Source organism: Macrococcoides goetzii, assembly GCF_002742385.2.
Classification (GTDB): Bacteria; Bacillota; Bacilli; order Staphylococcales; family Staphylococcaceae; genus Macrococcoides; species Macrococcoides goetzii.
Window position 1 is genome coordinate 1 of sequence record NZ_MJBI02000010.1, and the last position, 55,078, is coordinate 55,078.

Annotated in this window: 55 protein-coding genes and 1 riboswitch; of the genes, 20 read left to right on the forward strand and 35 right to left on the reverse strand. The window is 35.9% G+C overall.

What is annotated here, in order from left to right:
- Both BFS35_RS12360 and BFS35_RS12365 read right to left on the reverse strand, forming a co-directional pair.
- Positions 1-4,587 (reverse strand): Ig-like domain-containing protein (locus BFS35_RS12360; RefSeq protein ID WP_117946050.1); only part of this gene is annotated, 4,587 nt, incomplete at its 3' end.
- A 467-nt stretch (positions 4,588-5,054) separates the two neighbouring features.
- Positions 5,055-6,602: an EVE domain-containing protein gene (locus BFS35_RS12365; protein ID WP_099577153.1), complete on the reverse strand. Its 1,548-nt coding sequence runs from the start codon at positions 6,600-6,602 to the stop codon at positions 5,055-5,057.
- Between the two features lie 183 nt (positions 6,603-6,785).
- Between BFS35_RS12365 and BFS35_RS12370 the strand changes: the two genes are divergently transcribed.
- A complete protein-coding gene (locus BFS35_RS12370) occupies positions 6,786-8,309 on the forward strand; it encodes a glycosyl hydrolase family 28-related protein (RefSeq protein ID WP_099577151.1) in 1,524 nt (507 codons plus the stop codon).
- Positions 8,310-8,639: 330 nt separating this feature from the next.
- On the opposite strand, the gene BFS35_RS12375 is transcribed toward BFS35_RS12370, so the two are convergent.
- The 3 genes from BFS35_RS12375 to BFS35_RS12385 form a co-directional block, all read right to left on the reverse strand.
- Entirely contained in the window at positions 8,640-9,602 is a 963-nt protein-coding gene (locus BFS35_RS12375; protein ID WP_158554324.1) for a nuclease-related domain-containing protein, read from the reverse strand.
- A gap of 187 nt (positions 9,603-9,789) precedes the next feature.
- Complete coding sequence (locus BFS35_RS12380; RefSeq protein WP_099577147.1) at positions 9,790-10,761, reverse strand: YeiH family protein; 972 nt, start codon at positions 10,759-10,761, stop codon at positions 9,790-9,792.
- A complete protein-coding gene (locus tag BFS35_RS12385; protein ID WP_099577145.1) occupies positions 10,758-11,321 on the reverse strand; it encodes a helix-turn-helix domain-containing protein in 564 nt (187 codons plus the stop codon). The genes BFS35_RS12380 and BFS35_RS12385 overlap by 4 nt, the downstream gene beginning before the upstream one ends.
- A gap of 131 nt (positions 11,322-11,452) precedes the next feature.
- Here BFS35_RS12385 and BFS35_RS12390 point away from each other — a divergent pair, with 131 nt between their 5' ends.
- Entirely contained in the window at positions 11,453-12,067 is a 615-nt protein-coding gene (locus tag BFS35_RS12390) for a thermonuclease family protein (protein ID WP_099577143.1), read from the forward strand.
- Positions 12,068-12,103: 36 nt separating this feature from the next.
- Here BFS35_RS12390 and BFS35_RS12395 read toward each other — a convergent pair whose 3' ends face one another.
- Complete coding sequence (locus BFS35_RS12395; RefSeq protein WP_099577141.1) at positions 12,104-13,138, reverse strand: LysM peptidoglycan-binding domain-containing protein; 1,035 nt, start codon at positions 13,136-13,138, stop codon at positions 12,104-12,106.
- Positions 13,139-13,645: 507 nt separating this feature from the next.
- Here BFS35_RS12395 and trhA point away from each other — a divergent pair.
- Positions 13,646-14,314: a PAQR family membrane homeostasis protein TrhA gene (gene trhA, locus BFS35_RS12400; RefSeq protein WP_099577139.1), complete on the forward strand. Its 669-nt coding sequence runs from the start codon at positions 13,646-13,648 to the stop codon at positions 14,312-14,314.
- A gap of 63 nt (positions 14,315-14,377) precedes the next feature.
- Here the strand turns inward: trhA and BFS35_RS12405 are convergent, their stop codons facing one another.
- From BFS35_RS12405 to BFS35_RS12415, 3 genes are all read right to left on the reverse strand, one after another.
- Positions 14,378-15,517 (reverse strand): TcaA NTF2-like domain-containing protein, encoded by a 1,140-nt coding sequence (locus tag BFS35_RS12405; RefSeq protein WP_099577137.1) that lies wholly within the window; start codon positions 15,515-15,517, stop codon positions 14,378-14,380.
- 134 nt (positions 15,518-15,651) lie between these two features.
- Complete coding sequence (locus BFS35_RS12410; RefSeq protein WP_099577135.1) at positions 15,652-16,617, reverse strand: TcaA NTF2-like domain-containing protein; 966 nt, start codon at positions 16,615-16,617, stop codon at positions 15,652-15,654.
- Positions 16,618-16,756: 139 nt separating this feature from the next.
- Positions 16,757-17,440, reverse strand: coding sequence for a CBS domain-containing protein (locus BFS35_RS12415; RefSeq protein ID WP_099577133.1), 684 nt, complete (start codon positions 17,438-17,440; stop codon positions 16,757-16,759).
- 135 nt (positions 17,441-17,575) lie between these two features.
- Between BFS35_RS12415 and BFS35_RS12420 the strand changes: the two genes are divergently transcribed.
- Positions 17,576-17,854 (forward strand): hypothetical protein, encoded by a 279-nt coding sequence (locus BFS35_RS12420; RefSeq protein WP_099577131.1) that lies wholly within the window; start codon positions 17,576-17,578, stop codon positions 17,852-17,854.
- A 42-nt stretch (positions 17,855-17,896) separates the two neighbouring features.
- On the opposite strand, the gene BFS35_RS12425 is transcribed toward BFS35_RS12420, so the two are convergent.
- The 6 genes from BFS35_RS12425 to BFS35_RS12450 all read right to left on the reverse strand — a co-directional run bounded on the left by BFS35_RS12425 (position 17,897) and on the right by BFS35_RS12450 (position 23,010).
- The gene (locus tag BFS35_RS12425; protein WP_099577129.1) at positions 17,897-18,853 is read right to left on the reverse strand and encodes a cation diffusion facilitator family transporter; all 957 of its coding nucleotides are present in this window, start codon (positions 18,851-18,853) and stop codon (positions 17,897-17,899) included.
- A 12-nt stretch (positions 18,854-18,865) separates the two neighbouring features.
- Positions 18,866-19,366 (reverse strand): DinB family protein, encoded by a 501-nt coding sequence (locus tag BFS35_RS12430; RefSeq protein ID WP_099577127.1) that lies wholly within the window; start codon positions 19,364-19,366, stop codon positions 18,866-18,868.
- 391 nt (positions 19,367-19,757) lie between these two features.
- Positions 19,758-20,702, reverse strand: coding sequence for a nucleoside hydrolase (locus BFS35_RS12435; RefSeq protein WP_099577125.1), 945 nt, complete (start codon positions 20,700-20,702; stop codon positions 19,758-19,760).
- A 96-nt stretch (positions 20,703-20,798) separates the two neighbouring features.
- Positions 20,799-21,050 carry a hypothetical protein gene (locus BFS35_RS12440; RefSeq protein WP_099577123.1) on the reverse strand — a complete coding sequence of 84 codons (252 nt, stop codon included), beginning with the start codon at positions 21,048-21,050 and terminating at the stop codon, positions 20,799-20,801.
- A gap of 69 nt (positions 21,051-21,119) precedes the next feature.
- A complete protein-coding gene (locus BFS35_RS12445) occupies positions 21,120-21,830 on the reverse strand; it encodes an excalibur calcium-binding domain-containing protein (protein ID WP_205757167.1) in 711 nt (236 codons plus the stop codon).
- 19 nt (positions 21,831-21,849) lie between these two features.
- On the reverse strand, positions 21,850-23,010 hold the full coding sequence (locus BFS35_RS12450; protein WP_099577122.1) for a Rho termination factor N-terminal domain-containing protein: 1,161 nt from the start codon (positions 23,008-23,010) through the stop codon (positions 21,850-21,852).
- Positions 23,011-23,275: 265 nt separating this feature from the next.
- Here BFS35_RS12450 and BFS35_RS12455 point away from each other — a divergent pair, with 265 nt between their 5' ends.
- The 5 genes from BFS35_RS12455 to BFS35_RS12475 all read left to right on the forward strand — a co-directional run bounded on the left by BFS35_RS12455 (position 23,276) and on the right by BFS35_RS12475 (position 28,218).
- A complete protein-coding gene (locus BFS35_RS12455; protein WP_099577120.1) occupies positions 23,276-24,157 on the forward strand; it encodes a 3-hydroxyacyl-CoA dehydrogenase in 882 nt (293 codons plus the stop codon).
- Between the two features lie 182 nt (positions 24,158-24,339).
- Positions 24,340-26,199, forward strand: coding sequence for an anaerobic ribonucleoside-triphosphate reductase (nrdD, locus tag BFS35_RS12460; protein WP_099577118.1), 1,860 nt, complete (start codon positions 24,340-24,342; stop codon positions 26,197-26,199).
- Positions 26,196-26,699, forward strand: coding sequence for an anaerobic ribonucleoside-triphosphate reductase activating protein (gene nrdG / locus BFS35_RS12465; protein WP_099577116.1), 504 nt, complete (start codon positions 26,196-26,198; stop codon positions 26,697-26,699). The genes nrdD and nrdG overlap by 4 nt, the downstream gene beginning before the upstream one ends.
- A 63-nt stretch (positions 26,700-26,762) precedes the next feature.
- Positions 26,763-27,848, forward strand: coding sequence for a CapA family protein (locus BFS35_RS12470; RefSeq protein ID WP_099577114.1), 1,086 nt, complete (start codon positions 26,763-26,765; stop codon positions 27,846-27,848).
- Between the two features lie 70 nt (positions 27,849-27,918).
- Positions 27,919-28,218, forward strand: a complete 300-nt coding sequence (locus BFS35_RS12475) for a DUF2316 family protein (RefSeq protein ID WP_099577113.1) — start codon at positions 27,919-27,921, stop codon at positions 28,216-28,218.
- A 52-nt stretch (positions 28,219-28,270) separates the two neighbouring features.
- Here BFS35_RS12475 and BFS35_RS12480 read toward each other — a convergent pair whose 3' ends face one another.
- The 5 genes from BFS35_RS12480 to BFS35_RS12500 all read right to left on the reverse strand — a co-directional run bounded on the left by BFS35_RS12480 (position 28,271) and on the right by BFS35_RS12500 (position 32,169).
- A complete protein-coding gene (locus tag BFS35_RS12480) occupies positions 28,271-29,005 on the reverse strand; it encodes a class I SAM-dependent methyltransferase (protein WP_099577111.1) in 735 nt (244 codons plus the stop codon).
- Positions 29,006-29,152: 147 nt separating this feature from the next.
- A complete protein-coding gene (locus tag BFS35_RS12485; RefSeq protein ID WP_099577109.1) occupies positions 29,153-29,926 on the reverse strand; it encodes a hypothetical protein in 774 nt (257 codons plus the stop codon).
- 69 nt (positions 29,927-29,995) lie between these two features.
- On the reverse strand, positions 29,996-30,772 hold the full coding sequence (locus BFS35_RS12490; protein WP_099577107.1) for an alpha/beta fold hydrolase: 777 nt from the start codon (positions 30,770-30,772) through the stop codon (positions 29,996-29,998).
- 11 nt (positions 30,773-30,783) lie between these two features.
- Positions 30,784-31,494 carry a hypothetical protein gene (locus tag BFS35_RS12495; protein ID WP_099577105.1) on the reverse strand — a complete coding sequence of 237 codons (711 nt, stop codon included), beginning with the start codon at positions 31,492-31,494 and terminating at the stop codon, positions 30,784-30,786.
- Positions 31,495-32,169 carry an HAD family hydrolase gene (locus BFS35_RS12500; RefSeq protein WP_099577103.1) on the reverse strand — a complete coding sequence of 225 codons (675 nt, stop codon included), beginning with the start codon at positions 32,167-32,169 and terminating at the stop codon, positions 31,495-31,497.
- 72 nt (positions 32,170-32,241) lie between these two features.
- On the opposite strand from BFS35_RS12500, the gene BFS35_RS12505 reads away from it, so the two are divergent.
- On the forward strand, positions 32,242-32,757 hold the full coding sequence (locus BFS35_RS12505; RefSeq protein ID WP_099577102.1) for an NUDIX hydrolase: 516 nt from the start codon (positions 32,242-32,244) through the stop codon (positions 32,755-32,757).
- On the opposite strand, the gene BFS35_RS12510 is transcribed toward BFS35_RS12505, so the two are convergent.
- The 6 genes from BFS35_RS12510 to BFS35_RS12535 form a co-directional block, all read right to left on the reverse strand.
- The gene (locus tag BFS35_RS12510) at positions 32,747-33,697 is read right to left on the reverse strand and encodes a FecCD family ABC transporter permease (protein WP_158554325.1); all 951 of its coding nucleotides are present in this window, start codon (positions 33,695-33,697) and stop codon (positions 32,747-32,749) included. The genes BFS35_RS12505 and BFS35_RS12510 overlap by 11 nt on opposite strands.
- Positions 33,687-34,550 carry a heme/hemin ABC transporter substrate-binding protein gene (locus BFS35_RS12515; protein ID WP_099577098.1) on the reverse strand — a complete coding sequence of 288 codons (864 nt, stop codon included), beginning with the start codon at positions 34,548-34,550 and terminating at the stop codon, positions 33,687-33,689. Before BFS35_RS12515 ends, BFS35_RS12510 begins: the two co-directional genes overlap by 11 nt.
- A 156-nt stretch (positions 34,551-34,706) precedes the next feature.
- On the reverse strand, positions 34,707-36,365 hold the full coding sequence (gene argS, locus BFS35_RS12520; protein WP_099577096.1) for an arginine--tRNA ligase: 1,659 nt from the start codon (positions 36,363-36,365) through the stop codon (positions 34,707-34,709).
- Positions 36,365-36,781 carry a YwiB family protein gene (locus tag BFS35_RS12525; protein WP_099577094.1) on the reverse strand — a complete coding sequence of 139 codons (417 nt, stop codon included), beginning with the start codon at positions 36,779-36,781 and terminating at the stop codon, positions 36,365-36,367. The genes argS and BFS35_RS12525 overlap by 1 nt, the downstream gene beginning before the upstream one ends.
- A 243-nt stretch (positions 36,782-37,024) precedes the next feature.
- Entirely contained in the window at positions 37,025-37,522 is a 498-nt protein-coding gene (locus BFS35_RS12530; protein WP_099577093.1) for a YwhD family protein, read from the reverse strand.
- Positions 37,523-37,531: 9 nt separating this feature from the next.
- Positions 37,532-38,827, reverse strand: a complete 1,296-nt coding sequence (locus BFS35_RS12535) for an HD domain-containing protein (protein ID WP_099577091.1) — start codon at positions 38,825-38,827, stop codon at positions 37,532-37,534.
- A 164-nt stretch (positions 38,828-38,991) separates the two neighbouring features.
- Positions 38,992-39,096, forward strand: a riboswitch (SAM riboswitch).
- Between the two features lie 82 nt (positions 39,097-39,178).
- On the opposite strand from BFS35_RS12535, the gene mtnK reads away from it, so the two are divergent.
- Genes mtnK through BFS35_RS12580 form a run of 9 tightly spaced genes read left to right on the forward strand, consistent with a single transcriptional unit; the run spans position 39,179 to position 47,688 of the window.
- Positions 39,179-40,381, forward strand: coding sequence for an S-methyl-5-thioribose kinase (gene mtnK, locus BFS35_RS12540; RefSeq protein ID WP_099577089.1), 1,203 nt, complete (start codon positions 39,179-39,181; stop codon positions 40,379-40,381).
- On the forward strand, positions 40,378-41,400 hold the full coding sequence (gene mtnA, locus BFS35_RS12545) for an S-methyl-5-thioribose-1-phosphate isomerase (protein WP_099577087.1): 1,023 nt from the start codon (positions 40,378-40,380) through the stop codon (positions 41,398-41,400). The genes mtnK and mtnA overlap by 4 nt, the downstream gene beginning before the upstream one ends.
- Complete coding sequence (locus tag BFS35_RS12550) at positions 41,397-42,419, forward strand: sugar ABC transporter substrate-binding protein (protein WP_099577085.1); 1,023 nt, start codon at positions 41,397-41,399, stop codon at positions 42,417-42,419. Before mtnA ends, BFS35_RS12550 begins: the two co-directional genes overlap by 4 nt.
- A gap of 17 nt (positions 42,420-42,436) precedes the next feature.
- On the forward strand, positions 42,437-43,816 hold the full coding sequence (locus BFS35_RS12555; protein ID WP_099577083.1) for an ATP-binding cassette domain-containing protein: 1,380 nt from the start codon (positions 42,437-42,439) through the stop codon (positions 43,814-43,816).
- Complete coding sequence (locus BFS35_RS12560) at positions 43,806-44,798, forward strand: ABC transporter permease (protein ID WP_099577081.1); 993 nt, start codon at positions 43,806-43,808, stop codon at positions 44,796-44,798. The genes BFS35_RS12555 and BFS35_RS12560 overlap by 11 nt, the downstream gene beginning before the upstream one ends.
- Positions 44,761-45,930 (forward strand): 2,3-diketo-5-methylthiopentyl-1-phosphate enolase, encoded by a 1,170-nt coding sequence (locus BFS35_RS12565; protein ID WP_099577079.1) that lies wholly within the window; start codon positions 44,761-44,763, stop codon positions 45,928-45,930. Before BFS35_RS12560 ends, BFS35_RS12565 begins: the two co-directional genes overlap by 38 nt.
- A complete protein-coding gene (locus tag BFS35_RS12570; protein ID WP_099577077.1) occupies positions 45,915-46,556 on the forward strand; it encodes an MtnX-like HAD-IB family phosphatase in 642 nt (213 codons plus the stop codon). The genes BFS35_RS12565 and BFS35_RS12570 overlap by 16 nt, the downstream gene beginning before the upstream one ends.
- Positions 46,553-47,155: a methylthioribulose 1-phosphate dehydratase gene (gene mtnB, locus BFS35_RS12575; RefSeq protein ID WP_099577075.1), complete on the forward strand. Its 603-nt coding sequence runs from the start codon at positions 46,553-46,555 to the stop codon at positions 47,153-47,155. The genes BFS35_RS12570 and mtnB overlap by 4 nt, the downstream gene beginning before the upstream one ends.
- 14 nt (positions 47,156-47,169) lie before the next feature.
- Positions 47,170-47,688, forward strand: a complete 519-nt coding sequence (locus BFS35_RS12580; protein WP_099577073.1) for a cupin domain-containing protein — start codon at positions 47,170-47,172, stop codon at positions 47,686-47,688.
- A 53-nt stretch (positions 47,689-47,741) separates the two neighbouring features.
- Here BFS35_RS12580 and BFS35_RS12585 read toward each other — a convergent pair whose 3' ends face one another.
- The 9 genes from BFS35_RS12585 to pta form a co-directional block, all read right to left on the reverse strand.
- On the reverse strand, positions 47,742-48,137 hold the full coding sequence (locus tag BFS35_RS12585; RefSeq protein ID WP_158554327.1) for a type II toxin-antitoxin system HicB family antitoxin: 396 nt from the start codon (positions 48,135-48,137) through the stop codon (positions 47,742-47,744).
- Between the two features lie 18 nt (positions 48,138-48,155).
- The gene (locus tag BFS35_RS12590; protein WP_099577069.1) at positions 48,156-48,362 is read right to left on the reverse strand and encodes a type II toxin-antitoxin system HicA family toxin; all 207 of its coding nucleotides are present in this window, start codon (positions 48,360-48,362) and stop codon (positions 48,156-48,158) included.
- A gap of 108 nt (positions 48,363-48,470) precedes the next feature.
- A complete protein-coding gene (locus BFS35_RS12595) occupies positions 48,471-48,944 on the reverse strand; it encodes a GNAT family N-acetyltransferase (RefSeq protein ID WP_099577067.1) in 474 nt (157 codons plus the stop codon).
- Between the two features lie 11 nt (positions 48,945-48,955).
- The gene (locus BFS35_RS12600; RefSeq protein WP_096077909.1) at positions 48,956-49,447 is read right to left on the reverse strand and encodes a GNAT family N-acetyltransferase; all 492 of its coding nucleotides are present in this window, start codon (positions 49,445-49,447) and stop codon (positions 48,956-48,958) included.
- A gap of 78 nt (positions 49,448-49,525) precedes the next feature.
- Positions 49,526-50,641 (reverse strand): peptidogalycan biosysnthesis protein, encoded by a 1,116-nt coding sequence (locus BFS35_RS12605; protein WP_099577065.1) that lies wholly within the window; start codon positions 50,639-50,641, stop codon positions 49,526-49,528.
- 17 nt (positions 50,642-50,658) lie between these two features.
- Positions 50,659-51,771: an ATP-grasp domain-containing protein gene (locus tag BFS35_RS12610; RefSeq protein ID WP_099577064.1), complete on the reverse strand. Its 1,113-nt coding sequence runs from the start codon at positions 51,769-51,771 to the stop codon at positions 50,659-50,661.
- Positions 51,772-51,934: 163 nt separating this feature from the next.
- A complete protein-coding gene (locus tag BFS35_RS12615; protein ID WP_099577062.1) occupies positions 51,935-52,261 on the reverse strand; it encodes a YuzB family protein in 327 nt (108 codons plus the stop codon).
- Positions 52,254-53,093: a lipoate--protein ligase family protein gene (locus tag BFS35_RS12620; RefSeq protein WP_099577060.1), complete on the reverse strand. Its 840-nt coding sequence runs from the start codon at positions 53,091-53,093 to the stop codon at positions 52,254-52,256. The genes BFS35_RS12615 and BFS35_RS12620 overlap by 8 nt, the downstream gene beginning before the upstream one ends.
- 3 nt (positions 53,094-53,096) lie before the next feature.
- Positions 53,097-54,086, reverse strand: a complete 990-nt coding sequence (pta, locus tag BFS35_RS12625) for a phosphate acetyltransferase (protein WP_099577058.1) — start codon at positions 54,084-54,086, stop codon at positions 53,097-53,099.
- A gap of 152 nt (positions 54,087-54,238) precedes the next feature.
- Here pta and hemQ point away from each other — a divergent pair, with 152 nt between their 5' ends.
- Positions 54,239-55,003 (forward strand): hydrogen peroxide-dependent heme synthase, encoded by a 765-nt coding sequence (gene hemQ / locus BFS35_RS12630; protein ID WP_099577056.1) that lies wholly within the window; start codon positions 54,239-54,241, stop codon positions 55,001-55,003.
- Positions 55,004-55,078: the final 75 nt, after the last annotated feature.

A 55,078-nucleotide genomic window follows, 5' to 3' on the forward strand; every position in this document is an offset into this window, starting at 1 on the left:
AGCGTCATCGTTCCAGTCTGTGATGATATCCGGTGTACCGATGATCTGGTTGTTCGCATCATCGTATGTTAAACCTGATGGTAGGCCTGTTACTTCTTCCGTCGTGTCGTTATCATCTGTGATCGTTACTGGGATTGGCGTGATCGCCTGTCCTTCTGTAACTGTCGCATCTGATGCATCCACCGTCGGTGCTGTTGTATCTGCTACCTTCGGATTGTTATCCTCTGTATCAGGGATTCCGTCGTTGTCATCATCTGTATCTGTTACATCAGGGTTTCCGTCACCATCCGTATCACGCTGTACTGTGATTGTGATTGTTTCCTCTGTTACGTTACCTGCTTCATCCGTCACTTCGATCGTCACTGGGAAGTCACGTGTCTCTTCGTACGTGCCTGTCGCAGCGTCATCGTTCCAGTCTGTGATGATATCTGGTGTTCCGATGATCTGATTGTTCGCGTCATCATACGTTAAGCCTGATGGTAGGCCTGTCACCACTTCTGTCGTGTTACTTTCATCTGTGATCGTTACTTCGATCGGCGTAATCGCCTGTCCTTCTGTAACCGTCGCATTTGATGCATCTACATTCGGATCAGCTCCAGAAACAATTTGTGAAACTAAATTATTTGGATCTAGAGTTAACGTTCCATCAGCTGTATTGTAACTGCCATTCGCAATATTTTCCGAATTATCTACAAAAACTGCAAATACTTCAGTACCTTCAGTTAGTGGTGTATTCAACGGTACAGTATAATTTCCATTTGCATCTACTACTGCAGTATATAAAATATTGGCATCCTTATCAGTAATAATAACCAATGTATCTGGTTCAGCGCTTGATCCCGTAAGTTCAGTATCTGTAGGTGAAATAGGATTTAAAGTTCCAATTTGAGGTGGAATTGTGTCATGGACATTAAATATATGCTTAGTTTCATTGCCATCTTCATCTACTGAAATAACGTAATTTAAGCCTCCAGTGATTTTATATTTATCTCTTACTTCAAAAGGTACTGATATAGAAAAGTTACCATTCTCATCCGCAATACCTGTGAAAGTTTCGCCATCATAAAATTGAATAGTTATAGTCGAACCTGGTTCAGCAGCACCTACAATGTTAGGATCAATCGTTGAATAAATATCTGGACCAAACTGTTCAGAAATAACATGAGGAGTTTGCAATACATCTATCACTACATCTATTATCTCCGTAGAATTATCAGGATATGTTACCAACACTTGAACAGTTACTGGACCCGGTGATACTGTCGAATCCGGACTAACACTAATAGTTCCATCGGCATTAACTGTTACCCATGAAGGTAAAGTGCCACTTGGTGAATATTGTGTACCTATAGGTGGTGTAGTATCATCTACATTTAATGGTGCTGGTATTGTCACACTTTGTCCCCACTCAACTACAGCATCTTTGTAATTTGGTTGATTAGTATCGGCATCTAAAACTACTGCTTCGACTAGAATGTCAAACTGTTCTTGAGTTGTAGTTCCATTTTCATCAGTTCCAATTACAGTAACTGTATAAGTCCCAGGAGTTGAAGGAGTACCTGTAATTTGGCCATTAGAATAAGTTAATCCTGATGGTAAACCATTTACAGTAATTGTTGTGTCATTAGGTGTTCCGACATCATTATTCGAAATAACGATAGGCTCTATTGCTGTTCCAACTGTTGCAGGTGGAGCAGTAATTGCCGCTATAACATCTACAACTGTAACTGTATTAGAAACTGGAGAAGTTCCATTAGAATTTGTTGCAGTTGAAGTTAATGTCGTTCCTTCTGTTAATGGTGTAGCTAATGTAATTACGCCAGGTGTTCCATCTGTTGGAATAACTACTGTTCCAACAATATTATTGTTGTTATCTGTAACAGTAACAGTAGATCCAGGTGTTCCTGTCACGTTTAACGTTGTGTCATTATTATCTACAGGAGAAATGACTGGTGCATCTGGTGCTTTAGCCACATCTGCCACAAATGAATCTGCTGCAAGTGCAGTAGTTAAATTTCCAGTTGACTCACCTTTCCAGAATACTGCTGATGTGAACGTCGTTGGCCCTGTGATATCAGACGGTACAGTAATTGGTTGGGATCCAACAGTTCCATCAGCTCCTGATGTAACTGTTACAGGACCTCCAAATGGTTTACCATCTTTAAACCATTGTACTTGATACTCCGTATTTGGAAGTAAACCATCAGTTCTTGTGTTCACTGTATCACCGATTGCTGCTGTATCGACTAATACATCATGCATAGGTGTATTTGCTAAAAGTGCAATTTGATTATTTACACTGCTATTAAATCCAGTGTTTGCATCACTATCACCTATTGGTTCGAACATGTTGTTTTGAAAACTGTTTGACCAAACATTATAATTCTCCACTAAAGTAGTTAAATATATATAATCTGTATTAATATGACGGTCTTTTAAAAATGGATTGACAGTAAAATCCCATAATCGAGGATCAGTATTATTTAAGTCAGCATCCGCAACTACTTTTCCGTATTCTTCAGCTGTAACTGTATTTGCACCTTTCGTATATGCATTGTAACCATACAATCCTTTAAATGGAATTAAGAAATTACCATTTTGGTCGACTGTTGCAACAACTGATTCAGCAATATGAGATCCTGCACCGTTTAACGCTTCATAATCTGCTATAATTTGTTTTTGAGCTGCTTTAAATTGATCTAGTGTATATCCTGGGTTTGCAGTTTTCCAAGCATCAAATTGTCGAGTTACTTCATCATTCACATAAGAAGCTGCTACTTGTGTACCTGTAGCAGGTAAGTCTCTGCCAGTATTATAATAAACATGGTTTGGTGAGCCAGCAATATCTCCACCATCGTACCAGACAGTTCCACTCACAATACCATAAGAACCTGTAGTAGTATATGCAGGTGTAGGTGTTTCTAATAAATTTGGATCACTATTCGGTATTTCTTGAAGGATTACTTCAGATGTTTCAATTACATTCACACCTGCTGTAAAGTTCCATGATTCGTTCGTTCTATTCGTTCTAGTATGGAAGCCTGTTACTTTATCCCCTTCCTTAATAACGTTATAAACCGATGGATCCGGATTTTCCACCCATGTCTTTACAGCGAATCCACCATCACCAGCGATTTGCCATTTAGTAATAACGTTACCATCTACATCTTTTACTTGATAACCTTTATTTGCTAAATCATCTCCTGCTTTCCAGTCAGGGTTTAAGAAGTCAAATGAATATGATCCGTCTGCATTAGTCGTTGTATAGAAAACCGGAGAAACTGTACCTTGTCCGTCAACCCATTGTAGATATACTTTCATTGTTGGTGCTGGGTTTGATTGATCACCCATATTGCCATCTTTATAGATCCACGCATGCCCTCTATAAGAATACAACTGATCCATTGTTCCTTTAGTATAGATAGCACCAGCATTTAATTCTGATTCAATTGGAGAAGTTGCTGCCAATGCATTGATAGTACTTACATCACCTAATGCTAAAGTTGATAACGTCATTGGTGATGTACCAGTTGTTTCAACTGCATTAGCTGATAAAGCTAAACTTTCAGCATTTGTTAACGAAGAATCTGTAGTCGGGGCTAATACTGGTAATTCATTAGCTGCTTGACTATTAGCAATCGCTTGTAATAATAACGCTGTTAATTCTTCATTTGTTAAATTAGCATAATCTAAGTTTAAGTTAGCAACATACGCGCTAGCTTCTTCTTGAGTAATACCAGTATTTGATACTACTGTATCTGCTAATACTTGTTGTTTCTCAGCATCAGTTGTAGCTGTAGTTAATGCAGCTGTAGTATCTGCTACTGAAGTTGTTGCTTCTGTAGTTTCAGGCGCAGTTGCAACGTCAGGTGTTACTACTGGCGCTGCTTCTGTTGTTGGCGCTTCTGTTGTTGCAGTTTCTGTTGTTGCAGTTTCTGTTGTCACTGCTTCTGTTGTTGCAGTTTCTGTTGTTGCAGTTTCTGTTGTCGCTGCTTCTGTTGTCGGCGCTTCTGTTGTCGCAGTTTCAGTTGTTGGCGCTTCTGTTGTTGCTTCTACAATTTTGTTTGCAGTTACTTTAACAGCTTCACTCTTAACGTCGCCGTCAACTGTGATTACTGATACAACTTCTTCACTTGCTACAGTTAAACTACGGAATGTAAAAGTACCGTCAGTGTCTACAACTGTTTTTTCAATTGTTCCATCAGCTAAGTGTAATTCAACCACTTGTCCAGATGTAGCAATACCAGTTAATTCAGTATTATCTGCATTAAACTCTAAGTTTTGTGCTTGTACTGGAGTATTTACTGCTTCAGTTGTCGGAGCTTCTGTTGTAGGCGCTTCTGTAGTTGCTGCTTCTGTAGTCGCAGCTTCTGTAGTTGGGGCTTCGGTCGTAGGGCTATCAGTTGATGGTGTTGCCGTCGTATCCGTTGTTGTCGTAGTCGTTTCAGCTGCATCAGCCGAATTGCCTAAGAACATTAACGAACCGATCAGGATTGACGTCGTACCTACTGTAAATTTACGAATAGAGTACTTGTTCAATTTGTTCGGCAAGAAATCCATTCTTTTGTTGTTGGGCTTTTTCTTCATTAATTATTTTCCTCCAATGATTTTTATATTGATTAAGATATAAAAATATTTTGATACAGTTGTATTATGTAACAATTTAAACTAAAAGTAAAATGATTAAATGCCAGTTATTTTTAAATTTTAATTATATAGATATTTAATTTTATATTGTGTAGTATTCAAATTATTCTTTCTCTCAGTTTTTCCCTATATTAACAGTCTTTCAATTCATTGATTAAAATTAACTTTTATGTTTAATTTGAAATTATTATTTTTATTTCAAATGTGTCTATTTTGTGACAAACAAGAAATTATTTTAATTTGTATTCAAAAAAAAAATACTTCGCTTATTTTTTATAAGCAAAGCATTTAAAAAACGTTATTAAATGGCGTCTAATTAGGAATTCATCCGATTTAATATATTTATTGATGAATTAATGGAAATAGTTATTTATTCCCTCATTTGTTTGTTACTTACTTGAACAGCTTTATTTATATGCATAAAATTTCATAAATTGATGCATATATACTGGATATTGTGCTTTAAACTCATCAACTGTTTGAGTCGTTAAGGCGATTATCTTAAATTCCTGATCTAACTGATACGTCGCATCCTCATTTAATCCAATTGTTGCTCGCGTGAGTTCTTTCATGACTGGTAACGATACTTGTTCACCTTGAGCTGCATGGATAATTGGTTTCAGTTGCGTAGCATTTAAATGATGAAAATCTTCTATTAATATGTCATGTTTTATTGGACTGGCTAATGCTTCTGTAATAATCCCTTGATGAAATACGATATGATCTTCTTCTTTGATATATTGTCCATATAAGCTACCATTCGTCCACATTGAATCAGCTGTGTAAATTTTCAGATGCTCTCTTTTGAGCTGTAAATATTTAATCGCAGTATCCACTCCATTGAAATGCTCAGGTAAACTGAATACATAAATCATCTTCCATGGTTTCGGTGTAACTTTAGGTTTATGTGTTGCTGAAGGTTGTTGATTTGAACGCTGTGCACTTGTTTGTTGTATATTTGGTTGATAATCGTTTGAATGCTGTATATTGCTTTGTTCTGTTTGTTGCTGGATTGATTGGCTTTGAACGTACTGATTTGTCGTTGTATTCGTATTAGCCTTTAATTGCTTTTCCATCGCACTTCTTCTTGCTGAGTATGTTGCTGTATCAATCATTTGTTGTATCGTAGGTGACTGAATCGGTTCAAGGTCTGTTGATGGATTTAAACATGTATCATACTGAATACGTGTAATTTCTGTCACGGATTCATTCCACTTCTCATGTAAGAAATATTGCGCACGTAATTGTGGTTCACGGTCTAGTTCATAGATAGTACGTGGTGTAATGTCTGCTATATATTTTATCTTTACCGCTGTACTGTCTGTTCTTCCTGGAATCGGTTGATTTCGTTGCATTCCTTCTATTATAATAGCTGTTCCGTATATACCTCTTTCAGGCATCGTTTTATAGATAATCACTTTATCCCCAGGTTGCATCTGACTATAATGTTTAAATCCATTACGATTCACGCCATTAATGTTACGTACATAGATTGTATATATTTCATCTGCTTCAAAATCTATGTCTTCCTTCATTATAAAGTAACGATTAATCTTCTCTTCATTTCGCCCAACGCGTACTATCTTTTCATAGTCTTCTTCAGATAACGGATTAAGCAGTTGTTCTTTCATACTGTTGATTGTCAGTTTAAGTGATTCATCTCGAATTAAATATTCTTTCGTAAATGGTGCGAGCTTTTCTTCATATTTAAAGTGGATTTTAATTTGTCCACGTCTTGGCTCTTCAACTTTTAAGACAGAGCCTGCCCCAAGTATGCCTATTTTATTCTGCACTTGATAGAAGATGACTTTATCTCCTGGCACTGCGCGTTTGAATGCTGTATATCCTTCATTCGGGTTAAAGTGTACTGTGGAATCGAACACTGATACTTGTCCCATTAAATCTTCGAAGTGATTAAATCTATTGTATCCACAATTCAGCCAAAAGTAGTTCACAAATATATCCCCCTGTTTACTCAATTAGTTTTATTATAGTAAAGATTTTATCGGTATGATAGCGTTTTATGTTAAATTAATTTATTTTTACACTGATATAAGTAGCTTATATCAGTAGGTTTTTGCTCGAATATGTTAGAATGGACTGTATCATAAATTTTATGATCCAAAGGAGAGTAAATAATGTCTTTTAAGAAAAAATGGTTACTTCCAGCAGTTGCAGTTACAGTGTTACTAACGGGTTGCCAGGATACAGATAAAGAAAAATCAAAAGAAACAAGTACCGAAGAAACAAATAAAGAAAATGTTACTCAAGAAGCGCCTTCTATTAAAAATGCGAAACAAATTAATGTAGCAGATTTCGGAGCAAAGCCAGATGACAATAAAGATGATACGGATGCAATAACACAAGCAATCGAAAAGTCAAAAGAAGAAGCTGTCGAAGTCGTGATTCCAAAAGGTACTTATGATACGAATAAAACGATAGAAGTAAATGATATTAAAGGGCTACATATTAAGGGTGAAGGTGCAATCATTAAACCGAAGAATCCGATGACAAATCCACCAGAATTTTATACGATGCGTCTAGCTTCAAGTAAAGATGCACTTTCTGAAATTGAAATTGAAGGCATCACAATCGATGGTAGTAAGAATCCTCAAGATTTATACTTTACGATGAAAAAAGCAGATGATTTCTATAAAACTGCGATGACTAAAGGTATTGCGATTACGAACACTAAAAATTTAAATATTCATGACGTCAACTATAAACATATGTATGGTGGATATGCGATATTTGCTCAAGAATATCGCGATGTTAATATTCAAAATGTTAAGCTGGAAGATGTCGGTGGAGATGATATTACTGATAGCTTCGGTATGGCGATTTATTTAAGCGGTCATAAAGATGATGCTGTCGTTAACATTGATAAAGTAGTATCTAACGCTAAAACTTCAAAACGCTCAAAAGAGTATATGGGCTGGATCGGTGTCGTTTATGAAAATGGTACGATACAAGATGCTAATGAAGATAACTGGCTGAAAGATCAAAATACAACAATCAATGTTACGAATTCTACATTCAATGATTATGAAACAACATTCCATGTAGAGTCTACGTATGGTAATGTGTATTGGAACACTGATGATGTTAAAACACGTGCAAAGAGTTATTTCATTGCAGCAGGAGTAAACGGCGAACTACGTGAACGATCAAATAATGTCGAAATGAACCTACTACCTTTTGGTCGTAATGACATCGTTCATGGTGTTTATTATACTGAAGGAATGAAACCGAAGAATTATTCATTTGATATGTATAATTCAGTCGTAAATAACATTGAAATTGATGGCAAACGCTCACCAATATCTGCTGTTTACGCAAATAATACGACCGCGACATTCCACAATACAACTTTCAATGATGTATCAAATCGTTTAGTTGCTAACGGTACTGGTACATTTATAGATAGTGTAGTGAACTTAACAAAAGAAGCAAATAAAAATGAACTTGGTGAGTTCTCAGAAAATACACAGAAAATTAATCTTGAGAAATCAACAATAAACGAAGCGCCAAAGAAGACATCAGCGCAAAATGGCAAAGTACCTGAGAAACTGAAATCTACGAACAAACCTATTCCGAAACGCGAGAACCCTCTTGCACCAGCTGATTTAGGACGTGAAGTAGCACCATTGAAGGCTGAATAATAATATTTACACGGAAACTTATGTTTCCGTGTATTTTTGTTTAGGGATTGTTTGTGGAAGTGGCGTCAAACTTTATCTGAAGACACTTTCTCGTACGATTCCTTAATATCATCTACGGAAGTGGCGCCAAATTGTTTTTGAAGACACTTACTCATACGATTTCTTAATATCTTCTTCGGAAGTGGCGCCAAATTGATTCTGAAGACACTTACTCATACGATTCCTTAATATCGTCTTCGGAAGTGGCGCCAAATTGTTTTTGAAGACACTTTCTCGTATGATTTCTTAATATCATCTACGGAAGTGGCGCCAAATTGATTCTGAAGACACTTACCCAACAAACATACCCCTATCTACCTTATACAAATAAATCTCTTCTTTAATTAACATGTCATCTGATTTACTCGCCACATATGCGGTCGATCGATTCACACCAATTTTCTCATATTCTGTGCTTAGCACTTTCTTAATGGTTGTCTTACCGACACCAGTAAAGTCAAAGATATCTTTAGAAGTTACACTGGTATTCTTCAATAAATATATTGCATCAAAAGCAAACCGAACTACAGCTTTTTTAGAATACTCACATCCACAAGTGCATCTCACTTTTTTCGCATTTTTCTCCATTAGAGGCAAAAATCTTCGACACTTCGGACACTTTACTCCTTTTCTCATCAAATCAAATGGATAATGATAGATGCGATCATACACGCCTTTATCGTAATAATAAGCTGATAAATTGCGTGCAATTTGTATTTCTTCTTTCGTTACTTCGCGTTCATTCAGACTTTTAATAATATCATCTAAATCTTTATTAAATAATATCCTCTTATCTCCTTTGTATCCGATAACTTCAAATTGCTCACCCACAAAAATCACATAACTTAGCACTTCATAGTCAATACCTAATTTCCTTACGAGTTCCTGTAGTTTGTTGTGTTGAATGTCCAATTTATATAGCGGGTTATTAATAACGTAATTATTTTCACTCATAAATACACCGTTATTATAATTATATTTTCCTTCATAATACTTTGTATCAAGGTGAACAATTTTCTTATTTGATACAATAATAAAGTCGTATTGTGATTCCCCTTTAATATTTAATCGCAAGTCCCAGATTTTAGCGCCACCTTCACAGTCTTTGATACGCTCATAAAAATATTCTTCACCTAATATACCTTTCTCTAAAGTAAATAATTTATCGCTATCATATTTATCGATTTGTATCCTATCTTTTACTTCTAAAAGATAACGTTCATAGTCATTTAATTCGCGAAGCTTTACAAACATTAAGTCACCCCATTTAACATTTGTTAACACAACATTAATATACAATGTATTAAAGAATTTTTCCAACAAAAAAAGAGTCCTCATATGGACTCTTAGTACTTATTGTGCTTTCTTATCGCTTCTTAATAACATCGCAATTAACCCAACCACAAACGACAATATAAATTTCTTTATCATATCAACACTCCTACCAGATATTTAACAGCCACTGCATTATTAAACTTATACCCGCTACGACGAACCATACACTTGCACCTAATAAAACAGGCTTAATTCCAATTGCTCTGAATTGTTTAATGCTCACTGATAATCCGATACCTGCCATCGCGATGCTAATCATAAACGTTGATAGCATTTTTATATATGAAATTATTGCTTCAGGCAAATTAATAATTGAAGTCGCTACACTTGCCAGAAAGAAATATAGAATAAACCACGGAAATACCTTTTTAATACTAAATGCTTTCTTCTCACTTTTCTTAAGTTGTAACATCACCAGTATAAGACAGACTGGTATAATCATCAGCGCTCTAACAAGTTTAACAATTGTTGCGGTGTCACCGGCTGGTTCAGAATAGGCATATCCTGCAGCGACCACACTACTTGTATCATTAATCGCTGTGCCAGCAAAATGACCGAAACCAATATCACTTAACCCAATTGTATGCCCAATAATCGGGAAGATAAAGACTGCGATAATATTAAATAGAAAGATTGTCGATAATGAGAACGCCACTTCATCTTCTTTAGCATCTACTATCGGACTTGCTGCTGCGATTGCAGAGCCACCACAAATGGCCGTCCCGACACCGATTAACGTTCTAATATTTTCTCCGATGTTCATAACTTTACCTAACCATAGACTTGTGAGTAACGCTGCAGTTATAGTCGTCAATGTAATAGGTAATGATGATAATCCCATTTCTACTACTACTCTTAAATTAAGCGTAAACCCCATTACAATGATGGCATACTGCAATATTTTCTTTGAAGCGAATTTAATACCGGGTTGATATTGATCTGGCAGCTTTATAGTATTGCTCATGATGATGCCAAGAATAATACTAAAGATAATACCACCGATAATCGGAAACACCTGTCCGAGTAGTGTTGCAATGACTGCGATTATACTGCAAAGGATGATACCATACCATTTCATAGCATTTGCTCCAGATAATAAATAGTCATCGTACCACGAAGGATACCATCCCCAATATTGGTATACACATGAGGAACATCTGCATCAAAGCGAATCGACATGTCACTTCCAATTTGATAATCTTCATTCTGTACTTTTAGATTGAGCATACCTTGATAGATCATGATATACTCTTCAGTCCCGGCTTGATGTGCTTCTGCTGCATACACGCCTCCTGGCTCAATTTCAAACTGATACATTTCAAACGGATGACCACTTTCAAAAGGATAGAATGGATATAATCGATATCTTCCATCATCTCCTGTCATCTCCAATAATTCTGACTTTTTCTTAATATCTACTTTTTGATCAGGAGACTTGATTAAAGCAGTGAAACTTATCTTCAATCCATTCGCTATCTTCCACACCGTCGTAATTGATGGAATAGAATCTCCTCGTTCAATTTGAGACAACATCGTCTTTGAAACTCCTGTACGTCGTGAAACATTATCTAAAGTTAACCCATTATCAGTTCGATACATCTTTAAATTATGCGCAACAATATCATGTATTTCTTTCATCAGCTTCACCTGCTTTACTTTGTTACATTCATTATAACGAACAAATATTACATGATAAAGCACTATCTTATTTGAAACAGAACATACGTTTGTGTATAATAGAAACATCTTTTAAAAAATGAGGTTTTATTTTGATATTATCTGCTTTAGCTTTAACAATAAATTTCAGCATGTTTCAGACAAACATGCCAAAGATTGATGCAACATTTGATCACGCTATTGACGGCGATACTATTTCTGTAAAAGTAAATAACAGAAAAAAAACCGTAAGACTATTACTCGTTGATACGCCGGAATCGAAAAAGCCCAACACGCCAGTTCAACCGTATGCGATTGAAGCGGCGCGCTTTACAGAATCTCTCGTAAAAACATGCGATTTAAAGATTCAGTATGATACGAAAGGTAAGAAAGATCGTTACGGCAGAGATTTAGTTTATCTTTATTGTGGCAATACGATGATCAATGAACTACTCGTTCAGCAAGGTTATGCACGCGTTGGTTATGTTTATCAGCAAAAGGATTATTTAGACAGATTGTTACAAGCCGAAAAAAAGGCAAAACAGCAAGGTTTGAAGATCTGGTCGATAAAAGGTTTCGTTAATACAGACGGAGAAGGCTTTAATAGTACAGCTGAAGAACGAAAGGCTGAAACTGATATCGGTCTTCAAATACGCGAAGCACTACATCGAATATTGGATGCCGCAATTGATGGTTTGATTAAAGGTATAAAAGATTTATTTAAATAGACATAATTAAAGAGGAGAGACCATCGTCTCTCCTCTTTAATGTATAAATTGATATCTGCTCATTTGAGCTAATGTAAGTGTTCTATAACCCACAACACCTGAAGGCGTTAAATAATTCGTTTCTGAAACCATAATTGTTCCATCAGCATTAACACGTTCAACGAATGCAACGTGTCCTAGAGGACCATCAGTAGTTGTCGCAATTGAGCCAACTGCCGGCGTGCTGTTTACTGTGTATCCATCTTTACGTGCACCACTTGCCCAGTTATATGCATGCCACCAATACGTTGAAATACCTTTTCCGATTGCAGCACGTTTATTAAATACATACCATGTACATTGACCGTAGTCATACAAATTAGCATGTGCAAATACAGGTGTTTTTGTAACTACTGACGTTGTTACAACTTTAGCAGGTGCTTTTTGTACGCCGCTTGTCGGAATAGTGGCAGCAACTGCATTCCCACTAACGATCAATTTTTGATTGGAATAAATGATATTTGATGATAGATTATTCCACTGTTTAATACTTTGTATTGATACTCCATATTGCGCAGCAATCTTTGCTAAATAATCTCCAGGCTTAACGATATGCGTCTTAGCACTAGTTGTGCCTGAATTTGTAGATGTTGTTGTCACAGGAATCGTTGTACTAACTGCACCTGTTACTTTTAATTTCTGATTCGGAAAGATTAAATAGCCTGATAAATTATTTAATTTCATAATCTGCGCTACAGATGTATTGTATTTTGCTGCAATAATCGATAAACTCTCGCCAGCTTGAACAATATGCGTATTACCAGTAGATGTCGTACTTTGCGGACGGCTCACATTTGTCGTATTTGTTCGTGTTACTTCACCCGATACTTTTAAAGTTTGGTAAGGAAAAATCAAATTTGATGATAATTGATTTAACGACTTTAACTGATCAATCGAAGTATTATATCGGTTGGCGATAGACCATAGTGACTCACCAGGTTGTACTTTATGTTCTGCTGCTTCTGCTTGATGTGAATAAGTAGCAACCGCAGCCGATGCAGTTGTAGCCGCGAAAATTAATTTCTTCTTCAAATTTTGTTCCTCCTAGCCTTACTTTTTCAATAAATCTATTATTGCATATTTATTGTTCTTTTGACATTACAGTTTTCTTTCAATTGCTTATTTATTAATAAGTAATAATATTTATTTTTAATACGAACACTTTTTGTACAAAGTTGTGTTCAACTGAATTATATCAACACTTCCTGATGTTCGGTGAGTAAATGAAATAAAAATTCTTTTTATTATTTTCGACAATTTTCTTTTTTTACTTAACAATTATAATTTGGTTTGTCATGTTAATAAAACATTGATATATCAACGTTTGAAACCGCTATATATATTGAAGTGAATTAAATAGAGTCATTAGTTTTACATTGTAACATAACTGTAACAAACTACTGTAAATTTAGAATTTTCAGTAAATTAATGATTGTTTTCGACAATTTTTAATTCATTTTTTTACGAATAGTCTAAAATCATGTAATGATTAATTATATGTTAGAATAAAATAAAAAAGCATACTAAAGGAATGATCAGATGAAACCGGAAGCACCTCGCTATAATTTCAGAGATATTAAAGAATTGAAATTCGGTGAAGAAGTTGGTAACTCGGTATCTCATGGTGTACCAGCATTACTTATTTTATTCACTTTACCTTACTTTGCAATCAAGACGTATATCGAACATGGTCCTACATTTGCATTTGGTATCAGCGTATTTTTAATTAGCATCTTCCTGATGTTCTTATCATCAGCTGTCTACCACCTCATGCCTCCGAAATCGATTCATAAATATGTGATGCGCATTATCGACCATGCTTTAATTTATATCGCTATTGCAGGGACTTATACTCCTGTGGCTTTAAGTTTAGTGGGTGGTAAGTTAGGTATCAGTATTATGATTATTGAATGGCTCATTACGATTGCAGGTATTGTTTATAAATCGACCGCAAAACACGTTAACCCTAAAATCAGTCTTGCAATCTATCTTATTATGGGGTGGTTAGGTATCCTCTTATTTCCAGCGCTCATTACAAAAGCGAGCTGGTTGTTTATTACCTTTATCGTTTTAGGTGGTGTGATGTATAGTGTTGGATCGTGGTTCTATGCACAAAAACATCGTCATTACTTCCATATGATCTGGCATTTCTTTATCCTTGCCGGTGCACTTTGTCACTTCGTCGCATTGTTATATTTTATTCAGTAAAACTTAAAAAATAAAAACGTCAGATTAATTTCTGACGTTTTTTGGTATCTATAATCATATATTCTATTCTGCGATTATCTTTCCGCTTTGAATATAAACTTTATATGTCTGCAATAATTCTTTTGACTGAATATCAATCGCTTTCACTTTATAATACTTCCCACCTAAATCTTCCTGAATGTCTTTACCGTTTATCGGTTCAGCACCGACAATTGCGATATCCATTTCAGAATAATAAGCCTCTACCTTTTTACGGTATTTATCGGATGCCATTTGAACAGCTTGAGGTAAGCTTTTCACTTTTACTTGAGTAGCGACCGGCTGATCTTTTAACTGATAAGCTGCTTTAATCGTACAAGAAATACATCCATTGTCAGCTGCTTGAGGTAAAGTGCCTGCCCTCACCATTGCATTGTATGCATTGCGTAACTGTGTATCACTTACACCTTCACAACTTGATTGCAATCGTGTTTGAATACATGTCGTTGCATCGCCTTTCGCTTGTTGTGTTGATGGCTTAGGTGTTGCTGAAGGAGTTTTTGGTGCAGTTGGTGCTGCATTTTGAACATCAAAAATGGCTTTATCATTAAAGTCATATAACTCCATTTTCTTTGATTGTTTATTATAGTAGAAATCAAATACTGTAATGACGCGTTTCAATTGTCCACCTGTAGCATTTGATGATAGCGTACGAGTAACGATGGCATGCGCATATCTATTTCTAACATCAATTTGATCTATACTCTGAGCGGTAATACGATAGTTATCAAAACTACCTGTCGGTAATTTCGCTAAAATATATGCTTCGGCTTTAGAGTTAGATTTTATAAAGGGACGGATCATACTGTAATTACGTTGATTATATGCATTCGGCATTGCATTTAAATAATCGGTCATCGTTTGATGGGTCAGCTGTTTTAAGTTAGCTGTCGTTTCGTTTGTATTCGTCACTTTAGCTTTAGTTGATTTTTTTGTTTGTTTTATTTTTTTCTTTGATTGTGCTTCTTTGTTCTTTTCTTTATCCGACTGCGCTTCACTAGATGGTTCTTCCGTTGTTGTTTCTGGGCTGTCTGACTTCACTTTTGATGTTTCAGTTGATTTCGTTTCTTCTTTGTCCTGTTGCGCATTATTACATGCCACAAGCACAAATGACAACAATACTGTCAATATTAATTTATATATACGCACGACTACACCATCCATTCAGTTATTTTCCTCTATTTTACCATAGAAGTGTATGAGTACTCTAAAAAAGCAAACTATCATCACGAAAATTTCTTTCATGCTTTTCATTTTCCTTTACATAAAACCCCTACAAATATTTGTAGGGGCTCCACTTATTTTAGTTTTTCAACATACTCTACTTCTTTTTTATTTGTTGATAAATGAAATGCAACTTTCACATTACCTGATTCATTCTCATAGATAACGCGCGGATCATTTGTATTTTCTAAAAATTCTTTATTAGGTTGTCCGTAGAATGCAAGAACATCCTGATACAACATGTATGGAGGTACGATGACCATATCCTGTGCCGTTTCAGCACCTGTACTTTTATCGTCTAATTGTTTATTAAAATTGATACCGGCATTGCCAAAGATGTAATATTTCTTTTGGTTAATCGTTGTATGATCTGAAAAGTCTCCAAACTTATCCTTAATTACCTGGAAACTCATTTGTTCAGAAATACCGCCAGCAAATCGATTATTATCTAAGAAGAATTCATTTTTAAAATTTGTAGATAAAATATCGATAACAACGCCGTTACCCTTTGTGTTTTTTTGAGCTTGTGATTTATCGTTTACCTTAAGTTCGCTATTATTCACGTCTGAAATTTGTGTAATCATCATTTGCTTTAATGAAGGATCATAGACAAAGTGAAAAACAGTTTCAGAGTATGTTCTGCCGTTCGTTGCGTAATTCGATATTTCTTTACCCACAAGTGCAACATATTCATCTTTTTGCGTTGAAATCTTATCGATTGTATTACTATATACTTCCATATTCGTGTAATTACCACTGCTGATTTCTTTTTTTAATTCTTTTTCAGCGATTGAGCCTTCTTTTACAGTGGATTTGAGGAGATTATAATTATTTTTATTATATGCATCTGCGTAGCGATCAAAAAAGTGTTTCACTGCTGAATTGACCAGCATAATATCATCTTTTTTAGATCCTGACCATTGGTAAAGATATTGAGATTTTCTTGCACTTTTTGCACTGATGATTTTTTCTTCCTGGTTACTGCAACCTGTTGTAAACAATAAAAATACACACGCTAGTACGCCTAGTATATATTTCAAATCCCTCACCCAATCCATTATTATGTTATCTTCTTCATTATATGTTATGTAGATTGAATTTGAAATATTTATTTTACAATATTATCTATATGAAATAAAATTAACTATTATTTTCATATCATGATAAAACTAATTTAAATTAATTTAATAAATCGTATAAAGTAATTAATCCAATTAATTTCCCTTCTTTTGTACCTGAATCAGTAATCAAGACCGCTTCTAACTTTTCATTCCGCTCGTTGTAGGACTTAAACATGCTTACAACTTCCATTTCCGTTGCACCTTCTCCAACAAATGCAGCCCGTTCTTTCTGTTCATATGCTATTACTTCAGACAATTTAATTGTAGCGATATCTTTCTGATGATTTACGGCAAAATATCGGGTAATGCCTGATTCAGTAAGTAAACCTACATAAGTCTTGCCATTATATATCGGAAACTGAGTGAACTTAGAAGTATTGATTTGAGATAACACTGTTGTAAGCAAATCATTAATATGGAACGTTACAACTTTTTTCGTTGCTTTTTCAATAGCACGCGTCGGATGTAGCAGCATTTCTGCAATAAGTTCAATTTCCTTTACGACGTCTTCATGTGGTTCTGCGATAACGCGATTGTCACCAAGTCTTGTATTGTGAACAATAGCATTACGTAATTCAGCAAACTGTTTCAGATCATCTTTATACTGTGCAACAACCTTATCTTTTAAGACGGCGTAGTCGACTAATCGTGAAAATGATGCATAACCTTTATTTAAATTATACTGTGTTAAATATCTTTCAATCGTATTAAAAGCATTCAGAAATTTCTCTGCTGTAGTCATGATAAACCTCCCAATTTAAATCATGCAATTTAATGTCAATTAGAACTTAATTATTATTTTTTTATATAATTAATTATTGTATTATTCAAAGAATTTACATGGTATATTTAATTTAATATGAAAGGGGGATACATATTGAATGCGCTAAACAACTACGAAATCTTCGACCGCTTTAATCATAGATGGACATGTTCTATATACCAGAATGACATGTATCATGAGGCCCCTTCATTTATGCGTCTCCGTTGTAGAAAACTCAATTATGATCGCATTATGGAAACAAATAATGATGAATTGACATTATTACGTCTTCTACGCTACATTACCCTTTATTTAGATGAGTTACAATATATAAGCCATAATGTATATAGATTATCAGATGTATCACCTATTCCAAAAGATCAGCTATTATAATCATCTATAAAAAACCGTGTACAGCAATCGCTGCACACGGTTTTATTCGTAATGTTTAACCTCTTCAAAATATGCATTGTCTGGATTATTTTTCTCCAGATGTTCAATTTGAAGCGTTGAGTGTTTTAAATTGTATTTATCAGCTAAAATCGTTGAAAGTTCATTGATGACCTGATAGTTCTTATCATCTGTTGAAGGTTCAACAACAACGTGCGCTGTAATTGATGGATGATCAGTTGTAATCGACCATAGATGGAATTCATGTACATCAACAACTGCCGGATGATTTTTCATCGTCTGAATGATTTCATCAGTATCTAATCCGTCTGGCACACGCTCCATTAAAATCCCCCAAGTATTTTTACAAATCTTATATCCTCCACGGAAGATGATGATTGAAATGATAATACTTAAAATTGGGTCAATTAAAGTCCAATGCGTAAAGTAGATGATGATCACTGCAACAATAACGCCTACTGAATTTAATAAGTCTCCAATAAAATGCCAAAGTGCACTTTGCACATTGATATTGTCTTCACCTTTTAATGAACGGGTTAAGATGATTGTTAAGATAATATTGACGATAAGTCCGATTGTAGAAATGATAAGCATTAATTTTACATCAACTGTTTGCGGATGTAAAATACGCATAATCCCTTCGTATGTGATGCCTAATGCAATGATAATAAGTGCTAAACCGTTAAGTAATGCTGCTAATATTTCTAAACGTAAATAGCCGAATGTATATTGAGCTGTCGGTGCTTTAGAAGCGAAATATATCGCTAGCATCGATAATCCTAATGCTAATACATCACTCATCATATGCATTGAGTCAGATAGTAATGCAAGTGAATTCGATAATAGTCCTCCGACAATTTCAACAATCGTAAAGAATAATGTAATGTAAAGTGACGCCCATAGTGTGCGTTTTGAGCCTTGCTGATGTTTTAAATGTTCGACATGGTGAAAGTATGTTGGACTTTCTAATTGTTTTCTCATAAAATTTATCCCCTAGTCATTGTTCATTATAAGTTGGTACATTGTTTTGAGTTGCCCTAAGTGTAGTGTCATATGGTTGGCAGCAAATTCAATATTGTCGTTCTTAATACTTAGTTCGTCGCGATCGCAAATATCACCAAGTAGACGTTTTGTCTGTATAGTGAGCAATAGTTTTAGCGTATCGAAAGAAGGAATATCTTCATCAAAGTCATCAGGACTCGTTCCGGATTTAAAGTATTTTGCTAATCCGGCAATTTCAGTATTAACATCGTTCGGTATTAAACGATATTCATTTTCTACAATGACATGTCCAACCATCCAGTAAATATTGTTTGGTAGTCCGTCGATTGTTGTCTTCGCTTCAGCTTCTGTAATCGGCTTGATCAGTTCAGTGATTTGCTGTTCGTGATGCACATATTCCTCACCTGCAGTACCACGTACGCGATCATCAACACCTAAAACAGTTAACATATCGTTTGTTTTTTCCTTTTTTCTTCTGAATATATTAAACATGATCGTTCTCCTATGCATTTTTTACTTAGTGTATCAAGTAAAATTGTATTGTGCTACATTATTGTACTGATAACGATTATTAGTAATTAAGTATATAAAAACAAGTCCGATATCTTGTCGATATCGGACTTGTTTATTGGTGATGGTTGGACGAAATTGGTGATACCCCAATTTCGGACGAGATTTTGTTGCTGAAATTGGGGATTCCCCAATTTCGGGTTGGATTTTGTTGCTGAAATTGGGGATACTCCAATTTCGGGCGAGATTTTGGTGCTGAAATTGGTGATACCCCAATTTCGGACGAGATTTTGTTGCTGAAATTGGTGATTCCCCAATTTCGGACGAGATTTTACTGCTGAAATTGGTGATTCCCCAATTTCGCAACCACTTTCTATTTCACTTTCTTTGCAAGATCGGTAATGTAGTTAAAGAAACCGTCATGATCAACGTCATATACGACATTTACTGGTCTTCCATTTTCCATTTCGTACGTTCTACCTTGACTTGGCCCTTCAGTATAAACACCTGATAATATTTCTTTTGATTTTACAAGTTCAGGTTTTCCAACAGATGCTGTCGTTAACACATCCCATAAGAAGTATGTCGAATTCGTTATAAAATGAACTAATGGCGGTACAACTGCATAGCTCACACCTAAGAAATCAACACCTGGATATTTACGTTCGTTCGCCCACATTTGACGAATTGCAGGTGTAAGTGGTACTTGATTTGTACTTTCCAGTGCTACCATATCAATCTTGATATCAGCATCAAACACGACACCTACCGCTTCAGGATCCCAGTATGCATTCCATTCAGCAGTTCCGTCATGTTCAGGTTCATGTACGTTACCATCTGGTAAGTACGTACCACCCATCCAAACAAGTTTTTCGATTTTTTCAGTAATCTTCGGTTCGGTCTTTAATGCCTCTGCTAAATCTGACAAAGGACCAGTAAACAATAAAGTCGTCTTTTCTTTTTCTTTCATCACCGCATTGATTAAATGCTCGTGTGCCGGAACATCAGATAGTGGTGCGTCAATTGAACCTTTTTCATTCAAGATCGGTAGTGCATCCATAAAGAATGCATGCATACGCCAGTCTTTCGGAAATGGGTTTTTCCCGCGAATAATCGACTTAGCAGTTTCTAATTTACCATCGCCAAAGCGGTCAATAATCTTTCTTGATGCATAAGTTGCCGGCTCAATGTAGCAATCTGCGTCGATAACACTCACACCAGTTAATTTTACAGAATCCATCTGTAACAATAAAAATAGTGAAATTAAATCATCCACGCCACCATCGTGATTAAAATACACATTTGTTTTCTTCATAATAAAAAGACTCCAATCTATTTAATAATATTCCTCATTATAATTTGAATAAGGAACTTATTTCAATAGCATTGAGTCTTATTGATGACAATTTATATATTATCCGAAATAAAGTGCTGCAAATAATACAAGCAATATAAAATCAAAGATATGACGGAACATATTCTCACGCCATGCGTTGCGGTCTAAACTATCCAGTAGTCCAAGTACGAGTAAAGCTGCAAATGAACATACGATTAACATATTAAAGTTCATATCTGTAATTAAACGGATGATGATTAATGCTACAACGGCAATATTTAATATGTTATACATACGACCCCAAACTGTTGTTTCTCCAGTTCTATTCAAGTTGTTCACCTCTAAATGTTTGTTACGATACACTATAACATTAAACGCTATGTTGCTCTAGTTATACGCTTATCTCGGGCGAGATTCGCACCCTATTCCATCTCTATCTCTGTCCAAGTCATGACTATATCCTGCATCACTACTTCTAATTGGACGTCCTAATGCATTCCATACGTCTCGGCAACTACCGTAATAAGCGCTTGTAATTCTGGCTGGCGGTGGTGTAACTGTAGTGCGAGTAACCGGCTTAGCAACTGCTTTAGCAGGTAGTTGCTTCATTTGAATTTGATAGACTAATTCTTCCTTATTGATTGATTTTGTATATACTGTTAACGCACCGTATGAATAGTACTTCACGCCCCCAGATAGTGTTGAAGCTTTCTTTGTACCTAATACATTTCGGACTGCATTCATATCATATTTAGGTGTAGCATCTTTGATTTTAATAAGTGCTATCGGTCTATGAGATGAAGACATCGTGCCATATGTTGTTGCAATTAATTCATTATATTTACCATATGTGTATTCAAAGTTCTTTCTATTGTTAAATGTTACTGTCTTTTTAGACTTTTCTGCGCCCCAATTGCTGGTCATCGCATTCTTCGTTGTTCCAAGTCCTACTTTATAGTACTTGTAGTTACCCGCTTTTAATTGATTTAATATTTTAGCATCTGTAAGTTTTGGCATCGCCATATCTTTTGATTTAAAACTGTATGCATCTGCTGTTGAAAAACTTGTTGCAATCATCGTTACTGATAATGCTGTTAATAATTTCTTCATTGCTTCATCCCCATCCCAATTATTGTTTATTCAATCTTGCTACGTGTGCTACGTTTCTGTTTTTACCACGTTTCTTAGTTTTTCTTTTTACTTGTACTGGTTTCTTCTTTTTCACTGTGTGTGCTGGTGCCTGTGGTTGAACCTGAGATTGTCCTTGTTCAATTTGGACTTTACTTTGTACTTCATTGCGCGTATGTCCGTTTAGCGTCCATAGTCTTGTTGTATTTAATGCGGCTGTAATAAGTTCAGTGAGCTTTTCACGATCATCAAACTTAACGAAACCATTCTTTTCAACATTATCAATATGTAATAGAATTTGTGCAGGTGTTTCGTTGGCACGTAATCCGAACAAGATTGTATTAACAATTAATTTCCCTGTGTCTGTTCCCTGGAAATCTTCAGTGATTCCTGCTTCGATATATTCAACTAAATGCTTAATCTCTTGCGTCGGCTCAACATAGAAGTGTTCTGTATATAATTTATAATCTTCATATTCAGGAATATAATAATCTTTTTGTTCGGTTAATGCTTTTAAATCGATATCAATATTACTAAGCTCTTTATGTTTAACACTGCCATCTTTAATCAGCGCTTCGTACTCAGGCATCACATCAATAAGCTCTTCACGGATTTCATCTTCAGTCATTTGTACATTGAAATATTTTTCTTTTAACACTGCTAAATGCTTCAACGTTACAAAGCCATATAAATTCAATGCGCTGCGATAAAAATGAATCTTATCAATTTCTTCCTTAAATGCTGGATGTGCTTGTTTATATGTATTAAAATGCGCTTTTACATCTTTTGGAATGAACAATAGCTCAGTATCATCTGCATAAAATAAGAAAACTTCATCCGGTATATCATGATGATATACCATGTAGTTCTTCTCTTGTGCAGTAATATCATCTAACACGACTTTAAAATCACTATTATATGTTTGTAACATCTTATCCAGCATTTGATCATCTGCAAAATAAGCTTCGGTAATTAAGCTAACCAAATCTTCTTTACTTTTAGAAGAGTAACCTTTAATCCCCAGGTTTCGACATATATTTTTTAACTCTTCTTTAGATAGCGCTGATAAATACATATCTAGTGTATTGTCATTAAATTTTTCAGCGACTAATTTCTTTTTTTCTTCCTGTGCTGCGATGTCGATATTTAACTCGTTTGTCATAGTAAGTCCCCCACGGTTCTATAAGTTGATTCTACCCATTTTTAATACATGCGTTTTATTTATATTTATTCTATTTTACCAATGATTAAGAAAAAATTAAACTTTCTAATTTAACATAAACATACATTTTAAATGTTTAAACAACATATTTATGATATTGTCACAATTCATCACATCCAATATTTTGAAATGGTTGTATAATAAAGATGAGGATAATAGTAAAAATCGGGCATTCCTGCTCAATAAAAACTAAGGAGCTGTTCATATGAAAAATGTAAGCATCATCGGTGGCGGAGTATTAGGGAGTCAAGTGGCATTTCAAAGCGCATTCTTTGATTGCAATGTTGTCATGTATGCAAGAACTGAAGACTCAGTTAAACGTATTCAGGAAAAACTAGCAAAGCTTGTACCAATTTACGGTGCCTATTTTAATAATCCCGAAAAAGCGCAAGCTGCACATGATGCGATTAAAATTTCTATGGATATGTCTGAAGTATTAGCTGATAGCGATGTTATGATCGAATCTATTGCAGAAAATTTAGAAGCAAAACAAAAATTGTACGAGAGCATACAAGGTATCGCGCCTGAGAAAACCATCTTCTTAACAAATTCTTCAACGATGATGCCAAGCGCTTTCCGCGATTTTACAGATCGACCTGATCGTTTTTTAGCGTTGCACTTCGCTAATTCTATCTGGCAAAATAATATCGCAGAAGTAATGAGCCATGATACAACGGATCCAAAATATAATCAAATTGTGATGGATTTTGCGAAACAGATTAATATGGTTCCGATTCTAGTTAAGAAAGAACAACCTGGCTATATATTAAATTCTTTACTCGTGCCATTTTTACAGTCAGCTGAAATGTTACTCGCCAATGGTATTGGTGACGCTGAAACGGTTGATAGAGCCTGGATGATTGGGACAGGTGCTCCTGTTGGTCCATTTGCAATGTTAGACGTTATTGGTCTCACTACTGCTTATAACATCTCATTGCAAGCTTCACAGAAAAACCCACAATTACAAGGCGTCACTGATATGTTAAAAGCATATATCGATGCCGGTAAACTAGGTGTTGCAACAGGAGAAGGGTTCTATAAATATCCAAACCCTAGCTATAAAGCACCTGACTTTCTAAAAGGATAAAATTTTCACAGCCGAACATTGTGTTCGGCTTTTTTTGTAACTTTTCTCACACCTCAAGTTCTTAAAACCAGATAGCTTCGTTGTAATTATGACATCTTTTCAAATTCACTCCATTTTTCTACACAAACACTATATATAGTATTAATATGTATTTGTAAACACAATATATAGTAGGTGATGAAATGTTAACAGAAACAACAGATTTAAAGAACAGCTTAGAACGTTTAATAAATAGACATCCAGAAGTTGTTCATGAGAATGCAAACAAGGATGCGAATGTCTTTAATACACTGCGTGATTTAACAGCCGGTACTGTCGCAAAATCACTTGGACTTGATATGCTACCGAAACATGTTAAACACGCACATTTAAACGGAGATATTCATTTCCACGATTTAGATTATCATCCTTATATGCCGATGACGAACTGCTGTTTAATTGATATCCCAAATATGCTGGCTCATGGTTTTAAGATTGGTAACGCGAAAGTTGAATCACCAAAATCGATTCAAACTGCTGCAGCTCAGATCGCACAAATTATCGCTAACGTCGCCAGCAGTCAGTATGGTGGGTGCTCAGTGGATCGTATTGATGAAGTGCTAAGTCCTTATGCCGCTTTAAATGCAGAAAAGCATCGTCAAACTGCACAAAAGTATATCCAGCAAGACAAACAGGAACAATATATTCTACAAATGACCGAAAGGGATATCGGTGATGCCATCCAGTCTCTTGAATATGAAATTAATACACTTTATACAAGTAACGGGCAAACACCATTTGTAACTTTCGGCTTTGGATTAGGAACGGATAAATACGGTGTTATGATTCAACGTGCAATATTAAATACACGTATTGCAGGGCTAGGGGCCGATCAAACGACTGCAATATTTCCAAAGCTTGTCTTCAGTTTAAAAGACGGGGTAAATTTAAAGCAGACTGATCCAAATTATGCGATTAAGCAACTGGCTATCGAATGCGCTACAAAACGCATGTATCCTGATGTATTAAATTATCAGGCGTTAACAGAAATGATTGGCGATTTCAAAGCACCGATGGGTTGTCGAAGCTTTCTGAATGCTTACCAGGAAGATGGACACTTTATCAACAATGGCCGTTTCAATCTAGGTGTCGTAACGCTTAACTTACCTCGGATTGCATTATTAAGCAACAACCCGGATACATTTATGACAATGTTGCATCAAAGATTGGATATTGTACGTGATGCTTGTCTTTTTAGAATTAATCGGTTAAAAGATGCGCTCCCACAAAATGCCCCTATACTTTATCAATATGGTGCATTCGGTAAAAGACTACATGCCGACGAAGACATATCAGCATTGTTTAATAATCGTCGTAGCACCATCAGTATTGGCTATATCGGATTATATGAAGTTGGCGCACATTTATTTGAGAAAGACTGGGAACAGAATAAAGATGCTTATGACTTTATATTAAATATATTAAAGACGATAAAATCATACGCTGATAACTTAACCAATCAATACGATATTCAGTTCAGTGTATATGGTACACCAAGTGAATCTCTAACGGACCGCTTCTGTGCACTCGATTTTGAACGCTTTGGACCTGTGGTAAACGTAACCGATAAAGGATATTATACGAATTCATTTCATTTTGATATTCGCAAAAATATTACCCCTTTCGAAAAAATTGATTTTGAAAAAGACTTCGCGCGTTATTCCACAGGCGGATTTATTCATTATTGCGAATACCCTTCGCTTATCCATAACCCTGAAGCGTTAGAAGCAGTATGGGACTATGCTTATTCACGTATCGGTTATCTCGGTACGAATACTCCGATTGATCAATGTTTTGAATGTGGTTATTCTGGTGAATTTCAACCGACTGCTACAGGATATGTCTGTCCTGAGTGTGGAAACAATAATCCTGAAACGACAGATGTGGTCAAACGTACTTGCGGTTATCTCGGACAGCCTTTAAAACGTCCAATGGTAAAAGGACGTCAAATTGAAATTGCCACGCGTGTCAAACATATGTCGACAAGAGATGATTTATTATGACGTATGAAGGTATGGGATATGTTGCCAAAGTTATGAATTGTGTCGTTACAGACGGTACAGGTATGCGTGTGTCTGTCTATGTATCCGGCTGTCACTTTCATTGTCCTGAGTGTTTCAATGCAAGTATCTGGTCATTTAATCATGGAGAACGCATCACAGAACAGAAAATCGAAGAGATATTAACCTTGCTGGATAAAGATTATATCAGCGGACTTTCTTTACTTGGTGGGGAACCGTTAGATAATTTAGCTGTTATTCAACCACTTATTTCAGCATTCAGAAAGAAATTCGGGAATAGAAAAGATATATGGATGTGGTCAGGATATATGATTGAGTATATTCAAAATACACCAGTGCTAGCTGAAGTTTTAAATGATATCGATGTACTTGTTGATGGTCCCTATGTCCATAGCCTATTTCAGCCAAACTTAAAGTTTCGCGGGTCACTTAATCAACGTATCCATTATTTAAACAAAGGTAATATATTACATGAAAAATAAATAATGTTTTTTTATTTATTTAAGATATAATGTATTTAATATTATTTAATAGGAGTTTAACTAATGGATAAATATCAAATTAAAGCACTTGCACTTTCTGTATTAACTGCATCACAATTCGTTCTACCTACAGCTGTACTTGATCATCAAATACCCGAAGCACAAGACGGTGTCGTGAACTTAAAATCAGTCGGTGACGTACTCGTTCATGGTCATGTGGCACGTCATGCACAGACGGCAAATGGTTATGACTTTAATCCAGGATTTGAAGCGGTTAAACCGATGATTGAGAACGCTGATATTGCGATTGCTAATCTTGAGACACCCATCGCTGCAAATGAATTAGGTCTAGGTGATTATCCTACATTTAATTTGCCCCCTGAAGTCGCACAGGCCATTAAAAATGCTGGATTCGATATTGTCTCAAATGCGAATAACCACGCACTTGATCAGGGACAAAAAGGATTGCATATTTCTTTAGATTACTTAGATAAAATGCACTTACCATATGTCGGTGCTTATCGCAGTCAGGAAGATCATGACAAACCACGTATCATCGAAGAAAACGGTGTAAAACTTGGCTTTTTAGCATACACATATGGGACAAATGGGCATGAACCAACTGCTGATTATGATGTGAATTTTATCGACCTTAAAAAAATGAAAAAAGATATCGAAACATTAAAACCACAAGTTGATGGCGTTGTTGTCTCATTACATATGGGCACAGAATATCAGCACCACGAGAATCAAGAGCAACGAGATGTAGCGCAGGCGCTAACGGATTACGGTGCGGATATTGTTCTTGGAGGGCATCCTCACGCTTTAGAACCGATGAAACAGGATAAAGATAGTTTTATCATCTATAGCCAAGGTAATTTCTTTAGTGGACAAGGGCAAATGCAGACACGTCTAGGCGGGATTCTATCTTTAGATATTAAGAAAACTAAAGATGGTGTTGAAGTAGCATCAGGTGAGTTCTTACCGACATACAATGAAGGTGATTATAATGCAGGCGGTTACAAAACTGTACCTTTAATGCAGTCATCACTTGATGCCGGTACGAAACAAACACAGTTTAATTTCATTAATGATTTAATGACAACGTATCCTTCAAAAGTGAAAGTTGTGGAGAATTTATCACATTAAAGTAAAAATACCTTGTATTTTAGGTTAAAAGTATTATAATAACCTTCTACACATAGAAAGAAGGATGAATATGTCACTATCAGTTGAAGAACGTAAAGTTACAAGCACAGAATTATACGCTCATCTAAACGATGCGACGTTATCTATTGCCACAATCGCAGAACATTTTAATTTAACATCTCAGGATATTACAGCAATTTTAAATATGGATAATTCGCAAATGTCTACAATACTTCCAACGAATGAATTTATTCATCTCGTTTGGGATGTTAGAGATTATATCAATGATACACTGAGAACACACGGTATTACGCCAAAAGAATACAGTTATTTAAAAGGTATGAAAACCAATTATTGGTTTTTACAATAATAGAAGAGGGTTGAGACTTATGTCTCACCCTCTTTTTATAACACAATATGCATTATTTTCTTCGTGCAGAAATAATAAGCATCATCGGTCTTCTTAATTCATCTTTCATCTCAGGCACTTCATCTAGTAGCTTTTCACTTGGCTCAGGTTCAGAGATGCCCTTAATCACAAAATCATTATCAATCAGCACACTTAAGTAATGTGAAAGTGTGCGATGATATTTCCTTACTTCTTCCCCAAGAAATTGTGTCTCACGTTCGCCTTCTTTATAATAATTGTCAACCGGCCAGAACAATTTATTGCCTGCCTCATCATAGATCCAGTCCTGACTACCTTCTGCTGTAAATACAGGGTGTTCTACACTAAAGATAAACGTACCGTTAATCGTTAATACTTCCTTCACCTGCTCAACAACATCTTTAAATGACGGTAAATAATGTATTGCTAATGAGCTCATTACTACTTCAAATTCGTGTGGTTCAAAGTCTAATTCATCCATCGACTGATTAATAAAGGTGATTTTATCTGCGTCCGGCTGTGCCTGCGCACGCTCTAACATCTTTTCAGAAATATCGATTCCGACAACTTTTTCTGCGCCTTGTTCTACCGCATATTGACAATGCCAGCCGTAACCACAACCTAAATCCAGCACCGCAGCACCATTTAATTCGGGTAGCATTTCTTTAAAGCTCTCCCATTCACCTGCTGCTTCTAAACCTTTCTTTGAGCGTTCCATCTCGCTATATTTATCGAACAATGACCGATTATCATACATATTATTGTCCATAGGCACTCCTTTAAGTATCTTACTAGCATTTACTTTATCAAAATTATAATCGTTTATAAAGTTTTTTGAATAGTATTTAAAAAAAGAACAAACAATAAAATCATAATGATTTTCAATGTTTGTTCATCAGTTGGTATACAAATTTTTTCACTTTGGCAGTGCACTCTTCTTGTCCTCTGCTGAGTCATTCATCGGTAATGCCTCACTACCGTTTGCTGTATAAATGACAATCTCTAGAGATGACGACTCACTCGTTGGTGATTCGTTTGTAGTATCTGGTTCAACCATTGCTTCCATCTGGACGTTATCCTCAATAGATTGTACGCCATAGTACGCTCTGTTAAAATAAGTGTTTCCTTTTGAGAAATCAGTATAACCGTCTTCTTTTAGTGCTGTATCTTTCGTCGTAATCGCTGAAGCTATTTTACCAAATGACTGAATATATTTATCATTTGCTTTCTTAACTTCTGCATCTACTTTTTTAATTTGAGGCAATGCTTTTGCCGTTTGAACTTTCGCTTCGTATTTGACAACAATATTTTTCACTTTTTTAAGTTGCTGTTCAACATCTTTTTTATTATCGTAAACAGTCATCGTATTAATGACACGATCCATCTCTTTTGAATATTCTCTAACGGTGTCAACATATTCATATTTCGATGTAATAGGTTTTACTTTCGGAATTTTCGAAGCAACTTCTATTGATATTTCTTTTTTGAGTTGCTGAATGTTTTCGTCTGCAATTTGTTTGTGATGTGGTTTAATTTCTTTAGGATTACTTTGTATAAATTCCATTTCAACAGTAGGTGTAGCTTGATGATTCTTAGATGATTGTTTCTGTGTAGATGTGTGTGCAACTTCTTCTTCATGACAGCCTGTGAGTATTAGGGTAATTGTGCACAATGCTATGACCTTCTTCATGCATCCTCCAAAAATATCCTTATGTTTATCAGTACTCACATATTTTAACATAACACAGTCATATTGTAACTAGTTTTGAAGAAACAATTTAACCTCTTTCACAAAATCATCATATTGTTCATATAACAAGCCATGTCCGCTATCTTCATAGATTGATAACTTACTTGCAGGTAGTAGTGCAGCAAGTGCTTCCACTTCTTCGACTGGTACAAGCTCATCATGTCTACCGCTCATCACGAGCGTCTTAACTTCAATCACATCAAGCTTTTGAGGGTTATAATCAACAGTAGAGATAATAACTGCATCTTCTTCTTTTTCAGTCATACCACTTTGTGTATCTTTCATCTTCTTATAATATTTTTTTACAGTTTTAACATCTTTAAACATATAATCTTCCAGCATTGCGTTACGTTCTTTGCGTGACATCGTTCTTAATATATTTGCATATTGATTATGAAATTCACGCTCAGCTTCATAGTAGCTTCTAATCCCTGTACTGATTAATATTAATTTATTTACATAATTTGGATATTTCGAAGCAATTGTTGCTGCGACAGAACCACCGAGTCCAAATCCTAAAAAGTGTGCTTCTTTAATATACAAAAGGTCCAGAACTGTTAATACATCTTCTACATAATCGTCCATATGAATTTCTAACGGTTTATCACTAAATCCATGACCACGCAAATCTATTTTAATAATTTGAAAATTTTTCATAAATGCCGTATCGAAATCATCAAACATTGTTGTGTTCATAAATTGGCCATGTAGCATCACTAGTGGATACCCTTTTCCAATGAGTTCGTAATGAACAGCTACATCATTATTTGTTAGTGCTAGTTCCATCTTCTATCCCTCTAGTCTCTCGTAATTTTTGCAAATTCTAATACATCTGAAGCTTCGTCGTATTTATAATCATTAACGTACTCTACAACTTTAATCGAGCAATGTGCTTTAATCGTTGCATCATCTGCACGCAGTAGATCACAAACTACATTTTCTACACTTGCATTGACTGCATCGATTTCACGTACTGTAAGGATTGATGATTCATCTTTAAAAATTAACTTTTCTCGTTCTGCTTTCACCGTAAGGTCGTCGCATATAATATAGCGAATGTTACTTACTTCAGCGACGGTAATCGTTACGTTTTCTGCATTCAGCTCTTCATCCAGACGCACTGATCCATTAGACTGAAATGTAGTGGCTTTTACTGGCCCCATACCAATAAATGCACCTTTATTTTGAATATCGTTCACTTTTATTCCACGCTTTAAGTCAACCGTCCCTTTATTATCGATTGTGTCGATAACAGATTCATCCTGTACTACAATATAGCCATCTTCACCAATTACAAGTTCATTCGTTTCAAGTGTTCCTTCAATGACTAATTCACCATAAACTTTCAAATAAGGTACATTTAATTTACCTTCAATTTTTAATACACTATCTTTCTCAATGATTAGTTCATTGGCCTCAACACTTGAAGTGACTACTGAATTTCCTTCAACATTGATTGTCTCGAATATACCGCCTGTAACTGTTTCATCTTTCCATACGACATTCATCTATATCGTCTCCTCACCTATAATATTAAATAACTCTGATAAGTCTTCAATTCGATTGTTCATCATTGTTTCACCAGGGGCTTTAAAATAATGATTATCTTTAAATACTGTCTTCATTCCTAAACGGTGGGCCGCTTCGATATCATTTACCGGATGGTCACCAACAAAAATACATTCCTCCGGTTTAACGCCGAGCTTATCACACATCATCATAAATATTTCCGGTTCAGGTTTTCTGTAACCTACCGCCTCTGAAATTAACGTTTCTAAAACATATTTCTCTATACCCAAAACATCGATTATATAACTTTGATGTGATACCTTACCATTTGTAATAATACCTATTTTTAATCCTCTATTTTGAATTCTTGAAATAATATCTTTTAAATCAGGAAAACCTGTCGCAAACTTCGGATAATTTAAATCATAGTCCAGCAGTAAATCCTTCTTTTCGATGTAATGAATATCAAGTTGATTAAGCAATGCTTTGTATACACGATCTTTTTTCACATAACCGTGTTCGTCGTATGCTATAAAATAATTGATATAGTCATTTATTTGTACATGCGTAAAATATTCTCTATATCTTTCAAACTGATCTTCTAAAAATAATCGTAACGAACGTTCTCGATCAAGTAATGTACCATCCAAATCAAATATGATTGCTCTTTCCATCTAAACCCCTCCAGTTAACAATAGTATAGCCTATCTGTTAAAATGAAATCGACTAAAATGACGAGGTGACTTATGAACTGGCAAAAAAGACGTATCATCGACAAAACGGATTATCGTGTCTTTCAAGTCAATACGACAGAATTTTCTTATCAGGCACAAAGTGCTGAATTTTATCAGATTGAGGCTCCACAATGGGTTAATATTATCGCAGAACATACAGATTGTATCGTCATGATCAGGCAGTATCGTATCGGCATAGAAGATTACACACTTGAATTACCTGGCGGCATCGTTGATAGAGACGAACTTCCATTAATTGCTGGTCAAAGAGAACTCAGTGAGGAAACAGGATATATCGGCGAAGCGCAAGTGATTGGCGTTATGCATCCGAACCCAGCTTTATTTACAAATCAATTAACGACACTTTTAGTGACCGGCAGCGAGCAAAGCGGGACTATTTCCCGAGAAATATTTGAAGATATCGAAGTCGTCCTCGTTCCAATTAAAGACTTAAAAACAAAAATAGCGCATGGCGAAATCGCCAATGCGCTTACTTTAGCGAGTTTAATGCAATACTTTAGTTTATAGTATTTCTGTTTTGTTTCATAATAATCCATAGTAATAGCGGCATACCCATTAAACACATCATGATCGATACAGGAATCTGTACCGGATAAAGCATTGCTCTGCCCAGAAAATCTCCCGTTAAGACGAGTAATATTGCAAGAAATAATGTCAGGTTCAGTTTCGTAAAATGATTTCCTTTAAAATTCAGTTTTACAAACGGCGGAATAATCATACCGACAAATCCAATAATACCTGTCATACTAATGAGCACAGCACACATAATACTCGTTGTAATAAGCAAAATATAGATGATTGTATTCGTTCGTAAACCAAGTGCAATCGCTCGGTCTTGTCCTAAACTAAGTATTTCAATTTGCTGCTGTAAAAAATAAATAATCATCATGCCCACAATAGTTAATGGTAATAAAATCATAATATCTTTATAACTTACTGTGTTTATTGAGCCAAACAAATAATTCATGATGTTGGATGACTTCTCCGGAAACATCAGCACTAACACATAAACGAGGCTGGAAAAGAAGAAGTTAATAAACATGCCGATTAGTATCATCCATGTTGTCTGTGAATTAAATTTATGATTTAAGCTGGCAAGGATCACTATCAGTAACGTTATCATACTGAATAGAATACTAAATATCGCTGTCATCGTAATACTAAATCCTAATACGATGGAAAGCGCACTCCCAAAACTTGCACCACTGGCAAGTCCTAACGAAAAACTATCTGCAAGATAATTATTTAATACGGTCTGAAAAACATATCCTGTAATGGAAAGAATGATTCCGACGAGCATACCCGTAATAATTCTTGGCAGTCTAATCTCAAGTAAAATCGTCCTACCCATTGGATCCGTTAAATCTAACCATCCATAATCATCGTAAAAGAGTGATAGCAATGTCACGATAAGAATAAGTGTTAATACGATAATGTTATTTTTCATGTGCGATAGCTTTGGCAATGGTTTCCATACCTTGTGCGATTCTTGGTCCTGGACGTGATACAGTATCCGGATCAACTGCATAGATTTGATTTTGTTTTACCGCTTCAACATGCTTAAATCCATTTCTTGACTTCACTTCTTTGATTAACGCTGCATTTGACAGACCACTCGTAGAGATAATGATATCCGGATTTTTCTTAACGATTGATTCCGTACTCACCGCCTGGTAACCTTCTATACCACTAAATATATTGACTGCACCCAACTGTTTCAGTAAATCATTCATTAATGTATGATTACCACCCGTATAAATGTCAGGATGTGATGAAATTTCCAGAAACACTTTTTTACCTTGGACATCTTTTTTGTATTTAATCGCAGTTTCTTGAATTTGACGTTTAATATCTTTTATCAATGCTTTACCCTCAGCTTCTTTATGTGTCACACTAGCAATTTGTTCTATGCTTTTATATAGCGAATCAAATGAATTAGCATCCTGAACGACGACGACTTTAATACCTTTTGACCTCAACTTTTGTAACGTCTTCTCCTGCGCTTTTTCCATCGATTGATGCGCAAACACAATCGTTGGCTTTGCTTTTAATATCGCTTCATAATCAAGCTTCATTCCGTCAAACTTTTCCTTATCTTTAACCTGTTTAGGATAATCATCTACTGTCGAAACACCGATAATCTCTTTATAAACGCCTAAATCATAAAGGATTTCCGTATTGCTCGGTATTAACGAAATAATACGTTCCTTAGTGTCAGACTGCTGAACCTTGTCTGCCGTATTACAGCCTGAAACGATGAAAAGTACTGTCATCAAGAGTATAAATAACGTTTTCTTCATAAATCCTCCATCCATTCAATTTTGTATAATTATACCATATGCAATATCTTTCTTACAAAATACAAAAACCGAAGAAAACTATAAATCAAAGAGCGATTTATTAGTTTTCTTCGGTTTTTGCTTGTGGCACAACACTTCAGTTCCAGCCTCTAGTTACTACATTTTTTCCGGGCTTGAAACGCCAATCAATGTTAAAGCATTGTGTAATGTAATTCTTGCTGCTTCAATTAACGCAACATGTGCTTTAGATTTTTCTAGGTCGTCTGTTAATACTTTCTCTGCATTATAGAATTTATGGAAATGTGCTGCTAAATCCTGGATATAATTTGTAATGCGGTGTGGTGCACGTGCTTCTGCTGCCTGTTCAATTACCGTTTCAAAATCAGCGATACGCTTCAACAATTCATATGCTTTATCATTTGTAATTAAGCTAAAGTCTGCGTCAGCAGAAGGTGTGATACCATTTTCAGCTGCCTGACGTAAAATCGAACAAATTCTCGCATGTGCATATTGTGCGTAGTAAACTGGATTATCACTTGATTCGCTCTTTGCAAGTTCCATATCGAAATCAAAGTGTGAGTCAGGGCTTCTCATCGTTAAGAAATAACGTGCTGCATCAATGCCAACTTCATCCATGATGTCACGTAATGTAATAGCGTTACCTGTACGCTTACTCATCTTAACTTCCTGGCCATCCTGCAATAAACGTACCATCTGCATCACTTGAATTTCTAAACGTTTAGAGTCTGTGCCGAAAGTTTCAAGAGATGCTTTTAAACGGTTAATATACCCATGATGATCTGCACCGAATAAGTTAATTAACGTATCAAAGCCACGTTCAATCTTATCATAGTGATACGCAATATCCGGCAAGAAGTACGTATAGCTGTCATCTTTTTTAATCAGTACACGGTCTTTATCATCGCCAAACTCAGTTGTACGTAACCAGGTTGCGCCGTCTTCTTCAAATAAATAACCATTTTCACGCATCTTATCTAATGCTTTATCGATTTCTTTATTTTCATAAAGTGAAGTTTCACTGAACCAGTTATCAAAATGAACATTAAACTCAGTTAAATCTTTTTTCAGTTTATCCATTTCATAATCTAGTCCTAGTTTACGGAATGCTTTAATACGCTCATCCTTGTCAGCATCTTTGTATTCCGGATGCTCTACAGCTAACTTTTTACCGATTTCAATAATATCTTTACCATGATAACCATCTTCAGGCAGTTCCATTTCCTGACCTAACGCCTGAAAATAGCGCGCTTCAATAGAATATGCTAAATTCTCAATCTGTTTACCAGCATCATTGATATAGTATTCGCGTAGTACATCATACCCAGCTGCAGATAATACATTGCATAAAGTGTCACCTACTGCCGCATTTCTTGCATGTCCAATATGCAGACTGCCAGTAGGATTCGCTGAAACATACTCAACTAAGATTTTTTCATTTTTAGGTTGCTCTGCTTTACCGAAATCATCTTTTTTATTTAATGCTTCAGTAATAATACCAGTGAGGTATGCATTATCCATATAGAAATTAATAAATCCAGGACCTGCGATATCAATTTTAGTGACATCCGCTTTTTTCACATCTAAATGATCTACGATTGCCTGCGCAATTTCACGTGGATTTTTTTTAGCGAGTTTTGTTAACACCATAGCGATATTTGTTGCATAGTCACCATTTTTAGTGTCTTTTGGAATTTCAATTTTAATTTCCGGTACTTCTGTAACAAGCTCTGCTTTTAAAATCGCCTGTTTAATTTCTTCGATTAATGTTTCTTTTTGCTGTTGTACGATGTTCATTATACTCGCTCCTTATATTCTATATCGTATGTATAACTGCCTAAGACAGTTTGATTATTCACAATTGTATATTGAATGTAAACCTTGCCGGATTGTTCATTGGACTCAATGAACAATTGATTCGTAGTTACTTCCATAACGGTTTTTTGATGCGCCAGGTGATATATATTTTGTGTTGTCTCATATGGGACAAACAGAAAATCTAACGTTAATTGACCTTTTCGATTGATACGCACCCGTTCTTTCTCAATTTTAACACGTACATCGGTCTGGATATCATCAATTGTTTCCTTATACATAATGTATGTATGTGCCTTTTTTATACGTGTGCCTGTAGTATTAAATTCGAAGGTCTCTGTGCCCTCACTATTTGTGATTTGTTGCTTTATATGAATATCTATATTCAAGTTGATCACCCACTAATGATTATAACAAAATTTGCATAAAATTAAAGAAAGCAGGTATAAAAATACCTGCTTTCTTTAGTGTCCTAGCTATTTTTATAGCTACTCATATCTTACTAATGTTAAGCAAAAATTACAACCGAAAATCTACACGATTATTAAAGTCACATTTTTGTCACAAAATTGAAGATATGATGGTGCTCATCTTTTCCGGATACTCGCCGTATCCGGAAAAGTTGAACAATCGTTACATGCCTAACCTAACATTGTTTTTAGTTCTTCACCAGAATTGTTCCACATTTCAGGGTTATGGTGCATTAAGAAGTCTTTTAAGACTGCTTTATTGTCATCACCAATCTGATCTAAAATGAATTTATGTTTCATCGACTTATCCATCATATTGACATGTTCAGCCATCACTTTATAGCCACGTTTACGTTCCTTATTTACTGCCATATAACAAGCAGTAACACCCGCATAATAAGGACCGACTTCTGCACGTTCTGTTGTTACCCATACGAGCCAGTATTCTTTCTGGTCAGGACCTTCTGTTTCAGATTTATCCGTCACCCATTTCACACGCTTTTCAACTTCACTACGCGCATGCATCGCACCGATATCGATAAATGCTTTTTTCTCTGCAACATCAATAAATACTGGTGCCACATTATCTAAGCTAATCGAACCGATATTTGTACCTTTATGTCCGTCAAGCGGATCATTTTTTATAATATTAAACTGAAATTCTGCCATATTATCACCCTATTCTAATTCATTTAATACGTTAATAATTGCACCTCGAATTTCAAGGTCTTCAATATTTAAAATTGTTTCTTTCGGATAGTAAATTTTATAATCTTTCCGCTGAATACCTGTAATACTATTGATTATCACCGACTGCGTACTAATTTCTTTAATCTTGCCAGTAGACGTTATTAAGTGAATAGGTTTACGCGAGTTAATCCCAGGTCTATTATAGTCATATGGCAAGTCACTAAACGAGTCCACGACAAAATAATAATCCGGATCAATGCCCGCTTTCGTAAACAATTCAGTAAGTTCATCTATCGTAAATCGATTTCCATCAAACGGGAGATGTTTAAATAAATCACGGTTAACAAATCTGCGCGATAAATCACTTAATATACTGTCATCTTCATCAATCCACTCCTGTAGATAATAATTTAACACCATTTCATCGAGTCTTAAATATGCATCAACGGACACTTGATTTGATTTAAAGAACGGCACTAAATATTTAGGTGGTTCTTTAAACGCATAGCCTGTCTCATACAACACTTTGGCACGTTTCAGGACACGATTTAATAACACTTCACCACCACGACTGACTGGATGGAAATATACTTGCCAGTACATCTGGTAACGACTCATTAAATAATCTTCTACTGCATGCATACCACTTTCTTTAATCACAACTTCATCCTTTGTCGGACGCATAAGTCTTAATATACGTTCCATATCAAAACTACCATAACTCACACCTGTATAGAAAGCATCGCGTTGCAAATAGTCCATACGATCGGCATCAATCTGCGAACTGATCATCGAAATGACCAGCTTATTATGATGTGTCTTGTTGATTACAGCAGCTACTTCTTTCGGAAATTCAGGAGATACGCGTGACAATACATGATTCACTTCCGTATCTCCTAATATGATCTGCTGTGTGTAAAGCTCGTGATCCGTATTAAATATCTTCTCGAAGCAATGAGAGAACGGACCATGCCCTAAATCATGTAACAGCGCTGCACATAATGCGAGTGGACGATGCTCATTATGCCAATGTTCACGTCCAACAAATATTTCGTCTATCATACGACGTACGATTTCATAAACGCCTAACGAATGATTGAAACGTGAATGTTCAGCTGTATGAAAAGATAAATATAACGTGCCAAGTTGTTTTATTCGACGTAAGCGTTGAAATTCTTTCGTCTTAATTAAATCCCAAATTAACTGATCACGTACATGCACATAGCGATGCACCGGATCTTTGAACACCTTCTCTTCCTGCATCTTCTGGAATTGATAGCCCATAGTGGTTCTCCTTTATTTTTTCATTAGTTAAATTTTATCATAAAGCCTTTAAAATAGAATGATTAACGTCTTTTAAAAATTTTGTAATACAAAAAATTTTCAGAAAGTTATTGACTTATATTTTTAATTAATTTAATATTCAACTTAACAAAAAATTAAATAATTATTTATCAAGAGTGACTGAGGGATTAGGCCCTATGACGTCCAGCAACCTGTCCACATGGAAAAGGTGCCAATTCCTACAGCACAATTGTGCTGAAAGATAAGTAGAGATACTGATGGCTAACGTTTTCCCGTGCAGTACGGGAAAAACGTTTTTTTTGTGAAAAAATTAATTCTGAGGTGAAAGCATTGTCTAAATTTAGTTCATATTTCTTAATGCAGGAAGTTGATATTGCAGCATACATACTTGAAACTACAAATTTATTTAACCCCGGTGACAAGTTAACAGTAAACGAAATCGGAGATGGTAATTTAAATTATGTCTTTCGTGTATCTAATGGGAACAAGTCCATTATCGTCAAACATTCAGGTGACGTAGCACGTATTTCAGACGAATTTAAATTATCAACGGACCGCACAATTCGTGAAGGGAAGTTACTCAAAGTACATGGCGAAATCGTACCACAACTTGTACCGCATATTTATGCGATTGATGATGTGATGAAATGCGTCATCATGGAAGACTTAAAAGAATACACAGTATTACGCCAAGGTTTAATCGATGGCAATATATATCCAAATATCGGTGTTGATTTAGGAACCTATTTGGCAGAGACATTGATTAACACTTCAGACTTTGTCCTTGATGCGAAAGAGAAGAAGGCTTTACAAAAAGATACGATAAACCCCGAATTATGTGAGATTTCTGAAGATCTCGTGTTCACCGAGCCATTTTACGATAATTTCTCTCGCAATGAAGTGAGTAACGACTTGCTTCCATATGTCGAACAGTTACTTTATAACGATGACACATTAAAGCTTGCAGTCGCTGAAGCGAAGCTTAAGTTCTTAAATAAAAGTCAAAGTTTAATCCATGGAGATTTACATTCAGGTTCAGTATTTGTGAATGAAACAGAAACAAAAGTCATTGATCCTGAATTCGGTTTCTATGGACCAGCAGGATATGATGTCGGAAATGTGCTCGCTCACCTCTTCTTTGCATATAGTAATGCGCAGGCGCATGGCCGAGATGAACAGGCTAAGTTTATTGCCGAAAGTATCACGGAGGTATTAGAAGTATTCAAACAGAAAAGTTTAGCGATCTTACAGGAAAAGACGAAAGATGTCGCATTGAAACAAGCTTCAGTTTATGCAAGCTATATCCGTTCAGTGCTTGAAGATGCGTATATTGTATGTGGACTTGAAATTATTCGTCGCATTGTCGGACTTGCTAAAGTAAATGATTTAACAACTTTACCTGAGCAACAACGTGTTCAGATAGAAGTGCAGCTCATTAAGTTTGCGAAATCGCTGATTCAATATCCGGAATCAGTATCCATCTACCCATCTATATTCTCACTATATACAAAATTTAAGGAGATCGCGGCATGATATTACAATCGATCCAATACAAAGACGGCGTTCTTACGCTCCTTGACCAGACGAAATTACCACATGATATACAGTATGTCGACTGCACAGATTATGAAGCAGTAGCAGTAGCGATTGAAGATATGATCGTGCGCGGTGCACCCGCTATCGGAATTACTGCGGCATACGGTGTCGTAATCGGTGCTTTACAATACAACGGGGATAAAGACTTTAAAATTTATATGCAGGATGTTATCACACGACTATCCAACACACGACCAACAGCAATCAACTTGTTATGGGCACTTGGTCGCACGAAAGAAGTAATCACTGAAGATGTCAATCAGACCATCGTGGCTTTAGAAAATCTCGCTCAACACATTTATGAAGAAGATAAATCAATCAATGACCGTATCGGGAAACATACATTACCACTCATAAAACCGAACTCAACGTTTATTACGCATTGCAATCCAGGAAGTCTTGCAACAAGTGCATTAGGCACAGCGACAGCGGGATTCTATTTAGCACACGCTCAAGAAATTCCGTTTAAAGTGTTTAGCGATGAAACAAGACCAAGATTTCAAGGCGCACTTACAGCTTTTGAGTTATCGCAAGCCGGCATCGATGTTACAACAATTACAGATAGTACTACAGCCACTGTGTTACAGCAACAAGATGTTACAGCTGTTATTGTCGGTTGTGACCGTGTAGCATTAAATGGCGATGTCGTTAATAAAATCGGCACATTACCGCTTGCTATTGCAGCAAAGTTTTATAATGTACCATTTTACGTTGCAGCACCAACACCCACATTCGATTTAACGGTATCGAGTGGAGATGCAATTCCAATTGAAGCACGCAACACACGTGAAGTAACACATATTTATGACAATAAAGTCGCAGCAGACGTAGCAGTTTATAATCCAGCTTTCGATATTACACCTAACAGTCTAATCACAGGACTCATTACAGAACACGGCATTATCGAAGCACAAGAACAAGCAATCACAAAATTATTTGAGGAGATTAAAGCATGAAGAAACCATTACAATTATTACTTGCAACAAGTATCTTACTTACAGGATGTAATCAGGCAACATCACAATCTGGAGCGTCAGGTGAAATAAAAGGCAAGAAAATTGCTGTTATCCGTAACCTTGGTAGTGATGATCATACGAAACAATTTATCGATGGTGCTAAATCACAAGGTGAGAAACTTGGACTCAAAGTGGATACTTTTCTTTCGAATGGGAATGATGCAAAGTTTCAGCAGCTCGTCGATCAGGCAATCCTAAAGAAATATGATGGCATCGTATTATCACACGGCAAAGAAGATTACAGCTATGATTTGGTTAAGAAAATTGCAGATGCAAAGATCAAAGTTGTTACGTTTGATACAAAGTCAGATAAAGACGGCAAGGTTATTGATAATGTCGTTGCTACAAGTCAAGATGACCATGCATTAGCAAAGTTATCGTTAGACGCGCTGATTAAAGATAAAGAACAACCCGTAAAAGTACTTAAATTATGGGTCGGTCCTGGTTTCCTACCGCTTGATAAACGTCAGGAAATTTTTAAAAAGTATGAAAGCGAAGGCAAAATTAAAGTCGTTGAAAGTATCGGACCAACGAATTTTGAAGATGTACAAGGCGATGTAAAAAAGAAAACCCAAGCTGTACTTTCAAAACATCAACCAAAAGATTTCGATGCGGTATGGGGATCTTGGGATGAGATGACAAAGGGCGCTTATCTTGCACTTAACGAAAAGAAAATCAATCTACCGATTTATTCAATAGATATCTCAAACCAGGACATTAACTTTATGAAAGCTAAAAACAGCAACTGGAAGACATCAGCAAGTGTTAATCCTAAAGTCATCGGTGAAACAGATGTAAGAATTCTGGCAAAGCTCATTAAAGAAGAAAAAGTCCCTGCGACTTATGCATTTAAACCAGTTCAAATTACACAAAAAGATTTGAAACAAGATACGAATATGAATAATCTTTCAAAGGCAGTTCCGGCATTTAGTCAGGAAGATGCTTTCAAAATTAAATAACGATAGGACTGAATACAATGCGCTTTGAAGTCTCAAATCTTAATTTAACGATCAATGACCATCATATTTTAAAGAACTTATCTATTCACTTTGAACAGGGAAAAATTCATGCAATTATCGGTGGCAACGGTGCAGGTAAATCATCGTTAATGAAAGTATTGAATGGCACTTACCCTTATCAAAAAGGAACTTTATATAAAGACGGACAAATAGTTTCAAGCTTTGCAGATGATATCGCCTATGTTGCGCAAGAGGTTGATGATGTCTTATTTCAAAGTTTAACGGTATATGATAATTTGACGATTAAAGATCGTACGAAAGGATTTTTTTATAAACAGCAACAAAAACAGAAATTGCAAAATTATATCGATAAATTCGGTTTATCTTTTTCCCTGAATACGCATGTTAGAGATTTAACTGTTTCTGAAAAACAATTACTCGTCATCATTCGAGCGATACTCGAAGATAAGCATCTACTCATATTAGATGAACCAACTGCTTCATTGAGTCAGCGTGAAGTTAATATTTTATTCAATGAATTAAATTTATTAAAAAAAGAAATGGCCATCATCTTTATTTCTCATCGTATACCTGAGTTATTAAATATTTCTGATGATATTGCTATCCTTAAAGAAGGCGAACGCATCGCATCTAAACAATCAGATGCTTATGACGCTGAAGCACTTTATGAAGCTATTGCTGGAAACATACAGACACATCATAAAACAAATTACACAACAAAAGAACAACAATTTTCTTTTCAGCATATACAAACCGATAAACTGCACGATATCAATATTCATGGATTTAAAGGTGAAGTAATAGGCATCGCAGGTTTAGTCGGTGCCGGTAAGACAGAATTGTGCATTTGGTTATATCATCATTTATCTCATGAAAAAATATCTTATTGTCCAGAAGAACGTCAGAAACATGGGCTGATTATGTCGCACAGTATAAAAGATAATATTTGCTTTAAAAACAAACAATTTTTTACCCATCATCAAAATGAAGAAAATAATATCTTACCTTTAGCAAATGATATCGGCTTGAAATATAAATCGTTTACCCAACAAGTTCATTCATTATCCGGTGGGAATCAACAAAAAGTTGTATTATTACGCGGCCTTTATCAACAATCAAACATCTTTATACTTGATGAACCAACTGTAGGAATTGACGTCGGTGCTAAGCAAGACTTATTTAAAGTTATCAATCAATTAACTGCCAGCGGAAAGACAGTTATCTATGCATCAAGTGATTTTAGTGAACTGATCAATATAACTGATCGCATCTATACACTACACAAAGGTCAAGTCGTAGATGAACAACTGACACAAAATACATCAGAAACTGATCTTTTGCACAAAGCTACTGGAGGAATACAACATGCAGTTTAAACAATTCGGCTTACTCATTGTAATCACTATTTTAGTCATACTATTTAGTTTGACCGCACCAAACTTTCTATCTACTGATAATTTACTTTCAGTCATTAGTGGCATGGTGATTGTCACTATCGTAGCCATCGGTATTACATTTAGTTTGAGTGTCGACGGATTCGACTTATCTGTCGGCTCTACGGTTACGCTAAGTAATGCTGTTATCATTTCATTATTTGTATGGCATGGGATGAATTTTGGGTTATCCATCATGCTCACATTAACAGTTGCACTTGTTGTCGCACTCATCAACTTAATTTTAATCATCAAGTTTAAAATCCCTGACCTTTACGCTACACTTGCGACAATGTTTATCGTTGAAGGTATCGCACTGACGTATGCTGAAGGGGGTTCAATCAGTCAAGGCATGACAAGACAAAACGGAGCTGCTACAACTGGCAAGATTCCTGATGCATTCAAAGTTTTGTCAGAACCTATGCCTTTAATTATCATAATGCTCATTATTGTAGCCATTACATACGTTTTATTACATCGCACAAATCCCGGTCGCATCATGTATATGATTGGCGATAACAAACATGCTGTACAATTCGGTGGCATCAAGACAACAAAATATATCATTATCAGTTATTTGGCATCTGCATTCTTTGCTTGTATCGGTGGTATACTCCTTGCCAGTCAAGTATCATCAGCTCAAGTTAATTCAGGCTCAGGGTATTTAATGACCGCAGTTGCGGCTGCATTTATCGGTGCAACTGTTTCTAAATCAGGTAAGCCTAATATTATCGGTACATTTTTAGGGGCACTACTCATTGCAATACTGGAAAACGGTCTCGTCATGCTATCCATTCCATATTATGGCTTGAATATTATAAAAGGTCTTGTACTAGCAGGTGCATTAATTATTAACTATGCACCGTTTAAACAAAGGAGGTTAAAACGTGTCACATATCATAGCGAAGTACCAGCTACACAATAATCCATCTAAAATTGATACTATCGCAGAAAAACTAGCAGTTGGTTTAACTGTCGGAAGCTGGACAGATTTAACGGCTGAAGATCAGGCACATTTAGAGAAATATAAAGGCGAAGTTATTACCAAGGAAATAATCGATGCAGAAAAAGGGTTATTACATATTGCTATTGCATATCCGGAACATAATATCACGCCAGATTTTTCTTCAATATTAACGACTGTATTCGGCAAACTATCGTTAGACGGAAAAGTAAAGTTATTCGATATCGATTTTACGGATTACAGTAAACATTTTAAAGGTCCTGCGTTCGGTGTTGAAGGTGTGAGAGATTTACTAAATATTTATGATCGTCCGCTTGTAATGAGCATCTTTAAAGGCATTATCGGTAGAGATGCATCATTTTTCGAAGCACAACTGCGTGCACAGGCGTTAAGCGTCGATATTATTAAAGATGACGAAATATTATATGACGTACCTGAACTTCCTTTTGAAGAACGTATTACTATCGGTAAACGCGTGTTAGATGAAATATTCGAAGCAACTGGTCGTCGCGTACTATATGCTGTGAACCTATCCGGTCCGGTGTTTGAATTACCTGACAAAGCACGTAAGGCAAAGCAACTCGGTGCGAATGCTTTATTATTCAACGTTCATACGTATGGACTTGACGCACTTAAAGGGTTACGCGATTTAGCATTGAATTTACCAATTCTTGCTCACCCTGCATTAAGTGGTGCATTAGGCGGTAGTCCTGACTATGGTATTAGTTATCAATTGCTGCTATCTAAACTGACACGTCTTGCAGGCGCAGATCTTATTCTCTTCCCGGTGCCGTACGGGTCTATCGAACTTACTGAAGATGATGCTAAAAGTATTGTCGCTCATGCCTTAGAAGCGAGTACAATTAAACAAGCATTTCCTGTCCCGTCAGCCGGCGTTCATCCAGGTTTGGTTAAACGTATTATCGATGACTTTGGTGAAGACATCGTCATTAATGCTGGTGGGGGCGTACATGGTCATCCAGATGGTGCAACTGCAGGCGGTGAAGCTTTCCATGAAGCCATTCGTCATTATAAGACAGGCGTAGGTGGTAAACATTATGATAAGGCGGTGGCTTTATGGGGTACATCATAGCCTGTGATTTCGATGGTACCGTAACAGCCACTGATACGATCGTAGCCATCATCAAGAAGTTTGCTCCTATTGAAGGACGACCTATCACCGATCAAATACTACGTCAGGAAATCTCGATACAGCATGGCGTTACGGAACTCTTCAGATTATTACCGAGCGAAAAGAAAGAAGATATCATTCAATTCGCGTTGGAAGAAGTGAAACTCCGACCAGGATTTCAGAAGTTATTAGACGAAGCCCAAACACTAAATATTCCTTTCTATATTATTAGTGGCGGCATGCATTTCTTTATTGATCCAATACTAGAGAAATTTAATGGCATCAAACAAGTGTTTGCCAATACCGTAGATTTCTCCGGAGATTATATGGAAGTAATATGGAACCATCCGTGCGATAACTTATGTACTGGTGACTGTGGCACATGTAAGCCTTCTATCGTCAGACAATTAGTGGATGATAATAAAGTTATATCAATCGGTGACAGCATTACAGATTTAAAGTTACTGGGTATTGCAGATATCGCATTTACAACTTCAAAGCTTACGCAATTTGCCCAGGAAAAAGGAATCGCGCATCATCATTTTGAAACATTTGATGATATTAAATTAAGCGAGGTGATCAAATGAGTGCATTAGAAGCAATTACACATATCAAAGAACGGCTCGCACGCAATAACTACTTCCCGGGGACAAGCGGTAATCTAGGTATAAGAATAGATGACCAGCATCTTTATGTAACTACAAGCGGTGTCGATAAATACGAAACAACTGATACAAGTTTTGTCAAAGTAGATATGAAAGGTAAGGCTGTTGATACAGATCTTACGCCATCTCTCGAAACCGTTCTACACTTAGAAATATTTAAACGCAGTAACGCAAACGCATCAATTCATATCCATACCGTTAGTAATAATGTGATTTCAGAGCTATATCATTCTACAGGTGCAGTTGAATTTAGCAATCAGGAATTAATTAAAGCATTCGGTTTATGGCAGGAAAGTGATATATTGCGCATCCCTATTATCGAAAATCCAGCAGACGTTAAAAAACTCGCTGAACGATTTGGAGAACACGTTACTGCTGATAGTGGTGTTGTACTCATTCGCAATCATGGGATCAATACCTGGGGAAAATCTACTCAGGAAGCATATAAATTATTTGAAGCAGCAGAATTTTTATTTCAATATCATTTACAACTTGCATCTGCAAGACAATATATCAAATAAGAGGAGCGATAATTATGGCATATTTAATTTTTCAGGAAACAGGTAAACGATTAGACAATCAAGAGGAAATTCATGCATTTTTAGAAAGTAATGAAGTCATTTATGAACAGTGGGATACGTCAAAATTACCAGATACATTAAAAGAAAATTATAACTTAACAGATGAAGATAAATCAGAAATCTTAAACACATTTAAAGAAGAAATTGATGCAATCAGTGCCCGTCGTGGTTACAAAGCAAGTGACGTAATCAGTTTATCAGACACAACACCTAACTTAGATGAGCTACTGACTAACTTCCAGCGTGAACATCATCATACGGATGACGAAGTACGATTCATTGTAAGTGGAAATGGTGTATTTGTTATTCAAGGGAAAGATGACCAGTTCTTTGAAGTACATTTAGATCCAGGCGACTTAATTTCCGTACCACCTAACGTAAGACATTACTTCACTTTATCAGACAATCGTAAAGTTGTTGCTGTAAGAATCTTCGTTGATGAAGCAGGATGGGTGCCAGTATATGAAAAATAAATATAGATTAAAGGCCGATACTCTATGACAAGTACCGGCCTTTTATTAATTGTCTAGTTATGCAACAATTCCTTTTCTAATGCTTCTCTTAACACTTTAGAAACTTCGATATTCCTTTCTTTTGCTAGTTTATTTAAATAATGAGGAATAGTAACGTTTCTTCTGTCATACTTAGGAGATTTACTATGAATAATTCTGTCTAGACTCATAGGTATGGTCATATAGAAGTCACCTTTCACTTCATCTTCAGCATTATTCAGAGGTTTAGGATAATCTTCACCTAAATCTATCAAGGATAAAATATGAACATCTAAAGCTTCTATTAAGTTTTCATAGAGTGCTTCTTTAGTATCTGCTTCTGAAAAAGCTTCAGGAATTTCTACAAAATTTGCCCAGTATCGTCCATTTTCTTTGTGAACGTCTGCAGTATAGAGTATGTTAGTATGCAATCTCTCCACCTACTTTTATTATAAATTTTGATCATCTAATCCAGCTTGTTTCCATATTTCTTTTTCCAGACCGACTCCTACATCTTTCGAATGACTAGGAAGTGTCAGCTTTCGCTTAGTAACTGGGTTAAAAAACATAATATGTCCCCCTTTACCTCGTTTAGGCATTTCAATAAATCCATTCTTAAGGAGTATTCTTCGTATCTGTCGGAAATTCTTACGCATTTACCGCTTCCTCCGGTAATTATAGAATTAGCTTACAAATTTATAATACCACACAAATTATACACACTCAATACACACTAAATATATCTTGTTTGAATGTTTGCTGAATTATATCGCCTTCTTCAACAATCCTTTTGTTACTGTTTCACCAAATAATTCTTCATTATATTCTCTTACAAGTTCAAATCCGGTCTTTTTGTAGAATCCACGTGCTTGTTCATTGTTACTTGCTACTTCTACAAACAGTTCTTTATAGTCATCAAAGTGATTCAGTCCTGCTTCCAGTAGTTCTGCACCCACATTGTGTCTTTGGAATGCTGGATTAACATAGATTGCTGATAAGAATAATTCTGTACCATTGATAAAATTAGCAAAACCAATCACTTCGTCGTCTTTTTCAGCGACTAAAAATAATGAATCCCCTATGCGTCGTTCTAGACGCTCATCATTATATGCCGCTTCTAAAAACTTAGCAACCGTACTTGCTTCCATAATTTTTGCATACGTATCATACCACGCCATAGAAGCGATTTTTTTAATATTTGGTACATCTGCATTTGTTGCTTTTCTAATCTTAACCATACGACTTCCTCCTAAATTTTACAGCCTAATATTGTGAGTGAGTAATGATTCCCATCCATTATCGCAACATCAGGCAATTCCCCGTATTTAATAAATCCGTGTTTCATAAATAATTTCAATGCACGTGTATTATGTGAAAAAGTAAATGCCAGAAGCGTCTCTATATCGAGCGTTTGTGCAATTCGCTTCATTTCAGTCACTGCATACTCCCCTAAACCTATACCACGATAATCAGAATCTAAATATAAACTGATTTCTACAGTCTTACCGTAAGCAGGTCTACCATAAAATGTTTCAAAACTCAACCAGCCTGCTATTTCATTATTTTTGAGAAATAAAAAAATCGGACGCTTTTCCGAATGGTTCAAAAACCATTCTGTCCGACTTTCTACGGTTACAGGCTCAGTGTCTGCAGTCACTAATCTACTTTCAATTGTGGAATTGTAAATTTCAACAATACGCGGCAAATCTTCTAATGTTGCATGTCTCATCTCTATCGACATGTGCATCACCGCCTAAAAATATGATAAACATATTATATCACTATTAATGTCAGAATAATAAATATATTTATTAAATCTTTACTTAAACTGCAGCTTTTCTAATAAAAATTTACCTAAAGGTGTCGCAACTTTTGTAAACAATGCGTAGCTTAAAAATGGTATGAGCTTTAAATGTTTGTAATAAACATAATGATATTCTAAATACGGTCTACTACCGCGTGCTAATTTATAATCTTTCGCACCAGCGCTATTGTTAATTTTATAACCATGTTCTTTTGCAAAGTGGTATAACAATCCACTTGTCATAAAATACAACCCTTTAACAGACTGATCCATACCAAAATACGCCGGAAATAATACATTCGCTGTCTGACTGACACCCATAAATGACACGATGCGTTCATTATCTTTAAGGATAAACCATGTAAGCTCCATCTCTTTATATAAGAATTTAAAAAACGCCTCTGTGTAATGCGGATTGAAGTCCGAATATTTATCTAAATATACTTGTTTGTAAAGCGGCATTAACTGGTGAAATTCATCATCACGTATTTCATTCGTAAATGTTAGTCCACTTTTTTCAAAGCGCTTCATGTCTTTCTTTAAGTCTTTTCGTTCGTTCTTTGTATGTTTATCATCTGGATCGAATATATATATCGCGCGAGATATCATCGCTTCATAGCCGACATCATCTAACTGTTTCATTTTATACTGATGAAATTTATCATTTAATGTGCGGTAAATGATTGCATGTTTTGGAAATCTTGCAACGAGAATTCTCGTAATTTCCTGAAGCTGATCAAACTGAAAGTCTTCATACATCGTTGTCGACATAAAAGATGGAAATACTGTCACAGTCTTCTCACCAGTAAGTCCGAGTACCGTTCTGCCCACGTTCAATAACTGATGTGCAAGACTGCGTACTATGTTCGGCATCTCCATACGATTTACTTCTGAAATCATTTCATCAATGTATTGCCCTGTAAATGAATGAATCCAGGATGCATTTTTGCCTCCATCTTTCACACTATAAGGAATGAGCTGCCCATTTAACAATATCACTTCTACGCGTGCATTTACATTCTCGATGCCATGATGAATGCCTCTCATCATATACTGAATATATGCCTTATTAAAAGGAGAGATATCCACTTCGTTAAAAGGGATATCTGCGTATTTCGTATAAATCGTCATTCGTAAAACCTCTTTATCTATAGATTTACAATGTCTTCATTCCATTCGATATCATACGTTGTAATCGTGTTGACTGTTGTCTTTTGAGATTTCGCTTCAAACCACCACTGAGCACCACTTATAATTTGTTCAAAGAAGATGGACTTTTCACTTGGATGCCAGAAAATATCTTTCCCGTACTTTAATCGCTCTAAATTATGTTTCTTCGGACGCATAATAAAGTTATATAACGATACGAAGATGAGTTGACGCGCTTCATATTTCGGTTCACATTGCTTTAATTCCCAAACATCCGGCTGCATAAATAGCGCACCATTTGTCGCACGTGGATTACATTCAATAAAGTAATAGTCACCTGTCGTATCACATTTAATCACATCAAAGGCAATTTGATACGACCAGTTTAAGTTCTTAATTACAGCTTCAATAATAGACTGAAGTTCTTCATTCTTCTCTGAAGTGAAGTGTGTAGAACAGTTATAACTATCATGTGTGTTCGATAAATATAATGAAGTAGATAATGTTTTCCCGTCTTTTGCAAAGCTGTATGAACACCATTCTGTTCCTTTAATTAAAGTTTGAATCATAAAAGGGAATTCAATCATATTGTCATTTTCTAATGACATACGTGTTAATTTACGCACAGATTGACCGAAACGACCGTACGGTTGTTTAACGATATATTCATCTCCCGGAAAGCTGTTCATAAATGTTGTTAAGTCATCGTGATTCATGACATATTTCGTATCAGGCACTTTAAAGCTCATCGCATCAATTAACTTTGTAAAGTTATATTTGTTGTGCACTGACAGCATCTTAGAAATATCTTCAACCCATACAGGTGCGATTATTTTATCTTTCATATAAGAAAGATAGAAAGATTCTTCATTTAAAGGAATAATCAGATCAATATGATATTGCGCTACAATATCGTTTATATCGTTAATATATTCTTCAGTAGAAAAACGTGGTGACGTTGTTAAAATAAATTCTTCGATAAACTTAGAGTTTTTAATGCTGACCTTTTTGGTAGAATCCGTCAAGAAAACTGTTCTGCCTAATGCGACCTGCTGCTGCACAACTTCATAAGAAATTGGCGCACGCGCACCAGTAATTAATATACGTTGCACGAATCGTTCCACCCTTCTATTGATTCATTCATATAGTTATACAAACTAAGCATAGCAAAGGGATGTTAAACTCATGTAAATTTACATTAAAGAAGTATGTAGGATTGTAAAGAGGATTAATTTAAATTAAAAAGACTGGAACAAATTGTCCCAGCCTCTACATCTATCTCTTCAGTTTCTCTTTCAGCTTCGCGTTCTGTTCGTCTAAACGACGTTTACGTTCAGCGTTACGTTTGGCAAGTCTTGCTTCCTCTTCAGGATCACGTTTTTGTGCTAAACGTTTCTCAACTTTTTCAAGTAGTTCTTCTTCAGTTGCAGCTGCTAGAGGGCGGTTATTGACAAATGCGAAAGTTTTTCGTCTACCTGGTCCACAGTAAGACTGACATGCGATTTCAACTTCAGCATCTGGATCTAACTTCTCTAACTTCGGTAGTAATGTTCTAAGACATACACCCTGACAATCATCGCACACTTGAAACTTATTACGCATTTGCTTCACCACCTTGATTGATTTTTATTTTTGCGTTACGTTCAGTCATGCGTTCGAAGTAATCATTATACAACGTCCACATAGCATCTGTCATCTCATTATTTGATAAAGTTGCACCTAAGTCTTTCAAAGCATACAGTAATTTGAATATGACTTCATCCACCGTAAGCTCTACACCGAGCAGTTCTGATAGACTCGCCATGCACTCAGGATCTATTTCAGGATACGTAAATTTCGTAGTTTCCCCGCGACGTGCCACATCATAAAATTGACGCATCAGTTCAGCACGTGCACTCCCGCTACCTTCGACACAAAGATAAATCTGAACAGCGATACCATCTTTTACACGACGTTGTGAAATACCTGCAAACTTCTTATTATCAATACTTAAATCGTAACTTCCCGGACAATATGAATGAACGATCTCTTTCGCTTCAATATGTTTATGATAATCTTTAAACATCTCCTGAATCAGTTCATACATATATTCATATCCCGCATCAATCGAAAAGGTAATATCTCCAGGAAATATAATCGAAATATTGAGTACACCTGCATCGAGTACCACACCTAAACCGCCTGAATTACGAACAATGGCACCATATCCATGATTGTTTAGGAACGCTATTCCCTCTTCAATATATGGCAGACGTGCATCGTGCATACCGAGAATAATGACATGATCATGAATCCAAGTGCGTACCACACTATCATGATTTTGTTGTCCAATTAAATGACAGTACATATCATCAAAAGCAAAGGACTGCATTGGCTGCAGTCCTCGCGTATGATCTACGTATTGCCAATTCTCTTCAAAAATTGACTTCGTCATCTATTATAAAGATTGTGCTGCAGTGATGATTGATAATGAAACAACATCTTCTGTTGAACATCCACGTGATAAATCATTCACTGGTGCATTTAATCCTTGTAAGATTGGACCTACAGCATCAAATCCACCTAAGCGTTGCGCAATTTTGTAACCGATATTACCAGCTTCTAAGCTAGGGAATACGAATACATTTGCGTCACCTTGAATTGGTGATTCTGGTGCTTTCTTCGCTGCTACTGATGGTACGAATGCAGCATCAAATTGGAATTCTCCGTCAATAACTACACCTTCTAAATCAGCTTCTGAAGCTAATTTTTCTTGTGCTAAACGTGTTGCTTCTACAACTTTTTCAGTTTCAGGTGTTTTCGCTGAACCTTTCGTAGAGAAACTTAACATTGCAACTTTAGGTTCCATACCGAAAGCTTTTGCAGTCTTAGCAGATTCGATACCGATTTCAGCTAAAGCATTTGCATCAAGTTCTGGATTGATTGCGCAATCACCCATTAAGTACTGCTCGTCTTCGCGAATCATAAAGAATACGCCTGATGTACGAGAAACACCTGGTTTAGTCTTGATGATTTGTAAAGCTGGACGTACAGTATCTGCTGTAGAATGTGCTGCACCTGATACAAGACCTGCTGCACGACCTGTATAAACTAACATCGTACCGAAATAGTTCGGATCGTTTAACATTTGTGTCGCTTGCTCTTCTGTCGCTTTACCTTTACGACGCTCAACAAACTTCGCGATTAACTCTTCGCGTAATTCACTGTTTGTTGGATCCATTAATTCAATTCCATCAATTGATAAACCTAATTTTTCAGCAAGCGCTTGTACTTCTTCCACATTTCCTAAAACGATCGGTGATACTTTATCACCTTTATGTAATTCAACAGCTGCTTGTAATACACGCTCATCTGTTCCTTCCGGTAAAACGATCTTCACATTTTTACCTGAAAGTTTTTCATTTAATACATCTAATAATTTAGCCATAATAGCCTCCTGAAATTTTGATTCATCCCCATTAACCATTATAGACTCTTTTTATATAAATTACACGTCATCAATATGTAAAATCTTCAAACATACATATGTTTCGAGATATGTTAGAATGATAATGATTACAATTAGAGGAGAGATGGATAATGAACGAAGCAGCAAAAACATTAGACGGTTGGTATAGTTTACACTTATTTTATGCGATTGATTTCACAAGCTTAAAATTAGTTGAAGCAGAAGACCGTACAAAAATGGTTGAAGAATTCAGTGCATTTATCAATAAATTAGAAGAAAACCATGTAGCAAAAGAAGGCTCTTACGCGCTTTATAACATTACAGGTCAAAAAGCTGATTTAATGCTTTGGATGTTACGTCCGGAAATGAAAGATTTAACAGCCGTTGAAACTGAATTTAATAAATTAGCAATTCGTGATTACTTAATCCCAACATATTCTTACGTATCAGTAATTGAGTTAAGTAATTATCTTGCGCAAGGTTCTGACGAAGATCCATACGAGAATCCACATATTAAAGCAAGATTATATCCAGAATTACCACGCTCAGAGTATGTATGTTTCTATCCAATGGATAAACGCCGTCAAGGTGAAGATAACTGGTACATGTTAGATATGGATCACCGTAAAGGATTAATGCGTTCACACGGTATGATCGGCCGTGGATACGCTGGTATCGTTAAACAGTTCATTACAGGATCAGTTGGATTTGACGATTACGAGTGGGGCGTTACTTTATTCTCAGACGACGTATTACAATTTAAGAAGTTAGTATACGAGATGCGCTTCGATGAAGTATCAGCGCGTTACGGTGAATTCGGTTCATTCTATGTTGGTAACATCTTAAAAACAGAAGATTTACAAGGATTATTTAGGTTCTATAATAAAACGGACTGATGAAAAGATACAAATCTTTTCTTCAGCCCGTTTTTTGATTTTTTGGATATAAAAAGGACGCAATTATCTCTATAA

Coding starts and splice junctions, on each gene's coding strand:
- BFS35_RS12370 (WP_099577151.1), top strand. CDS start 6,786: ATGTCTTTTAAGAAAAAATGGTTACTTCCAGCAGTTGCAGTTACAGTG.
- BFS35_RS12375 (WP_158554324.1), bottom strand. CDS start 9,602: ATGTTTGTAAAGCTTCGCGAATTAAATGACTATGAACGTTATCTTTTA.
- BFS35_RS12380 (WP_099577147.1), bottom strand. CDS start 10,761: ATGAAATGGTATGGTATCATCCTTTGCAGTATAATCGCAGTCATTGCA.
- BFS35_RS12385 (WP_099577145.1), bottom strand. CDS start 11,321: ATGAAAGAAATACATGATATTGTTGCGCATAATTTAAAGATGTATCGA.
- trhA (WP_099577139.1), top strand. CDS start 13,646: ATGAAACCGGAAGCACCTCGCTATAATTTCAGAGATATTAAAGAATTG.
- BFS35_RS12405 (WP_099577137.1), bottom strand. CDS start 15,517: ATGGATGGTGTAGTCGTGCGTATATATAAATTAATATTGACAGTATTG.
- BFS35_RS12415 (WP_099577133.1), bottom strand. CDS start 17,440: ATGACTACAGCAGAGAAATTTCTGAATGCTTTTAATACGATTGAAAGA.
- BFS35_RS12425 (WP_099577129.1), bottom strand. CDS start 18,853: ATGAGAAAACAATTAGAAAGTCCAACATACTTTCACCATGTCGAACAT.
- BFS35_RS12430 (WP_099577127.1), bottom strand. CDS start 19,366: ATGTTTAATATATTCAGAAGAAAAAAGGAAAAAACAAACGATATGTTA.
- BFS35_RS12445 (WP_205757167.1), bottom strand. CDS start 21,830: ATGAAGAAATTATTAACAGCATTATCAGTAACGATGATTGCAACAAGT.
- BFS35_RS12450 (WP_099577122.1), bottom strand. CDS start 23,010: ATGACAAACGAGTTAAATATCGACATCGCAGCACAGGAAGAAAAAAAG.
- BFS35_RS12455 (WP_099577120.1), top strand. CDS start 23,276: ATGAAAAATGTAAGCATCATCGGTGGCGGAGTATTAGGGAGTCAAGTG.
- nrdD (WP_099577118.1), top strand. CDS start 24,340: ATGTTAACAGAAACAACAGATTTAAAGAACAGCTTAGAACGTTTAATA.
- nrdG (WP_099577116.1), top strand. CDS start 26,196: ATGACGTATGAAGGTATGGGATATGTTGCCAAAGTTATGAATTGTGTC.
- BFS35_RS12470 (WP_099577114.1), top strand. CDS start 26,763: ATGGATAAATATCAAATTAAAGCACTTGCACTTTCTGTATTAACTGCA.
- BFS35_RS12475 (WP_099577113.1), top strand. CDS start 27,919: ATGTCACTATCAGTTGAAGAACGTAAAGTTACAAGCACAGAATTATAC.
- BFS35_RS12480 (WP_099577111.1), bottom strand. CDS start 29,005: ATGGACAATAATATGTATGATAATCGGTCATTGTTCGATAAATATAGC.
- BFS35_RS12485 (WP_099577109.1), bottom strand. CDS start 29,926: ATGAAGAAGGTCATAGCATTGTGCACAATTACCCTAATACTCACAGGC.
- BFS35_RS12490 (WP_099577107.1), bottom strand. CDS start 30,772: ATGGAACTAGCACTAACAAATAATGATGTAGCTGTTCATTACGAACTC.
- BFS35_RS12495 (WP_099577105.1), bottom strand. CDS start 31,494: ATGAATGTCGTATGGAAAGATGAAACAGTTACAGGCGGTATATTCGAG.
- BFS35_RS12500 (WP_099577103.1), bottom strand. CDS start 32,169: ATGGAAAGAGCAATCATATTTGATTTGGATGGTACATTACTTGATCGA.
- BFS35_RS12505 (WP_099577102.1), top strand. CDS start 32,242: ATGAACTGGCAAAAAAGACGTATCATCGACAAAACGGATTATCGTGTC.
- BFS35_RS12510 (WP_158554325.1), bottom strand. CDS start 33,697: ATGAAAAATAACATTATCGTATTAACACTTATTCTTATCGTGACATTG.
- BFS35_RS12515 (WP_099577098.1), bottom strand. CDS start 34,550: ATGAAGAAAACGTTATTTATACTCTTGATGACAGTACTTTTCATCGTT.
- argS (WP_099577096.1), bottom strand. CDS start 36,365: ATGAACATCGTACAACAGCAAAAAGAAACATTAATCGAAGAAATTAAA.
- BFS35_RS12530 (WP_099577093.1), bottom strand. CDS start 37,522: ATGGCAGAATTTCAGTTTAATATTATAAAAAATGATCCGCTTGACGGA.
- BFS35_RS12535 (WP_099577091.1), bottom strand. CDS start 38,827: ATGGGCTATCAATTCCAGAAGATGCAGGAAGAGAAGGTGTTCAAAGAT.
- mtnA (WP_099577087.1), top strand. CDS start 40,378: ATGATATTACAATCGATCCAATACAAAGACGGCGTTCTTACGCTCCTT.
- BFS35_RS12550 (WP_099577085.1), top strand. CDS start 41,397: ATGAAGAAACCATTACAATTATTACTTGCAACAAGTATCTTACTTACA.
- BFS35_RS12555 (WP_099577083.1), top strand. CDS start 42,437: ATGCGCTTTGAAGTCTCAAATCTTAATTTAACGATCAATGACCATCAT.
- BFS35_RS12560 (WP_099577081.1), top strand. CDS start 43,806: ATGCAGTTTAAACAATTCGGCTTACTCATTGTAATCACTATTTTAGTC.
- BFS35_RS12570 (WP_099577077.1), top strand. CDS start 45,915: ATGGGGTACATCATAGCCTGTGATTTCGATGGTACCGTAACAGCCACT.
- mtnB (WP_099577075.1), top strand. CDS start 46,553: ATGAGTGCATTAGAAGCAATTACACATATCAAAGAACGGCTCGCACGC.
- BFS35_RS12580 (WP_099577073.1), top strand. CDS start 47,170: ATGGCATATTTAATTTTTCAGGAAACAGGTAAACGATTAGACAATCAA.
- BFS35_RS12590 (WP_099577069.1), bottom strand. CDS start 48,362: ATGCGTAAGAATTTCCGACAGATACGAAGAATACTCCTTAAGAATGGA.
- BFS35_RS12595 (WP_099577067.1), bottom strand. CDS start 48,944: ATGGTTAAGATTAGAAAAGCAACAAATGCAGATGTACCAAATATTAAA.
- BFS35_RS12600 (WP_096077909.1), bottom strand. CDS start 49,447: ATGTCGATAGAGATGAGACATGCAACATTAGAAGATTTGCCGCGTATT.
- BFS35_RS12605 (WP_099577065.1), bottom strand. CDS start 50,641: ATGACGATTTATACGAAATACGCAGATATCCCTTTTAACGAAGTGGAT.
- BFS35_RS12615 (WP_099577062.1), bottom strand. CDS start 52,261: ATGCGTAATAAGTTTCAAGTGTGCGATGATTGTCAGGGTGTATGTCTT.
- BFS35_RS12620 (WP_099577060.1), bottom strand. CDS start 53,093: ATGACGAAGTCAATTTTTGAAGAGAATTGGCAATACGTAGATCATACG.
- pta (WP_099577058.1), bottom strand. CDS start 54,086: ATGGCTAAATTATTAGATGTATTAAATGAAAAACTTTCAGGTAAAAAT.
- hemQ (WP_099577056.1), top strand. CDS start 54,239: ATGAACGAAGCAGCAAAAACATTAGACGGTTGGTATAGTTTACACTTA.